This window comes from Escherichia sp. E10V5 (assembly GCF_004212315.1).
Lineage (GTDB): Bacteria > Pseudomonadota > Gammaproteobacteria > Enterobacterales > Enterobacteriaceae > Escherichia.
Window position 1 is genome coordinate 171,950 of sequence record NZ_RHJM01000009.1, and the last position, 57,671, is coordinate 229,620.

General features: G+C 50.7%; 58 protein-coding genes (2 of these 58 running past the window's edge). 16 read left to right on the plus strand and 42 right to left on the minus strand.

Annotated features, from left to right (window positions below; translation table 11 throughout):
• The 4 genes from pphA to yobA form a co-directional block, all read right to left on the minus strand.
• On the minus strand, nt 1–452 hold the 5' portion of the coding sequence (pphA, locus tag D9738_RS07775; RefSeq protein ID WP_130259902.1) for a protein-serine/threonine phosphatase. It extends 205 nt beyond the left edge of the window; only the first 452 of its 657 coding nucleotides appear in the window; the start codon lies at nt 450–452; its stop codon lies off the left edge, out of view.
• A 406-nt stretch (nt 453–858) separates the two neighbouring features.
• Nucleotides 859–1,200 (minus strand): YebY family protein, encoded by a 342-nt coding sequence (locus tag D9738_RS07780; protein ID WP_130208467.1) that lies wholly within the window; start codon nt 1,198–1,200, stop codon nt 859–861.
• Nucleotides 1,201–1,213: 13 nt separating this feature from the next.
• Nucleotides 1,214–2,086, minus strand: a complete 873-nt coding sequence (gene copD / locus D9738_RS07785; RefSeq protein ID WP_130259903.1) for a copper homeostasis membrane protein CopD — start codon at nt 2,084–2,086, stop codon at nt 1,214–1,216.
• 3 nt (nt 2,087–2,089) lie between these two features.
• Nucleotides 2,090–2,464 carry a CopC domain-containing protein YobA gene (yobA, locus tag D9738_RS07790; protein WP_130208471.1) on the minus strand — a complete coding sequence of 125 codons (375 nt, stop codon included), beginning with the start codon at nt 2,462–2,464 and terminating at the stop codon, nt 2,090–2,092.
• Nucleotides 2,465–2,602: 138 nt separating this feature from the next.
• Here yobA and holE point away from each other — a divergent pair, with 138 nt between their 5' ends.
• The 3 genes from holE (at nt 2,603) to exoX (ending at nt 4,277) form a co-directional block, all read left to right on the plus strand.
• Entirely contained in the window at nt 2,603–2,833 is a 231-nt protein-coding gene (gene holE, locus D9738_RS07795; protein ID WP_130259904.1) for a DNA polymerase III subunit theta, read from the plus strand.
• A 100-nt stretch (nt 2,834–2,933) separates the two neighbouring features.
• Nucleotides 2,934–3,590: a carbon-nitrogen hydrolase family protein YobB gene (gene yobB, locus D9738_RS07800; RefSeq protein ID WP_130223531.1), complete on the plus strand. Its 657-nt coding sequence runs from the start codon at nt 2,934–2,936 to the stop codon at nt 3,588–3,590.
• Nucleotides 3,591–3,614: 24 nt separating this feature from the next.
• Nucleotides 3,615–4,277 carry an exodeoxyribonuclease X gene (exoX, locus tag D9738_RS07805; protein ID WP_130259905.1) on the plus strand — a complete coding sequence of 221 codons (663 nt, stop codon included), beginning with the start codon at nt 3,615–3,617 and terminating at the stop codon, nt 4,275–4,277.
• Here exoX and ptrB read toward each other — a convergent pair.
• The 4 genes from ptrB to yebG all read right to left on the minus strand — a co-directional run bounded on the left by ptrB (nt 4,274) and on the right by yebG (nt 8,207).
• Nucleotides 4,274–6,334 (minus strand): oligopeptidase B, encoded by a 2,061-nt coding sequence (ptrB, locus tag D9738_RS07810; protein ID WP_130208477.1) that lies wholly within the window; start codon nt 6,332–6,334, stop codon nt 4,274–4,276. The genes exoX and ptrB overlap by 4 nt on opposite strands.
• Before the next feature lie 208 nt (nt 6,335–6,542).
• Nucleotides 6,543–7,199, minus strand: coding sequence for a tellurite resistance TerB family protein (locus D9738_RS07815; RefSeq protein WP_130208479.1), 657 nt, complete (start codon nt 7,197–7,199; stop codon nt 6,543–6,545).
• A 294-nt stretch (nt 7,200–7,493) separates the two neighbouring features.
• Complete coding sequence (yebF, locus tag D9738_RS07820; protein WP_130208481.1) at nt 7,494–7,850, minus strand: protein YebF; 357 nt, start codon at nt 7,848–7,850, stop codon at nt 7,494–7,496.
• A 66-nt stretch (nt 7,851–7,916) separates the two neighbouring features.
• Complete coding sequence (yebG, locus tag D9738_RS07825; RefSeq protein ID WP_130208483.1) at nt 7,917–8,207, minus strand: DNA damage-inducible protein YebG; 291 nt, start codon at nt 8,205–8,207, stop codon at nt 7,917–7,919.
• 141 nt (nt 8,208–8,348) lie between these two features.
• Between yebG and purT the strand changes: the two genes are divergently transcribed.
• Nucleotides 8,349–9,527 (plus strand): formate-dependent phosphoribosylglycinamide formyltransferase, encoded by a 1,179-nt coding sequence (gene purT, locus D9738_RS07830; protein WP_130208485.1) that lies wholly within the window; start codon nt 8,349–8,351, stop codon nt 9,525–9,527.
• A gap of 53 nt (nt 9,528–9,580) precedes the next feature.
• Here the strand turns inward: purT and kdgA are convergent, their stop codons facing one another.
• The 3 genes from kdgA to zwf form a co-directional block, all read right to left on the minus strand.
• Nucleotides 9,581–10,222 (minus strand): bifunctional 4-hydroxy-2-oxoglutarate aldolase/2-dehydro-3-deoxy-phosphogluconate aldolase, encoded by a 642-nt coding sequence (gene kdgA / locus D9738_RS07835; RefSeq protein WP_064529269.1) that lies wholly within the window; start codon nt 10,220–10,222, stop codon nt 9,581–9,583.
• A gap of 37 nt (nt 10,223–10,259) precedes the next feature.
• A complete protein-coding gene (gene edd / locus D9738_RS07840; RefSeq protein WP_130208487.1) occupies nt 10,260–12,071 on the minus strand; it encodes a phosphogluconate dehydratase in 1,812 nt (603 codons plus the stop codon).
• Nucleotides 12,072–12,305: 234 nt separating this feature from the next.
• On the minus strand, nt 12,306–13,781 hold the full coding sequence (gene zwf / locus D9738_RS07845) for a glucose-6-phosphate dehydrogenase (protein WP_130208489.1): 1,476 nt from the start codon (nt 13,779–13,781) through the stop codon (nt 12,306–12,308).
• A 336-nt stretch (nt 13,782–14,117) separates the two neighbouring features.
• Here zwf and hexR point away from each other — a divergent pair, with 336 nt between their 5' ends.
• Both hexR and pyk read left to right on the plus strand, forming a co-directional pair.
• On the plus strand, nt 14,118–14,987 hold the full coding sequence (gene hexR / locus D9738_RS07850; protein WP_130259906.1) for a DNA-binding transcriptional regulator HexR: 870 nt from the start codon (nt 14,118–14,120) through the stop codon (nt 14,985–14,987).
• Nucleotides 14,988–15,112: 125 nt separating this feature from the next.
• Nucleotides 15,113–16,555 (plus strand): pyruvate kinase, encoded by a 1,443-nt coding sequence (pyk, locus tag D9738_RS07855; protein WP_130208490.1) that lies wholly within the window; start codon nt 15,113–15,115, stop codon nt 16,553–16,555.
• A gap of 154 nt (nt 16,556–16,709) precedes the next feature.
• Here pyk and lpxM read toward each other — a convergent pair whose 3' ends face one another.
• The 3 genes from lpxM to znuA all read right to left on the minus strand — a co-directional run bounded on the left by lpxM (nt 16,710) and on the right by znuA (nt 20,070).
• Nucleotides 16,710–17,681, minus strand: coding sequence for a lauroyl-Kdo(2)-lipid IV(A) myristoyltransferase (lpxM, locus tag D9738_RS07860; protein ID WP_130208491.1), 972 nt, complete (start codon nt 17,679–17,681; stop codon nt 16,710–16,712).
• A gap of 118 nt (nt 17,682–17,799) precedes the next feature.
• Nucleotides 17,800–19,122 (minus strand): murein DD-endopeptidase MepM, encoded by a 1,323-nt coding sequence (gene mepM, locus D9738_RS07865; RefSeq protein WP_130208492.1) that lies wholly within the window; start codon nt 19,120–19,122, stop codon nt 17,800–17,802.
• A 15-nt stretch (nt 19,123–19,137) separates the two neighbouring features.
• The gene (znuA, locus tag D9738_RS07870) at nt 19,138–20,070 is read right to left on the minus strand and encodes a zinc ABC transporter substrate-binding protein ZnuA (RefSeq protein WP_074399578.1); all 933 of its coding nucleotides are present in this window, start codon (nt 20,068–20,070) and stop codon (nt 19,138–19,140) included.
• A gap of 78 nt (nt 20,071–20,148) precedes the next feature.
• Between znuA and znuC the strand changes: the two genes are divergently transcribed.
• Complete coding sequence (gene znuC, locus D9738_RS07875) at nt 20,149–20,904, plus strand: zinc ABC transporter ATP-binding protein ZnuC (protein ID WP_130259907.1); 756 nt, start codon at nt 20,149–20,151, stop codon at nt 20,902–20,904.
• The gene (gene znuB, locus D9738_RS07880; RefSeq protein WP_130208494.1) at nt 20,901–21,686 is read left to right on the plus strand and encodes a zinc ABC transporter permease subunit ZnuB; all 786 of its coding nucleotides are present in this window, start codon (nt 20,901–20,903) and stop codon (nt 21,684–21,686) included. Before znuC ends, znuB begins: the two co-directional genes overlap by 4 nt.
• A 243-nt stretch (nt 21,687–21,929) precedes the next feature.
• Here znuB and ruvB read toward each other — a convergent pair whose 3' ends face one another.
• Nucleotides 21,930–22,940 carry a Holliday junction branch migration DNA helicase RuvB gene (gene ruvB / locus D9738_RS07890; RefSeq protein WP_000568522.1) on the minus strand — a complete coding sequence of 337 codons (1,011 nt, stop codon included), beginning with the start codon at nt 22,938–22,940 and terminating at the stop codon, nt 21,930–21,932.
• A gap of 8 nt (nt 22,941–22,948) precedes the next feature.
• Complete coding sequence (ruvA, locus tag D9738_RS07895) at nt 22,949–23,560, minus strand: Holliday junction branch migration protein RuvA (RefSeq protein WP_000580323.1); 612 nt, start codon at nt 23,558–23,560, stop codon at nt 22,949–22,951.
• A gap of 273 nt (nt 23,561–23,833) precedes the next feature.
• On the opposite strand from ruvA, the gene D9738_RS07900 reads away from it, so the two are divergent.
• A complete protein-coding gene (locus D9738_RS07900; protein ID WP_130218702.1) occupies nt 23,834–24,433 on the plus strand; it encodes a YebB family permuted papain-like enzyme in 600 nt (199 codons plus the stop codon).
• A gap of 4 nt (nt 24,434–24,437) precedes the next feature.
• Here D9738_RS07900 and ruvC read toward each other — a convergent pair whose 3' ends face one another.
• The 4 genes from ruvC to aspS form a co-directional block, all read right to left on the minus strand.
• The gene (gene ruvC, locus D9738_RS07905; protein ID WP_010350951.1) at nt 24,438–24,959 is read right to left on the minus strand and encodes a crossover junction endodeoxyribonuclease RuvC; all 522 of its coding nucleotides are present in this window, start codon (nt 24,957–24,959) and stop codon (nt 24,438–24,440) included.
• 34 nt (nt 24,960–24,993) lie between these two features.
• Nucleotides 24,994–25,734 (minus strand): YebC/PmpR family DNA-binding transcriptional regulator, encoded by a 741-nt coding sequence (locus tag D9738_RS07910; protein ID WP_000907234.1) that lies wholly within the window; start codon nt 25,732–25,734, stop codon nt 24,994–24,996.
• Nucleotides 25,735–25,762: 28 nt separating this feature from the next.
• Nucleotides 25,763–26,215, minus strand: coding sequence for a dihydroneopterin triphosphate diphosphatase (gene nudB / locus D9738_RS07915; protein WP_001300367.1), 453 nt, complete (start codon nt 26,213–26,215; stop codon nt 25,763–25,765).
• Nucleotides 26,216–26,332: 117 nt separating this feature from the next.
• Nucleotides 26,333–28,105 (minus strand): aspartate--tRNA ligase, encoded by a 1,773-nt coding sequence (aspS, locus tag D9738_RS07920; RefSeq protein ID WP_130208496.1) that lies wholly within the window; start codon nt 28,103–28,105, stop codon nt 26,333–26,335.
• A 310-nt stretch (nt 28,106–28,415) separates the two neighbouring features.
• On the opposite strand from aspS, the gene D9738_RS07925 reads away from it, so the two are divergent.
• Genes D9738_RS07925 through cmoB form a run of 5 tightly spaced genes read left to right on the plus strand, consistent with a single transcriptional unit; the run spans nt 28,416 to nt 31,997 of the window.
• Nucleotides 28,416–28,982 (plus strand): hydrolase, encoded by a 567-nt coding sequence (locus D9738_RS07925; protein ID WP_130259909.1) that lies wholly within the window; start codon nt 28,416–28,418, stop codon nt 28,980–28,982.
• Nucleotides 28,979–29,797, plus strand: coding sequence for a DUF72 domain-containing protein (locus D9738_RS07930; RefSeq protein WP_130259910.1), 819 nt, complete (start codon nt 28,979–28,981; stop codon nt 29,795–29,797). Before D9738_RS07925 ends, D9738_RS07930 begins: the two co-directional genes overlap by 4 nt.
• A gap of 52 nt (nt 29,798–29,849) precedes the next feature.
• Nucleotides 29,850–30,245: an MAPEG family protein gene (locus tag D9738_RS07935; RefSeq protein WP_130208499.1), complete on the plus strand. Its 396-nt coding sequence runs from the start codon at nt 29,850–29,852 to the stop codon at nt 30,243–30,245.
• Nucleotides 30,246–30,285: 40 nt separating this feature from the next.
• A complete protein-coding gene (gene cmoA / locus D9738_RS07940) occupies nt 30,286–31,029 on the plus strand; it encodes a carboxy-S-adenosyl-L-methionine synthase CmoA (RefSeq protein WP_130208500.1) in 744 nt (247 codons plus the stop codon).
• On the plus strand, nt 31,026–31,997 hold the full coding sequence (gene cmoB, locus D9738_RS07945; protein WP_130259911.1) for a tRNA 5-methoxyuridine(34)/uridine 5-oxyacetic acid(34) synthase CmoB: 972 nt from the start codon (nt 31,026–31,028) through the stop codon (nt 31,995–31,997). The genes cmoA and cmoB overlap by 4 nt, the downstream gene beginning before the upstream one ends.
• A 164-nt stretch (nt 31,998–32,161) precedes the next feature.
• On the opposite strand, the gene torZ is transcribed toward cmoB, so the two are convergent.
• From torZ to D9738_RS07965, 4 genes are all read right to left on the minus strand, one after another.
• Entirely contained in the window at nt 32,162–34,591 is a 2,430-nt protein-coding gene (gene torZ / locus D9738_RS07950) for a trimethylamine N-oxide reductase TorZ (protein WP_130259912.1), read from the minus strand.
• 24 nt (nt 34,592–34,615) lie between these two features.
• Entirely contained in the window at nt 34,616–35,716 is a 1,101-nt protein-coding gene (locus tag D9738_RS07955) for a NapC/NirT family cytochrome c (protein WP_130208501.1), read from the minus strand.
• Between the two features lie 387 nt (nt 35,717–36,103).
• A complete protein-coding gene (cutC, locus tag D9738_RS07960; protein ID WP_130259913.1) occupies nt 36,104–36,850 on the minus strand; it encodes a copper homeostasis protein CutC in 747 nt (248 codons plus the stop codon).
• Between the two features lie 13 nt (nt 36,851–36,863).
• A complete protein-coding gene (locus tag D9738_RS07965) occupies nt 36,864–37,430 on the minus strand; it encodes a VOC family protein (protein ID WP_130208505.1) in 567 nt (188 codons plus the stop codon).
• Nucleotides 37,431–37,645: 215 nt separating this feature from the next.
• On the opposite strand from D9738_RS07965, the gene argS reads away from it, so the two are divergent.
• On the plus strand, nt 37,646–39,379 hold the full coding sequence (gene argS / locus D9738_RS07970; protein ID WP_130208507.1) for an arginine--tRNA ligase: 1,734 nt from the start codon (nt 37,646–37,648) through the stop codon (nt 39,377–39,379).
• Between the two features lie 52 nt (nt 39,380–39,431).
• Here the strand turns inward: argS and flhe are convergent, their stop codons facing one another.
• From flhe to flhD, 15 genes are all read right to left on the minus strand, one after another.
• Nucleotides 39,432–39,827: a flagellar protein FlhE gene (flhe, locus tag D9738_RS07975; RefSeq protein WP_165383327.1), complete on the minus strand. Its 396-nt coding sequence runs from the start codon at nt 39,825–39,827 to the stop codon at nt 39,432–39,434.
• Entirely contained in the window at nt 39,827–41,905 is a 2,079-nt protein-coding gene (gene flhA, locus D9738_RS07980) for a flagellar biosynthesis protein FlhA (RefSeq protein ID WP_130259915.1), read from the minus strand. Before flhA ends, flhe begins: the two co-directional genes overlap by 1 nt.
• Nucleotides 41,898–43,046 (minus strand): flagellar biosynthesis protein FlhB, encoded by a 1,149-nt coding sequence (gene flhB / locus D9738_RS07985; protein WP_130208511.1) that lies wholly within the window; start codon nt 43,044–43,046, stop codon nt 41,898–41,900. The genes flhA and flhB overlap by 8 nt, the downstream gene beginning before the upstream one ends.
• A 207-nt stretch (nt 43,047–43,253) precedes the next feature.
• On the minus strand, nt 43,254–43,898 hold the full coding sequence (gene cheZ / locus D9738_RS07990) for a protein phosphatase CheZ (RefSeq protein WP_130259916.1): 645 nt from the start codon (nt 43,896–43,898) through the stop codon (nt 43,254–43,256).
• A gap of 10 nt (nt 43,899–43,908) precedes the next feature.
• Nucleotides 43,909–44,298, minus strand: coding sequence for a chemotaxis response regulator CheY (gene cheY, locus D9738_RS07995; RefSeq protein WP_130259917.1), 390 nt, complete (start codon nt 44,296–44,298; stop codon nt 43,909–43,911).
• A 14-nt stretch (nt 44,299–44,312) separates the two neighbouring features.
• Complete coding sequence (gene cheB / locus D9738_RS08000) at nt 44,313–45,362, minus strand: protein-glutamate methylesterase/protein glutamine deamidase (RefSeq protein WP_130259918.1); 1,050 nt, start codon at nt 45,360–45,362, stop codon at nt 44,313–44,315.
• 2 nt (nt 45,363–45,364) lie between these two features.
• A complete protein-coding gene (gene cheR / locus D9738_RS08005; protein ID WP_130259919.1) occupies nt 45,365–46,225 on the minus strand; it encodes a protein-glutamate O-methyltransferase CheR in 861 nt (286 codons plus the stop codon).
• Entirely contained in the window at nt 46,222–46,359 is a 138-nt protein-coding gene (locus D9738_RS24720; RefSeq protein WP_165383289.1) for a hypothetical protein, read from the minus strand. Before D9738_RS24720 ends, cheR begins: the two co-directional genes overlap by 4 nt.
• A complete protein-coding gene (gene tar, locus D9738_RS08010; RefSeq protein ID WP_130259920.1) occupies nt 46,359–48,014 on the minus strand; it encodes a methyl-accepting chemotaxis protein II in 1,656 nt (551 codons plus the stop codon). Before tar ends, D9738_RS24720 begins: the two co-directional genes overlap by 1 nt.
• Nucleotides 48,015–48,159: 145 nt before the next feature.
• Complete coding sequence (gene cheW, locus D9738_RS08015; RefSeq protein ID WP_130218676.1) at nt 48,160–48,663, minus strand: chemotaxis protein CheW; 504 nt, start codon at nt 48,661–48,663, stop codon at nt 48,160–48,162.
• Between the two features lie 21 nt (nt 48,664–48,684).
• Nucleotides 48,685–50,649 carry a chemotaxis protein CheA gene (cheA, locus tag D9738_RS08020; RefSeq protein ID WP_130259921.1) on the minus strand — a complete coding sequence of 655 codons (1,965 nt, stop codon included), beginning with the start codon at nt 50,647–50,649 and terminating at the stop codon, nt 48,685–48,687.
• Between the two features lie 4 nt (nt 50,650–50,653).
• On the minus strand, nt 50,654–51,580 hold the full coding sequence (motB, locus tag D9738_RS08025) for a flagellar motor protein MotB (RefSeq protein ID WP_130259922.1): 927 nt from the start codon (nt 51,578–51,580) through the stop codon (nt 50,654–50,656).
• Nucleotides 51,577–52,464 (minus strand): flagellar motor stator protein MotA, encoded by an 888-nt coding sequence (gene motA, locus D9738_RS08030; RefSeq protein ID WP_130208527.1) that lies wholly within the window; start codon nt 52,462–52,464, stop codon nt 51,577–51,579. Before motA ends, motB begins: the two co-directional genes overlap by 4 nt.
• Before the next feature lie 125 nt (nt 52,465–52,589).
• Complete coding sequence (gene flhC, locus D9738_RS08035; protein WP_064529301.1) at nt 52,590–53,168, minus strand: flagellar transcriptional regulator FlhC; 579 nt, start codon at nt 53,166–53,168, stop codon at nt 52,590–52,592.
• Nucleotides 53,169–53,170: 2 nt separating this feature from the next.
• The gene (flhD, locus tag D9738_RS08040; protein WP_130208529.1) at nt 53,171–53,521 is read right to left on the minus strand and encodes a flagellar transcriptional regulator FlhD; all 351 of its coding nucleotides are present in this window, start codon (nt 53,519–53,521) and stop codon (nt 53,171–53,173) included.
• Between the two features lie 780 nt (nt 53,522–54,301).
• Here flhD and uspC point away from each other — a divergent pair.
• Complete coding sequence (gene uspC / locus D9738_RS08045) at nt 54,302–54,730, plus strand: universal stress protein UspC (RefSeq protein WP_130208531.1); 429 nt, start codon at nt 54,302–54,304, stop codon at nt 54,728–54,730.
• Nucleotides 54,731–54,736: 6 nt separating this feature from the next.
• On the opposite strand, the gene otsA is transcribed toward uspC, so the two are convergent.
• The 3 genes from otsA to araH all read right to left on the minus strand — a co-directional run.
• On the minus strand, nt 54,737–56,161 hold the full coding sequence (gene otsA / locus D9738_RS08050) for an alpha,alpha-trehalose-phosphate synthase (RefSeq protein WP_130208533.1): 1,425 nt from the start codon (nt 56,159–56,161) through the stop codon (nt 54,737–54,739).
• Nucleotides 56,136–56,939: a trehalose-phosphatase gene (gene otsB, locus D9738_RS08055; RefSeq protein WP_130218666.1), complete on the minus strand. Its 804-nt coding sequence runs from the start codon at nt 56,937–56,939 to the stop codon at nt 56,136–56,138. The genes otsA and otsB overlap by 26 nt, the downstream gene beginning before the upstream one ends.
• 162 nt (nt 56,940–57,101) lie before the next feature.
• On the minus strand, nt 57,102–57,671 hold the 3' portion of the coding sequence (gene araH, locus D9738_RS08060; protein ID WP_130208537.1) for an arabinose ABC transporter permease AraH. The gene runs 417 nt beyond the window's last position; the window shows 570 of its 987 coding nt (coding positions 418–987); its start codon lies off the right edge, out of view; its stop codon occupies nt 57,102–57,104.

Genomic DNA, 57,671 nt, shown 5'->3' on the forward strand with positions numbered 1-57,671 from the left:
TGATAAACGTCGTCAGGATAATCAGCATGGGCAATAACGTGTTTGTCAGTGCGACTGTTTAATTCAAGAATAAAAGGCAAATGCTGGCATTTGCTGAGCGCCCTTTCTGCTTGCTTCTGTTGCTTATCTGCCAGCGCAGCAAACCAGTCGCCACCGTTCATATACCATAAAGACATCTGCTGCGCGGCCAGCGCATCTATCGCCATCTGCTCATGATTACCTCTTACCGCTCTGACCCAGCGTTGCTCCAGTAGTTGAAGACAACGTAAACTCTCCGGACCACGATCAATAACATCTCCTACCGAGATCAATAAGTCTTGCCACGGGTCAAAACGGCAATGCCATAATTTGATACGCAGTAGCCCAAGGCAGCCATGAATATCCCCCACCAACCAGATATGTCGCCAATGGCTGCCATCAATTTTCTGATAGGTGCGGCCTGCCTCTTTCATCAATTTTTTACTCCCGCGCAGAAGGTCACATTATTTTAACATAAATGTTAAAAAAGGCTGGACTGAAGCAGTAGAGTGTGTGTTATGGTTGATTGTGAAGTCAGCACAGGGAAAACAGTGATGTATTCATCCGCTGGCTTAATAGATAAAAAGAGACCGAATACGATTCCTGTATTCGGTCCAGGGAAATGGCTCTTGGGAGAGAGCCGTGCGCTAAAAGTTGGCATTAATGCAGGCTTAGTTGCCTAGCCCTTTAAGAATAGATGACGACGCCAGGTTTTCCAGTCCACACGAAAAGTGGTCAGAAAAAAGCGTCTTAATCATCGTTTTAAAAGTAAAAAAAACGCCCGATCTGATAAAAGATCCTGGGCGTTTTTTTGGCAAATCAAAAGACTAATTCAGGTAATCAGCAAAGTTTTTCAGCTCGTTCTATAAATGGCATCAGGCTCATTTTTTCACCGGGTTTGTTGGGATCTTCAATCTGGATCACTGAAATAGGCTGGGCCTTAGTCTTCCCACTGGAAACCTCTTTTTGCGCAACATCGTTCAAAGGGTATTGCACCAGGGTGCTGGGATTAATGACATACAGCGCATTACCCGGTCGGCATGTTAACATCACTTCTTCGCGATTAAACGCCCATTTGTCTTTGCCAATTTCAAAACGGCTGACGGTAATCACCTGAGGAGCCGCCAGCGCCGCAGTGGAACTGGTGAGCAACAAAAACGCCAATATACTTTTTTTCATCATTTATCGTAATCCATCAAAACGGTTCCAGAGTCGCTAGCAGGCTGATAATCACCAGTACCACCGCGCCTATCGCCCATTCGAGTTGAGTCATCCATACAAACCAGGGAACAGCCCGGACTTCATCATGCCGCATTCTCGGGACCAGAACATAACGATTTGCCAGCGCGATAACCACCATAATCATTACCAGTATGACTTTGAGCAATAAGAGCTGGCCCCAGTAAGTGGCAAGCGTGGGGGGAAATCCCGTGATTAGTAATGCATTGAGCACACCACTTACTAGCACGCCAATGACAGCAAAATGTCCGCACCAGGAAAAACGCATCAGCGCATGAATGGCCGGACGTCTCCAGCGCCCTTTCACCAGCCGCATACACCAGACAACCGGCAGTAGCCCTCCAAACCATGCTGCAGCACAGATAAGATGTACGGCATGATTGGTCTGATGAATTTTTGCGGTTAATCCTTCATTTAATGTCGCGTGTCCCATACCCGCCATCAGGATAAATTGCGCGGTAGTCAGCATGAACAGTAACCGCAACATATTCCGTGGTTGCATCAGAACGACGGTCAACGTAACGAGAGCGAGAACGATTTGCCAGATCCAGACGCCTCCGAAGTGCGTTTGTAACACCGACTGCCAGATGCTCAGCGAAACGACATCTGGCCATCCCGCGCCCATCAACCCACCCTGAACGGCGAACATCGCTGCGGCACTGATCAAACTCCATGCGGCTGCGTGCTGTTGTAAACGCAAAAAACGCTTCGTCAATAATCGACGAATCGTCACTGGTGCCAACCATGCCCCGTACATCGCGAAGCCAAAAACCAGCATCAGAGAGATAAAATAGATAAATCGCAGTGTGACCCAGGTAAGCGCTAGCATGCTTTATTTCACTGTAAAGGTGTACTGCCCTTTGGTTTTATGTCCGTCCACCGAAACAACATGCCAGTCAACGGTATAACTTCCGGGATTCAGGGCGTCGGCAAGCGGAACGATCAATTGCTTTTTGTCTTGTTCATTACGTTTCGCGGGTAATGTTTTAACATTTTCATTCTTCGGGCCGATGATTTTGGCCCCACTGAATCCAGGTTCAATACCTTCAGAGAAATTTAAAGTAATGGCCTGTGGGGCAGCGGTGACCGCTGCATTCGCCGCAGGATACTGGTGAGTCAGGTGCGCATGAGCCCAGACGGAAGGGGCCGCCAGCGAACCGGCAATTATTGCCAGTGTATAACGAAGAGAACGCGCAGTTGAAACCATATTATCTATTCCTTTTTGTAATGAGTTTTTTACAGAGCATAACCTTGTCTAATGAGAGAGTCGAGGATCATCAATTCAGGCTTGCCATCCTGGCTGACTCTTAGTAACTTTTGCCCGCAATTAACGAGGAGACACCGTATGCTGAAGAATCTGGCCAAACTGGATCAAACTGAAATGGATAAAGTAAATGTCGATCTGGCCGCTGCCGGAGTGGCATTTAAAGAACGGTACAATATGCCGGTGATTGCTGAAGCGGTTGAACGTGAACAACCGGAGCACTTGCGTGGCTGGTTTCGTGAGCGCCTTATTGCCCACCGTCTCGTCTCTGTAAATCTGTCACGTTTACCTTACGAGCCCAAACTTAAATAAACCTTATATTAAGTTACACTTTCTTACATGGTGGCTGCTAAATTATAAGTATTTTCTCATACACGCCATTATTCGCAGACACTATGAAAAGGAAGTCATCATGTCGTACTGGAAAGTTGCAGCAGCACAATATGAGCCTCGTAATGCTTCACTCACTGAACAGGTAGCCCGTCATCTGGAGTTCGTGAGGGCTGCCGCCAAGCACCAGTGCGAACTGTTGGTTTTTCCCTCACTTTCTCTACTGGGATGCGATTACAAACGTCGTCCGCTTCCATCTCCGCCCGATCTCTCGCTTTTAGACCCGCTTTGTTATGCAGCAACAACCTCGCGAATGACCATTATTGCTGGCCTTCCCGTTGAATATAATGAGCGGTTTATTCGCGGTATTGCAGTATTCGCCCCCTGGATGAAAACGCCAGGAATTTATCATCAAAGTCATGGTGCATGCCTGGGTCAACGTTCCGAAACCATCACTGTAGTGGATGGCCAACCGGAAGGTATTGATATGGACCCGACTTGTTCACTTTTTACAACCGGGCAATGCATCGGTGAACCTGACCTATTGGCTTCGACCCGACGCTTAGAGTTTTTCTCACATCAATACTCCATCGCTGTGCTAATGGCGAACGCCCGTGGTAACAGCGCACTGTGGGATGAACATGGCCGCCTTATTGTTCGCGCCGATCGCGGTTCTCTTTTGTTGGTTGGTCAGCGCTCTTCGCAGGGTTGGCAAGGCGATATCATTCCATTACGCTAGGCGTTTTCTTCCTGGAGCATGACCATGTTGCGCATTATCGATACAGAAACCTGCGGTTTGCAGGGAGGGATCGTTGAAATTGCCTCTGTTGATGTTGTTAACGGGAAAATCGTCAACCCTATGAGCCACTTGGTGCGTCCCGACCGTCCCATCAGTCCACAAGCCATGGCGATTCACCGTATCACAGGGTCCATGGTTGCCGACAAACCGTGGATTGAAGAAGTTATCCCGCACTATTACGGTAGCGAATGGTATGTCGCCCACAATGCCAGCTTTGACCGCCGGGTGTTGCCAGAAATGCCCGGTGAGTGGATTTGCACCATGAAACTGGCTCGTCGTTTGTGGCCAGGAATCAAGTACAGCAATATGGCACTGTATAAATCGCGCAAGCTGAATGTCCAGACACCATCGGGTCTGCATCACCACCGCGCGCTGTATGATTGTTATATTACCGCGGCCCTGCTTATCGATATTATGAACACATCAGGCTGGACGGCGGAGCAGATGGCGGATATCACCGGGCGGCCGTCGTTGTTGACGACGTTCACGTTTGGCAAGTATCGCGGTAAAGCCGTATCAGACGTTGCAAAGCGCGATCCGGGCTATCTGCGCTGGTTGTTTAACAACCTTGACAGTATGAGCCCGGAGTTACGTTTAACCTTGAAGCATTATCTGGAGAGTGTTTAACCCGCTGATTGGCCTGGTAATGTCCCCTGCGCCAGGGCTATCAGAAAAGCATATTCCATCGCCACACCTTCGTAGGATTTAAAACGTCCGGATTTACCGCCATGCCCTGAATCCATGTCGGTACAAAGCAATAATAGATGGTTATCAGTTTTAAGCTCGCGCAGCTTAGCCACCCATTTTGCCGGTTCCCAGTATTGCACCTGTGAATCGTGTAATCCGGTCGTTACCAGCAGATGCGGATAAGCCTGAGCCGTGACATTGTCATACGGGCTGTAGCTTTTCATATACTCATAATATTGCGGATCCTGCGGATTTCCCCACTCTTCAAATTCGCCGGTAGTAAGAGGAATCGACTCATCAAGCATCGTTGTTACAACATCAACAAACGGTACCTGGGCAATCACGCCGTGGAATAACTCGGGGCGCTCATTAATTGCAACGCCCATCAACATACCGCCAGCACTGCCCCCCATCGCATAACAGAGTGAAGGTGAACCGTAGCCCAGTTTTAACAATGCGTCGCAGGCATCGAGATAGTCATTAAAGGTATTTTTCTTTTTCAGGAATTTACCGTCTTCGTACCATTGCTGCCCCAGCTCGCCGCCGCCACGAACATGGACAATGGCGTAGACAAAACCGCGATCCAACAAACTCAGGCGGCTAAAACTAAAATCGGCATCAATGCTTGCGCCGTAAGAGCCATATCCATATACCAGCAGCGGGTTGTGGCCTTTCTGGAAATGCTTGCGATGATAGACCAGCGAAACAGGCACTTCGACGCCATCACGGGCAGTGATCCACAAGTGTTCGCTGCGGTAATTCGCCGCATCGAAACCGGGGACTTCCGTTTGTTTTAATACCCGACGCTCTCCAGTATCCATATCCAGTTCAAACAATGTATCTGGCGTAGTCATGGAGGAATAGCCATAACGCAATCGTGAGGTTTCAGGTTCCGGGTTATAGGCAATCCAGGTAACGTAAGCCGGATCATCAAAGGCAATGCCGATAACCTCCCGCGTTTTGCGGTTGATTTGCCGCAGACTGGTTAACCCACGCTGACGCTCTTCAACCACCAACCAGTCAGTAAACAGCGTAAAGCCTTCGAGCATGATGTTATCGCGCGGTGGGATTAACTCTTCCCACTCTTGCTCATCACGCATACGGGTACGGTATAAGCCAAAATTTTTGCCGTTGCGGTTGGAGCGCAGATAAAACCGATGCTGGTAGTGATCAAGACTGTATTCGTGATCTTTGCGACGCGGTAAAAAGACAAACGGCTCGGCATCGGCCAGCTCTGCATCCAGCAGCCGAACTTCACTGGTAGTGGCGCTGGCAAGATGAATAACCACATAGTGTTTCGACGTCGTTTTATGTAGGCTGACGTAAAAGGTATCGTCTTTTTCTTCGTAAATCAGTTTGTCTTCAGATGCTGGAGTGCCAATGGCATGCCGCCAGACCTGATACGGCAACAACGTCACTGGATGCTTGCGAACATAATAAAATGTCCAGGAGTCATTCGCCCAGACAAAGCTGGGTTCCACGTTATCCAACAGTTCGGGATACCAGTTGCCCGTTTCCAGATTGCGAAAACGGATACCGTACTGGCGTCGGGAAAGAAAATCTTCTGCAAGTGCCATGATCGTGTTATCGGGCGTAATCGCCATTCCGCCCATTGAATAAAATTCACTGTGCGCCGCCCGTTTGTTCGCATCGAGCAGAGTCTCCCATTCGTCCCACTCTTCACTGAACGCCGACTGACGCTGGTAGATTGCATATTCACAACCAGGTTCATAAATTTGCCGGTAGCGATAGCCATTTTTGACGTAAGGTGCAGAGACTTCTCTTTGCGGTATGCGGTCAATGATTTCTTTTAATATCCGATCCTGCAAAGCTTGTTGCGACGCCATGACCTGATGACCGTAGCTATTTTCTTGTTGCAGGTAATCCAGCACTTCCGGCTGCGAGCGTGTGTCGTCCCGCAGCCAGTAGTAATTATCGATGCGCGTGTCGCCATGAAGCGTCATGGCATGGGGGATGCGGGCGGCTTTTGGTAGCATGTTATTGTTCTTTCTGGTTGAAACATCTTATAAGGGTGGCAAAACTCACCCGGGATGCAAGCGAAACAGGGCGGTCATTGTATAGATGATGACAGGTAATGGTGTGAAAATCGAAAGGATGTCGCCAGCGAAAATTAATTCGCTCAAATAGCTGTGCGGTTTTGTATAGCCCGATAAACAGGCATATCAGGCTATACGGAGTGAGATATTATTCAGACAAAGTGCGTTTTTGCTGTTCGAGATCGCGTTCAATTCCTTCACGGACTTCCTGGGGAATTTTCAGCGCATCCCCCAGTGCATTCAGGTAACTGCGCTCCATAAAATGGTCAATATCAATAGCCGCACAGCTCAGGAAATAGATCTCCAGTGCCTCTTCTTCGTTGCGAATCCCCTGGGCCAGGCGCTGCGGATCCAATGGTTGCTCGATTGCCTGTTCGATAAGTACACGCCCCTGCTCTTCAACACCAGCTTCACGCAATTGCTGGTCGATAGCCGCGCGTTCTTTACTATCGATATGACCATCGCTTTTGGCAGCAAAAACCAGGGCGAGGATTAAACGTTCTGTACGTTCATCCAGCGGCGTACTTTGGGTGCCGAATTGCGGTTCGTTCTGATGCGCCGCACGAATTTTATCTTTGTATTTGTTCCACAGTACGGTACCGGCGACCGCTCCGCCGCCAACCAGCAACGCGTTTGTGCCGTATTTCGTTAATAGTTTACGTGCTGATTTATTGGCAACCAGCAGTCCTGCCAACCCGCCTAATGCGCCGGGTACTAAAAGTTTGCCCAATCCCTGATCTGTAGACGAAGAGGAAGCGCTGCTTTGCCCAAGAAGGGATTGCAGTTGATTTAACCAGTTAGCCATATTTACTCCTCGATTCACTATTTTAATGGCAACAGCATAGCGAATGAGGATGTCAGAAAATGTATATAGAGACAAAAGATGCGCAAATAAGCAGAACCGAAGGCAGTCCTCACAAGAAATTCGCGTCATGTAAGGTGCCGGGTGATGTGATTAATTTGAAACTTGTAGATTTGATTGTAATTGCCTGATGTGAACCTGGCGCTTCTTATCAGGCTTGTGGGGGCTGGTACATTGTTGGGCGGATAAGGCGCTCGCGCCGCATCCGCCAACGGTCAGCCGAATTATCAGAAGCCATTAGCGCCGCTGATATTCCGCCATTCCCGCTTTACAATCCACATTAACCAGATAATGAATATCGGCACTTTTACCACGCACGGTCAGCGGTACCGACCATTTATCATCTTTCCCCTGAATGTCCTGCAAACTAACCCACGCCACCGGATCGGCCTGACCGACGATTTTTTGATCGTCTGCCCAGCGCGCCACGCGGTTTTGCTGATAATCACGTTTTACACTCGCAGCGATTCCGGCTGCATCTAAACCTTCACATTTGGGGAAAGTTACCGACTTGCTGGTTTCGTTATTGGCAGCGAAAACTGATGTACAGGCGGAAACCAACAACAGCCCCAACAACGCTCCTCTTTTTTTCATGTTTTTCTCCATAGCACAATGATTCAGGAGAAAGCATGGTACAAATTATCAGGAGCGCAAGTTGCTTCAGGCGGCGTGGGTTTCACCTTCCCCATCCGTGTCAGTATCGACCACCTGGGGAGAAGGTAATTTACCGGTTTTCAGAATGGTACTAAGCACATCTTTCTGTTCCGCCAACCACAAAGAAAGCGCCTCACGCTGCTCGTCTTCCATTGTCACCGGAGAATTCGCCAACCATGTGTCGAGTAGATCCGCTGTATCGAGCATTTTGTCATAAGCATCGGCTTCCTTTTTGCTGGTAAACGACATCTTCTCTTCGCCCTCACGAATGACTACGTATTTAATTTCAACCGCCATTTGCAGCCTCTCACCATAACTGTAATTTTATACAGTATATTGCTTTTCAGTCGAGAAATCAACGCAAGCAATCAAGCAATAAAGACATGCGCAAACGTTTTCGTTTATACTTCACGCGGAATTAATCAGGGGATATTCGTTATGACGTTATTAGGCACTGCGCTGCGTCCGGCAGCAACTCGCGTGATGTTATTGGGCTCCGGTGAACTGGGTAAAGAAGTGGCTATCGAATGCCAACGCCTCGGCGTAGAGGTGATTGCGGTCGATCGCTATGCCGACGCGCCCGCCATGCATGTCGCGCATCGCGCCCATGTCATTAATATGCTGGATGGCGACGCATTGCGCCGTGTTGTTGAACTGGAAAAACCACATTATATCGTGCCGGAGATCGAAGCTATTGCTACCGATATGCTGATCCAGCTTGAAGAGGAAGGGCTAAATGTTGTCCCCTGCGCGCGTGCAACACAATTGACGATGAACCGCGAAGGTATTCGTCGTCTGGCTGCGGAAGAGCTTCAGCTTCCCACTTCAACTTATCGTTTCGCTGATAGCGAAGACCTTTTCCGCGAGGCGGTCGCCGCCATTGGCTATCCTTGCATTGTTAAACCGGTGATGAGTTCTTCCGGCAAGGGACAGACGTTTATTCGCTCTGCCGAACAACTGGCTCAGGCATGGGAGTACGCCCAGCAAGGTGGTCGCGCCGGAGCGGGTCGCGTGATTGTTGAAGGCGTCGTTAAGTTTGATTTCGAAATTACCCTGCTGACCGTCAGCGCGGTGGATGGTGTTCATTTCTGTGCGCCTGTAGGTCATCGCCAGGAAGATGGTGACTATCGTGAATCCTGGCAACCGCAGCAAATGAGCCCACTGGCCCTCGAACGTGCGCAGGAGATTGCCCGCAAGGTGGTGCTTGCACTGGGTGGTTATGGGCTGTTTGGTGTCGAGTTGTTTGTCTGTGGGGATGAGGTGATTTTTAGTGAAGTCTCCCCTCGCCCGCATGACACCGGGATGGTGACGTTAATTTCTCAGGATCTTTCTGAGTTTGCCCTGCATGTGCGTGCTTTCCTGGGACTGCCGGTGGGCGGGATTCGCCAGTATGGTCCTGCCGCTTCAGCCGTTATCCTGCCGCAACTGACCAGCCAGAATGTCACGTTTGACAACGTGCAGGAGGCCGTTGGCGCAGGTTTGCAGATTCGTTTATTTGGTAAGCCGGAAATTGATGGTAGCCGTCGTCTGGGGGTTGCGCTGGCTACAGCAGAAAGTGTTGATGAAGCGATTGAACGCGCGAAGCACGCCGCCGCACAGGTAAAAGTACAAGGTTAAATCTGGCAAAAACGCGACAAAAATGCCCGATTCACGATCGGGCATTTTGACTGTTACAGCTTCGCGCCTTCTACTGCTTCACGCGCCAGCTTAGTAATGCGGTCGTAATCGCCCGCTTCCAGCGCATCTGCCGGAACCAGCCAGGAACCACCAATGCACAGTACGCTTTTCAGCGCCAGGTAATCACGGTAGTTAGCCGGAGAAATACCGCCAGTCGGGCAGAAACGAACCTGAGAGAACGGACCCGCAATCGCCTGCAGTGCTTTCACGCCGCCATTAGCTTCTGCCGGGAAGAATTTGAATTCTTTCAGGCCGTAGTCCATACCCAGCATCAGTTCAGAAACAGTACTGATACCTGGAATCAGAGGAATAGTCCCTTCTGTCGCCGCTTTCAGCAGTGGTTCAGTCAGACCTGGGCTGATTGCGAACTGTGCGCCCGCTTCAGTTACTTCTGCCAGTTGCTGCGGATTCAGAACCGTACCGGCACCCACAATCGCTTCCGGCACTTCTTTGGCGATAGCGCGGATAGCATCAACTGCACACGCCGTACGCAGAGTCACTTCCAGAACGCGCACCCCACCAGCAACCAACGCTTTTGCCATTGGCACCGCGTGTTCCAGTTTATTTACCACGATAACCGGTACAACCGGGCCGGTGGTCAGGATTGATTCTGCACTTGTTTTCCAGTTTTTCATCAGAGTTTTCTCTCGCCTGATTACAAATTTTGTCGTCTTAAAAAGTGATACAGGTTGCGCCCTGTTCGGCACCGGACAGTTTTTCGCGCAAGGCGCTGAATAATTCACGTCCTGTTCCCACGCGTGACGCGCTCAGGTCAGGAATGTGCGGTTCGCGAGCAGCCAGTTCAGCTTCGTCTACCAGCAGCGTCAGTTCGCCTGTCTGTCCATTCACACGAATGATGTCCCCATCGCGCACTTTTGCCAGCAGCCCACCATCGTAGGCTTCTGGTGTTACGTGGATAGCTGACGGCACTTTACCTGAAGCACCAGAGAGTCGTCCATCGGTAACTAACGCAATTTTGAAACGCCGGTCCAATAATACACCAAGTGGCGGCATGAGTTTATGTAATTCTGGCATTCCGTTCGCTTTTGGCCCCTGATGGCGGACAACAACCACACAATCACGGTCCAGCATACCCGCTTCAAAAGCAGGCATAACGTCATGCTGGCTCTCAAAAACAACAGCAGGCGCTTCAATCACCTGGTTTTCAACCGGCACTGCAGAGGTTTTCATGACGGCACGGCCCAGGTTGCCGCTTAACACTTTTGTCCCGCCATGATGCGAGAAAGGTTGTTCAAAGGAAGCAATCACATTGCTGTCGAGCGATTTGTCTGCACCTTCGCGCCAGTCCAGCTCACCGTTATTCAGCCATGGTTCGAGGGTATAGCGCGAAAGACCAAAGCCCGCCACCGTATTGACATCTTCATGCAACAGGCCAGCCTTGAGCAGCTCACGCACCAGAACCGGTACACCACCCGCCGCCTGGAAGTGGTTAATATCGGCCGGACCGTTTGGATACAAACGTGCCATCAGAGGTACGACATCAGAAAGATCAGAGAAGTCATCCCAGTTGATCTGAATACCCGCCGCTCGCGCCATCGCCACCAGGTGCATCGTGTGGTTAGTGGAGCCACCGGTCGCCAGCAGCGCAACAATACCGTTCACCACCACTTTCTCGTCGATCATCTTACCGATCGGCATCCATTCATTACCGTTGCCAGTCATGCGTGTAACCTGGCGCGCAGCGGCTGCAGTTAATGCATCACGTAACGGGGAGTCTGGATGAACAAAAGAAGAGCCCGGCAACTGCATCCCCATAAACTCCACCACCATCTGGTTGGTGTTGGCAGTACCGTAGAAAGTACATGTACCAGGGGCATGATAAGACGCAGCCTCTGACTCCAGCAGTGCCATTCGATCCACCTTCCCTTCGGCATAAAGCTGGCGAATGCGCACTTTTTCTTTATTTGGCAACCCGCTTGCCATCGGACCTGACGGCACAAATACCGCAGGCAGATGACCGAACGACAGCGCGGCCATCGTCAGCCCTGGGACAATCTTATCGCACACGCCGAGGAACAGCGCGCCATCAAACATGTTATGGGACAGCCCCACCGCCGCAGACATCGCAATGACTTCGCGGCTTAACAGCGACAGTTCCATACCATCCTGCCCCTGGGTAACACCATCGCACATCGCCGGAACACCACCCGCAACCTGGCCAACCGCATTAGCTTCATGCAGTGCTTTACGAATGATCTCTGGATAATGTTCATAAGGCTGGTGAGCGGAGAGCATGTCGTTGTAGGAGGTGATGATGGCGATATTGTTACGCAACATGCTTTTCAGGGAGGCTTTGTCTTCTGGCTGGCAAGCTGCGAAACCGTGAGCCAGGTTACCGCATGCCAACTGCGAACGATGAACGGTCGAAGTTTTCGCTTGTTCGATCCGGGCGAGGTAAGCAGAGCGAGTCTCGCGCGAACGTTCAATGATTCGATTTGTTACGCGTAACAATTGTGGATTCATAAAGGCTCCTGAAATTGAGTTGTCAGAGCAGGATGATTCACAACGCGTTTCATTCAGAGGATTTATGAGTGAAACGCCTGTAACCGGAGCTCATAGGGCAGAAACGTTTCAGTCAGTGTAATAAAAAAAGCCTCGCGGGTGAATCCACGCGAGGCCTGAAAGTGTAAAAATTGTTCTACAATCTGTGCAAGATCATGTTACCGGTAAAATAACCATAAAGGATGAGTGCAGATATTACTCAAACTCATTCCAGGAACGGCCATCACGGGTAATCATCGCCACCGAAGCAACCGGTCCCCAGGTTCCGGCCTGATACGGTTTCGGCGCATCGTTATCCATCGCCCATGCTTCGGTAATGGAGTCCACCCATTTCCACGCTTCTTCCACTTCATCACGACGTACAAACAGCGCCTGAATACCGCGCATGGTTTCCAGCAGCAGGCGTTCATAGGCATCTGCCAGATGCGTCTGATTAAAGGTTTCTGAATAGCTCAGATCCAGCTTGGTGATTTGCAGGTTATGTTTGTGATCAAGACCCGGGACCTTGTTCAACACTTGAATATCCACGCCTTCATCAGGTTGCAGACGGATAGTCAGTTTGTTCTGTGGCAGGTCCTGCCACGACTCTTTAAACAGATTGAGCTCTGGCGTTTTGAAATAGACCACCACTTCAGAGCATTTGGTCGGCAAACGTTTACCGGTACGCAGGTAGAACGGTACGCCAGCCCAGCGCCAGTTGTCGATATCGACACGGATAGCCACGAAGGTTTCCGTGTTACTGCTTTTGTTTGCGCCCTCTTCTTCCAGGTAGCCCGGAACTTTTTTGCCCTGGGCAAAGCCCGCAGTGTATTGCCCGCGTACGGTTTTTTCGCGTACGTTGGAGCGGTCAATGCGGCGCAGAGACTTCAGTACTTTCACTTTTTCATCGCGGATGCTGTCTGCGCTCAGATCAGACGGCGGAGACATCGCAATCATGCAGAGAATTTGTAACAGGTGATTCTGGATCATGTCGCGCATCTGACCGGCTTTATCAAAATAGCCCCAGCGCCCTTCGATCCCCACTTCTTCTGCCACGGTAATCTCAACATGATCAATAGTGCGGTTGTCCCAGTTGTTCACAAACAAGGAGTTAGCAAAACGCAGCGCCAACAGGTTCAGCACCGTTTCTTTACCAAGGTAATGGTCGATACGGTATACCTGGCACTCCTCGAAGTATTCGCCAACCTGATCGTTGATTTCCTGCGAGGTCGCCAGCGACGTACCCAGCGGTTTTTCCATCACCACGCGCGCCGGTTTGCCGTTCAGTTTCGCCTCACCAAGCCCTTTGCAGATTGCGCCAAAAGTGCCTGGCGGCATGGCAAAGTAGTTAATGGTGATACGATTTTTTTGATCCAGCATCGCACCAAGACGGCTGAATGCAGCGGTGTCATTGACATCGAGATTACAAAAATCCAGACGTGCACTCAGGGTGTCCCATAAACCTTCATCAATAGTTTCTTTCATGAAAGTTTCCAGCGCTTCGCGGACTACTTTGGTATATGCCGCTTTATCCCAGTCAGCACGCCCTACGCCGATAATACGGGTATCCGGGTTGAGCTGACCGGCTTTTTCCAGTTGATACAGGGAAGGCAGCAATTTACGACGCGCAAGGTCGCCTTTCGCGCCGAAAATGACCAGGTCACAAGCCTGGGCTGTTTGCGTTACCGCCATGTCATTCTCCTTAAGTTAACTAACCCGGTACTTAAGCCTGGGTATACTTGTAATTTTCTTACGGTGCACTGTACTGCTTTTACGAGCTTGCGAAAACTGTAAACGCTTATCCACCCGTGCGATTACGGCAAAAGCGCGCAAAGTGCGGCAAAACTGATAAAAAAATCATCGTTTTCCATTGGGTAAAAATCTGACACTGATCATGTTATGAAAAAAAATGACAACTTTTTTATCCGCTTTTGTCATTAATACGACACACAGGCGTAATATCAGACCAAACTGCATTTCGATTTCTTTCAGTGTGGAAATCGTCATTACCGTGAGTCTCTTTACATCATGAATATGCTGGAAAAAATCCAGTCTCAACTGGAACATTTGAGCAAATCAGAACGAAAAGTCGCCGAGGTCATTCTTGCTTCGCCTGACAACGCAATCCATTCGAGTATTGCTGCTCTGGCGCTTGAGGCCAATGTTAGCGAACCAACGGTGAATCGTTTCTGTCGCAGCATGGACACCCGCGGTTTTCCTGATTTTAAACTTCATCTGGCACAAAGCCTGGCAAATGGCACGCCCTATGTTAATCGCAACGTGAATGAAGATGACAGCGTTGAATCATACACGGGGAAAATATTTGAGTCGGCAATGGCCACGCTCGATCACGTCCGTCACTCGCTGGACAAATCTGCCGTCAACCGTGCCGTCGACCTCCTGACTCAGGCCAAAAAAATCGCCTTTTTCGGTCTGGGCTCTTCTGCCGCCGTCGCCCACGATGCGATGAATAAGTTTTTTCGCTTTAATGTTCCAGTGGTTTACTCCGACGATATCGTGTTGCAACGCATGAGTTGTATGAATTCTAGCGACGGAGACGTGGTTGTGCTGATTTCTCACACCGGAAGAACCAAAAATCTGGTTGAACTGGCGCAGTTAGCACGGGAAAACGACGCGATGGTAATTGCCCTCACCTCCGCCGGTACGCCACTCGCCCGGGAAGCAACGCTGGCAATTACCCTCGACGTACCTGAAGATACTGACATTTATATGCCCATGGTGTCTCGACTTGCGCAGTTGACCGTGATAGATGTGCTGGCAACAGGATTTACTTTGCGACGCGGCACAAAATTCAGAGATAACTTGAAGCGGGTCAAGGAAGCACTCAAGGAATCGCGCTTTGATAAGCAGTTACTTAAATTGAGTGACGATCGCTAAATCGATTATCACTGTTCTATCTTTATACGATATTCGCATGTGTTTAAATTACAACCATAATGGTTTTAGTTTATGCGAATTCATGTTCAAGCAACACCTGGTTGTTTCAGTCAACGGAGTATTACATGTCCAGAAGGCTTCGCAGAACCAAAATCGTTACCACGTTAGGCCCGGCTACCGATCGCGATAATAACCTTGAAAAGGTCATCGCAGCGGGTGCAAACGTCGTACGAATGAACTTTTCTCATGGCTCGCCTGAAGACCATAAAATGCGCGCGGATAAAGTTCGTGAAATTGCCGCAAAACTGGGTCGTCATGTGGCTATTCTCGGTGACCTTCAGGGGCCAAAGATTCGCGTATCTACCTTTAAAGAAGGTAAGGTTTTCCTCAATATTGGGGATAAATTCCTGCTGGATGCCAACCTGGGCAAAGGTGAAGGCGATAAAGAAAAAGTCGGTATCGACTATAAAGGTCTGCCTTCTGACGTCGTGCCTGGCGACATTCTGCTGCTGGACGACGGTCGCGTACAGTTAAAAGTGCTGGAAGTTCAGGGCATGAAAGTGTTCACCGAAGTGACCGTCGGCGGCCCTCTCTCCAACAATAAAGGGATCAACAAACTCGGCGGCGGTCTGTCGGCTGAAGCGCTGACAGAGAAAGACAAAGCAGACATTAAAACTGCGGCATTGATTGGCGTAGATTATTTGGCTGTCTCTTTCCCACGCTGCGGCGAAGATCTGAATTATGCTCGTCGCCTGGCGCGCGATGCAGGTTGTGATGCGAAAATTGTCGCCAAAGTTGAACGTGCGGAAGCCGTTTGCAGCCAGGATGCAATGGACGACATCATCCTCGCTTCTGACGTGGTGATGGTCGCACGTGGCGACCTCGGCGTAGAGATTGGCGATCCCGAACTGGTTGGGATTCAAAAAGCGCTGATTCGTCGCGCGCGTCAGCTGAACCGCGCAGTCATTACTGCTACCCAGATGATGGAATCGATGATTACCAATCCAATGCCGACGCGTGCAGAAGTCATGGACGTGGCGAACGCCGTTCTGGATGGTACTGACGCCGTAATGTTGTCTGCGGAAACCGCCGCTGGTCAATATCCATCTGAAACCGTTGCTGCAATGGCGCGTGTTTGCCTGGGTGCCGAAAAAATCCCGAGCATCAATGTGTCTAAACACCGCCTGGACGTTCAGTTCGACAATGTGGAAGAAGCTATCGCGATGTCCGCAATGTACGCAGCTAACCACCTGAAAGGCGTTACCGCGATCATCACCATGACCGAATCTGGTCGTACCGCGCTGATGACTTCTCGTATCAGCTCCGGTCTGCCGATTTTCGCCATGTCACGTCATGAACGCACGCTGAACCTGACTGCGCTTTATCGTGGTGTTACGCCGGTCTATTTTGACAGTACAAATGATGGCGTAGTTGCTGCCAGCGAAGCAGTAAATCTGCTGCGCGATAAAGGCTACCTGATGTCTGGTGATCTGGTGATTGTCACCCAGGGCGACGTGATGAGTACCGTGGGTTCGACGAATACCACGCGTATTTTAACGGTAGAGTAAGTTAGTTGCCGGATGCGGCATAAATGCCATATCCGGCCTACAGGACCGTGATAATTCAATAAATTACGATCAACCTGTAGGGCCGATAAGCATGCGCATAGAATAAATGCGCACTTAACATTAGACGAGAGCCTCTCCTCACGAGAGGCTTTTTTTATTTGATGGGATAAAGATCTTTACGCTTATACGGCTGGATTTCGCCCGGTTTGCGCGTTTTCAGCAATTTTAAAATCCAGGTGTACTGCTCTGGTCGCGGACCAACAAAAATCTCAACTTCTTCATTCATACGCCGCGCAATGGTAGCGTCATCCGCCTCTAACAGGTCATCCATCGGTGGACGAACCTGAATCGTCAGACGATGGGTTTTGCCATCATAGATTGGGAACAACGGAACGACACGCGCGCGACACACTTTCATCAGGCGACCAATTGCTGGCAGCGTCGCTTTATAGGTTGCGAAAAAATCAACAAATTCGCTGTGTTCAGGTCCATGATCCTGATCCGGTAAATAATAGCCCCAGTAGCCCTGACGAACCGACTGGATGAAAGGTTTAATACCATCATTTCTCGCGTGCAGACGACCGCCAAAACGACGACGCACCGTGTTCCAGACATAATCAAAAACCGGGTTGCCCTGATTATGGAACATCGCTGCCATTTTCTGCCCTTGTGAGGCCATCAGCATAGCGGGGATATCAACTGCCCAGCCGTGCGGTACCAGAAAGATCACTTTCTCGTTGTTACGCCGCATCTCTTCGATGATCTCCAGCCCCTGCCAGTCGACGCGAGGTTGGATTTTCTCCGGCCCACGTATCGCCAGTTCAGCCATCATTGCCATCGCTTGTGGCGCGGTGGCAAACATCTCATCAACAATCGCTTCGCGTTCGGCTTCGCTACGTTCTGGAAAGCAGAGAGACAGATTGATCAACGCCCGACGACGTGAGCTTTTACCCAGTCTTCCGGCAAAACGCCCCAACCGCGCAAGGATGGGATCACGGAATTTCGCGGGTGTTAAAGCAATACCGGCCATTGCCGCCACGCCCAACCAGGCTCCCCAGTAACGAGGGTGACGAAAGGATTTATCAAACTCAGGAATATATTCGCTATTATTTTTTTTCGTTTCCATGCTTTTCCAGTTTTGGATAAGGCGATAATCAATCTGGTGGTAGTGTAACGGCGCAACTTGCCCCGCACCAAATAAAAAAGCCGGCACTGACTGCGTACCGGCTGCCAATGGGTATTAATTAATCAAACTGTAGCTGCGGTACAATCTCCTTGGCCTTCGCCAGGAAATCGGTACGATCTGAACCGGTCAGCCCTTCAGTACGCGGCAGTTTCGCTGTCAACGGGTTCACAGCCTGTTGGTTAATCCATACTTCATAGTGCAGATGTGGCCCAGTTGAACGTCCGGTGTTACCGGAAAGCGCGATACGATCGCCACGCTTCACCTTCTGCCCCGGTTTAACCAGAATCTTACGCAGATGCATATAACGCGTGGTGTAGCTGCGACCATGACGAATCGCGACATAATAACCAGCGGCGCCACTGCGTTTAGCAACGACCACTTCACCGTCCCCCACCGAAAGCACCGGCGTACCCTGTGGCATCGCAAAATCAACGCCTCTGTGCGGCGCAATGCGAGCGGTTACCGGGTTCAGACGACGCGGGTTAAAGTTAGACGAAATGCGGAACTGTTTTGCCGTCGGGAATCGTAAGAATCCCTTCGCCAGGCCCGTACCGTTGCGGTCGTAGAATTTGCCATCTTCAGCGCGAATAGCATAGTAATCTTTGCCTTCTGAACGCAAACGCACGCCCAACAGTTGGCTTTGTTCACGTTTGCCATCAAGCATTTCACGTGACATTAATACCGCAAATTCGTCACCTTTTTTCACTTTGCGGAAGTCCATCTGCCACTGCATTGCTTTAATCACCGCGCTCACTTCAGCGCTGGTTAAACCTGCACTTTGGGCGCTGGCAACAAAACTTGTCCCAACGGTTCCTTTCAACAGACTATTAACCCACTCCCCTTGCTGCATTTCGCTGGTCATTTTAAAACCATTAGCAGCGGTGCGGTCATAGGTACGAGTTTCGCGGCGAGACACTTCCCAGGTCAGACGCTGTAACTCGCCATCAGCTGTTAATGTCCAGGAGAGTTGTTGACCAATTTTCAGGTTACGCAGATCTTTATCAGCAGCAGCAAGTTGGGTGATATCACCCATCTCAATACCATATTGATTAAGGATGCTACTTAACGTGTCGCCCGTAGAAACGACATATTCATGAACGCCGGCTTCACCAGCGATTTTGTCGTCCAGTTCGTCCTGTGGAATGGCTTCATCTTCTTGCGCAGCTTGATCAATCGGCTCACTGGCCTCAGGTAAGAGAGAACGAATTTCGTTCTGTTCAAGCTCAATGGTTTTGACAATAGGCGAGGCGTCTCGGTGGTAAACATAAGGCCGCCAGACAGCGACGGCCAGTGTAAGAACGGTGAGCGACCCCAACATAACGCGGTGTGGTCGCGGTAAATTATTAAACGCCAGGGCGACAGAGCGGGCTATCTGTTGCACGTAATCACTTCCTCATTAATCTCCTTTCAGGCAGCTCGCGTACTGGTTAGCTAATTGATTCAGGAATTCTGAATAGCTTGTTTTGCCCAGTTTGATATTCGTCCCAAGGGGATCCAACGTTCCCATACGAACGGATGTCCCTCGTGCGACGCTTTCAACGACCGCAGGCCTGAACTGTGGCTCAGCAAAAACGCAAGTTGCTTTTTGCTCAACCAACTGTGTTCTTATTTGATGTAAACGCTGCGCGCCAGGTTGAATCTCTGGGTTTACGGTAAAGTGACCAAGCGGTGTCAGTCCGAATTGTTTTTCGAAGTAGCCGTAAGCATCATGAAAAACGAAATAACCTTTTCCCTTGAGCGGCGCGAGCTCGTTACCAACCTGTTTCCTACTTGAAGCTAATTGCGCCTCAAATTCCATCAGGTTGGCGTCAAGTTTGGCTCGACTTTGCGGCATAAGTTCCACTAATTTTCCATGGATTGCAACCGCTGTAGCCCGCGCTATCTCTGGGGAAAGCCAAACGTGCATGTTGAAATCGCCGTGATGGTGATCTTCGTCACTTTTTTCCGCGTGGTCATGATCATCATCAGCGTCGTGAATGCTTTTCATCAGCAGCGGTTTTACACTCTCAAGCTGCGCAATGGTTACCTGCTTCGCTTCGGGTAATTTACTCACGGGCTTTTGCATAAACGCTTCCATTTCCGGTCCAACCCAGACAACTAAGTCCGCGTTCTGTAAGCGTTTTACATCAGATGGACGCAGTGAATAATCATGTTCAGAGGCCCCATCAGGAAGTAACACCTCCGTCTCTGTTACTCCATCAGCAATAGCGGAAGCGATGAATCCAACAGGTTTAAGCGAAGCGACAACGGCAGCTTCTGCTACCTGAGTTGCACTGCCCCAGAGAGCAGCAGATAATGCTGCGAAAAGAAGCGTTTTTTTATGTAACATAATGCGACCAATCATCGTAATGAATATAAGAAGTGTGATATTATAACATTTCATGACTACTGCAAGACTAAAATTAACATGACAAGTCTGGTTTCCCTGGAAAATGTCTCGGTTTCATTTGGCCAACGCCGCGTCCTCTCTGATGTGTCGCTGGAACTCAAGCCTGGTAGAATTTTGACCTTACTTGGGCCGAACGGCGCAGGTAAGTCGACACTGGTTCGGGTTGTTCTCGGGCTGGTAACACCAGATGAAGGTGTTATCAAGCGCCACGGAAAACTGCGCATTGGTTATGTGCCGCAGAAGCTGTATCTCGACACCACGTTGCCACTGACCGTAAACCGTTTTTTACGCTTACGCCCCAGAACACATAAGGAAGATATTCTGCCTGCACTAAAACGCGTTCAGGCTGGGCATCTTATTGACGCGCCAATGCAAAAGCTCTCTGGCGGTGAAACGCAGCGTGTACTACTCGCGCGCGCATTGTTAAATCAGCCCCAGTTATTAGTTCTGGACGAACCCACCCAGGGCGTGGATGTGAATGGTCAGGTGGCGTTATATGACCTTATTGACCAGTTACGTCGCGAACTGGATTGTGGCGTTTTAATGGTGTCTCACGATCTGCATCTGGTAATGGCAAAAACCGATGAAGTACTTTGCCTTAACCATCACATCTGTTGTTCTGGCACACCAGAAGTCGTTTCCCTGCATCCGGAATTTATTTCGATGTTCGGGCCTCGTGGAGCTGAACAGCTGGGTATTTATCGCCATCATCATAATCACCGCCACGATTTACAGGGGCGAATTGTTCTGCGTCGGGGAAGTGATCGCTCATGATTGAATTATTATTTCCCGGTTGGTTAGCCGGGATTATGCTGGCCTGTGCCGCAGGTCCTTTGGGTTCTTTTGTTGTCTGGCGTCGTATGTCTTATTTCGGCGATACGCTGGCCCATGCGTCTTTACTTGGAGTGGCCTTTGGTCTGTTGCTGGACGTGAATCCCTTCTATGCAGTGATTGCCGTTACGCTGCTGCTGGCGGGCGGTCTGGTATGGCTGGAGAAGCGTCCACAGCTGGCGATCGACACGTTATTGGGAATTATGGCGCACAGTGCCTTGTCGCTGGGCCTGGTCGTTGTCAGTCTGATGTCTAACATTCGCGTTGACTTGATGGCATACCTGTTCGGTGATTTGCTGGCAGTGACGCCGGAAGATCTCATCTCCATCGCCATTGGCGTGGTCATTGTGGTGGCAATTCTGTTCTGGCAATGGCGTAATTTACTGTCGATGACCATTAGCCCGGATCTGGCATTTGTCGATGGTGTGAAATTACAGCGCGTGAAATTGCTGTTGATGCTGGTAACAGCATTGACGATTGGTGTGGCAATGAAATTTGTCGGAGCGTTGATTATTACCTCGCTGCTGATCATTCCGGCGGCTACCGCACGTCGTTTTGCCCGTACGCCGGAACAGATGGCAGGTGTCGCAGTTTTGGTGGGGATGATTGCTGTAACCGGGGGTTTAACTTTTTCAGCGTTTTACGATACGCCTGCGGGTCCGTCAGTGGTGCTGTGCGCTGCGCTGTTGTTTATTTTGAGTATGATGAAAAAACAGGCCAGCTAATCTATCGCTGAACACATTTGTCGGATGCGGCGCGAGCGCCTTATCCGACCTACGGTTCGCTATATCAGGTAGGCCTGATAAAACGCGAACAGCGTCGCATCAGGCATATTGCCAGTGTCGGATGTGGCGCAAACGCCTTATCTGATCTACGGTTCGCTATACCAGGTAGACCTGATAAAACGCGAACAGCGTCGCATCAGGCACATTGCCAGTGTCGGATGCGGCGCGAGCGCCTTATTTGAACTACGGCATTTCTGGCGGCGTGATGCCGAAGTGGTTCCACGCCCGCACTGTCGCCATACGCCCGCGTGGTGTACGCTGCAAAAAGCCTTGCTGAATCAGATAAGGCTCCAGCACATCCTCAATGGTTTCACGTTCTTCGCCAATAGCCGCCGCCAGGTTATCCAGACCTACAGGCCCACCAAAGAATTTATCGATTACCGCCAGCAACAATTTGCGGTCCATATAATCGAAACCTTCAGCATCGACATTCAGCATATCCAGCGCCTGGGCGGCGATATCTGCCGAGATGGTACCATCATGCTTCACTTCGGCGAAATCACGCACTCGACGCAGCAGGCGGTTGGCAATACGTGGCGTACCACGCGCCCGACGCGCCACTTCCAGCGCGCCATCGTCACTCATCTCGAGCCCCATAAAGCGCGCGCTGCGACTGACGATATATTGCAGATCTGGCACCTGATAAAACTCCAGACGTTGCACAATACCAAAACGGTCGCGCAACGGTGATGTCAGCGAACCTGCGCGCGTGGTTGCACCAATCAGGGTAAACGGGGGCAAATCAATTTTAATGGAGCGTGCCGCCGGACCTTCACCAATCATGATATCCAGTTGGTAGTCTTCCATTGCCGGATACAACACCTCTTCCACCACTGGTGAAAGACGGTGGATCTCATCAATAAACAGCACGTCATGCGGTTCAAGGTTAGTGAGCATTGCTGCCAGATCGCCGGCCTTTTCCAGCACCGGACCGGAAGTCGTGCGTAAATTAACGCCCATTTCATTGGCGACAATGTTAGCAAGCGTGGTTTTACCTAAACCCGGAGGGCCAAAAATCAACAGATGATCGAGGGCATCGCCGCGCAGTTTCGCTGCTTTGATGAAAATCTCCATCTGTGAACGAACCTGCGGCTGACCAACATACTCTTCCAGTAATTTGGGGCGAATGGCGCGATCTGCCACATCTTCCGGCAAAGTCGTACCGGCAGAAATCAGACGGTCTGCTTCAATCATCCTTTACCTCATAACGCGGCGCGCAGAGCTTCGCGAATTAATGTTTCACTGCTGGCGTCAGGGCGAGCAATTTTGCTCACCATCCGGCTGGCTTCTTGTGGTTTATAGCCCAGTGCCACCAGCGCAGCAACCGCTTCCTGTTCAGCATCATCGGTTGCCGGGCTGGCAGGCGACGTGAGCACCAGATCGGCGGCCGGGGTAAACAGATCGCCATGCAAACCTTTAAATCGGTCTTTCATTTCGACAATTAAACGCTCGGCGGTTTTTTTGCCAATACCCGGCAGTTTCACCAGTGCCCCCACTTCTTCACGCTCAACGGCATTAACGAACTGCTGCGCTGACATTCCGGAGAGGATCGCCAGTGCCAACTTGGGGCCGACGCCGTTGGTTTTGATCAACTCTTTGAACAACGTGCGCTCTTGTTTATTGTTAAAACCGTACAGTAGTTGCGCGTCTTCACGCACCACAAAGTGGGTGAAAACGATCGCTTCCTGACCCGCTTCAGGGAGCTCATAAAAACAGGTCATCGGCATATGCACTTCATAGCCTACGCCGCCCACTTCAATTAACACCAGCGGGGGTTGTTTTTCAATGATGATGCCTCTGAGTCTGCCTATCACATGACGCTCCTGCGTAATGAATCAAAGATAATGCTGTATGATAAAAAAATGCTGGATAGATATCCAGCGAAGGATGAAGAAAACTTGCGAGGCGTCCCGATGATCTGAAAAATGGCGCAGTATAATTTATTCTACAGGTTATATTGGAAGCAAATATTTGAATATTACATATTCAGTGAGTTAATGCGTAAAAAAATATACATTTCGACTCCTGAAAAATAAACTTTTTTATGTTATTACGTGTATTCATATTTATTTCAATGGAATGACAACGTGAATATTAATTACCCTGCTGAATATGAAATTGGTGATATCGTCTTTACATGTATAGGTGCTGCCTTATTTGGTCAAATATCAGCAGCATCAAATTGCTGGAGTAATCACGTCGGGATCATTATCGGTCATAACGGTGAAGACTTCCTGGTTGCAGAAAGCCGGGTTCCCCTTTCAACCATCACCACGCTATCCCGTTTTATTAAACGTTCTTCTAATCAACGCTATGCTATAAAGCGATTAGACGCAGGGCTAACAGAACAACAAAAACAACGAATTGTTGAACAGGTTCCCTCCCGGCTACGCAAACTCTACCACACCGGTTTTAAATACGAATCTTCACGCCAGTTCTGTTCAAAATTTGTCTTTGATATTTATAAAGAGGCGCTATGTATTCCGGTGGGTGAAATAGAGACATTTGGAGAACTGTTAAATAGCAATCCGAATGCAAAACTCACTTTCTGGAAATTCTGGTTCTTAGGTTCTATTCCGTGGGATCGTAAAACGGTTACGCCAGCGAGTTTGTGGCATCATCCGAGTCTAATGTTGATTCATGCGGAGGGAGTAGAAACGCCTCAGCCTGAACTGACTGAAGCGTGATAATTTAGCGCAGTCGCCCTCTCGCCAGGTTCAGCCGCGATTCGCTCATCTGCATCGCATTCTGGCTGACATGGCAGTGGGTGATGGCAATCGCCAGCGCATCGGCGGCATCCGCCTGTGGATTAGCAGGTAATTTCAGCAAGGTACGCACCATATGCTGCACCTGGCTTTTTTCGGCGCTACCAATGCCCACCACTGTTTGCTTCACCTGACGCGCAGCATATTCAAACACCGGCAATTCCTGATTCACCGCTGCCACAATCGCCACGCCTCGTGCCTGCCCCAGTTTCAGGGCAGAGTCAGCGTTCTTCGCCATAAAGACTTGTTCGATTGCGAAATAATCGGGCTGGAACTGGGTGATGATTTCCGTCACGCCCGCATAGATCAGTTTCAGACGAGACGGTAAATCATCCACTTTGGTGCGTATGCATCCGCTACCCAGGTAGGACAGTTGCCTGCCCACCTGACGGATAACACCGTAGCCGGTAACGCGCGAACCCGGGTCAATACCGAGAATAATAGACATCACGCGTCTCCGTTTTGTTGTTTAGCCGGCCTCATCAGAGGGTCGCTGCAACCTCATCAGAGATCTCACCGTTATGGTAAACTTCCTGCACGTCGTCACAGTCTTCCAGCATATCGATCAGACGCATCAGTTTCGGTGCCGTTTCTGCATCCATATCGGCTTTGGTTGACGGGATCATAGAAACTTCTGCGCTGTCTGCTTTCAGACCTGCCGCTTCCAGAGCGTCGCGTACTTTACCCATCTCTTCCCATGCAGTGTAGACGTCAATCGCGCCGTCATCATAGGTCACAACGTCTTCAGCACCTGCTTCCAGTGCTGCTTCCATGATCGTGTCTTCGTCGCCTTTCTCGAAGGAGATCACGCCTTTTTTGCTGAACAGATAGGCTACGGAACCGTCAGTACCGAGGTTACCGCCACATTTGCTGAATGCGTGACGCACTTCAGCAACGGTACGGTTGCGGTTGTCAGACAGACATTCAATCATGATTGCCGTGCCGCCAGGGCCGTAACCTTCGTAGATGATGGTTTCCATGTTTGCATCATCATCACCGCCCACACCACGTGCAATTGCGCGGTTCAGGGTGTCACGGGTCATGTTGTTAGACAGTGCTTTATCAATTGCTGCACGCAGACGCGGGTTAGCGTCCGGATCGCCACCGCCCAGCTTAGCCGCGGTTACCAGCTCACGAATGATTTTAGTGAAGATTTTACCGCGCTTAGCATCCTGCGCAGCTTTACGATGTCTGGTGTTGGCCCATTTACTATGACCTGCCATAAAAATATCTCCAGATAGCCCTGCCTGTTCAGGCAGCGTTAATAACAAACTGTTCAATCGCCTGCCGGTTGCTCCATGACTTAGTGAGCGCCGCCGCAGCAGGCGCATCAAGCCACTTGTAAGCCAGATGTTCAGTGAAAACAATCTGGCGCTCGTGCGGGAGCGCAAGACAGAACCATGATTCCGTATTGCGCGTCACGCCCGGCGCATAGCGATGACGTAAATGTGAAAAAATTTCAAACTCTACCGTGCGCTGACAGTCAATTAAGGTCAGTTGTTCAGCGACAACATCAATGGTGACCTCTTCCTTTACTTCGCGCATGGCAGCTTGCGGCGCGGTTTCCCCCTCTTCCACGCTGCCAGTTACCGACTGCCAGAAATCGGGATCGTCACGCCGCTGCAACATCAGCACCCGTTTCGTATCTTGTGCATAGATGACCACTAAGATCGAAACGGGGCGCTTATACACTTTATCCTTCACGCTGCCTCTTCGTTGACTGCCTTCGCTCATCCCATTCACATAGTTATCTATGCTCATGGGAGTTCACTCAGTTGCCGCCTCGATGCAACGCGAATGATTTCGTGTATTTGAGTCATATCAGTTATTCTCTGCCTTCTTCACAACCTGAATGCTCAGCTCAGCCAGTGCAGTCGGGTTAGCAAAGCTCGGTGCTTCAGTCATCAGACACGCTGCCGCCGTGGTTTTCGGGAAGGCGATAACGTCACGGATGTTGTCGGTGCCAGTCAGCAGCATGGTCAGACGGTCAAGACCAAATGCCAGACCTGCGTGCGGCGGAGTACCGTATTTCAGGGCGTCGAGCAGGAAGCCGAATTTCTCGCGCTGTTCCTCTTCGGTGATCCCCAGAATGCCAAACACCGTCTGCTGCATATCACCATTATGGATACGCACTGAACCACCGCCCACTTCGTAACCATTGATGACCATATCGTAAGCATTCGCCACCGCATTTTCCGGTGCAGCTTTCAGTTCTGCCGCCGTCATGTCTTTCGGCGCGGTGAACGGATGGTGCATTGCCGTCAGGCCGCCTTCACCGTCGTCTTCAAACATCGGGAAGTCGATAACCCACAGCGGTGCCCATTTGCTTTCGTCGGTCAGGCCAAGGTCTTTACCCACTTTCAGACGTAGTGCGCCCATCGCGTCGGCAACAATTTTCTTGTTGTCGGCACCGAAGAAAATCATATCGCCATCTTGCGCGGCAGTACGATCCAGGATGGCTTCGATGATTTCCGCATTAAGGAACTTCGCTACCGGGCTGTTGATACCTTCCAGACCTTTCGCGCGTTCGTTAACTTTGATGTAAGCCAGACCTTTCGCGCCGTAGATTTTAACGAAGTTACCGTATTCGTCGATCTGCTTACGGGTCAGCGATGCGCCACCCGGAACACGCAGAGCGGCAACACGGCCTTTCGGATCGTTCGCTGGACCTGCAAATACTGCAAACTCAACGGATTTCAGCAGATCGGCAACGTCGGTCAGTTCCATCGGGTTGCGCAGATCCGGTTTATCAGAACCGTAACGGCGTTCAGCTTCCGCAAAGGTCATTACCGGGAAATCGCCCAGGTCAATGCCCTTCACTTCCAGCCACAAATGACGCACCAGCGCTTCCATCACTTCACGCACTTGCGGCGCGGTCATGAAAGAAGTTTCCACATCGATCTGAGTAAATTCAGGCTGACGATCAGCGCGCAGGTCTTCGTCACGGAAGCATTTAACGATCTGATAGTAGCGGTCAAAACCGGACATCATCAGCAGCTGTTTGAACAACTGCGGGGATTGCGGCAGCGCGTAGAATTTACCTTTGTGCACACGAGAAGGCACCAGGTAGTCACGCGCGCCTTCCGGCGTGGCTTTAGTCAGCATCGGAGTTTCGATGTCGAGGAAACCGTGGTCGTCCATAAAACGACGCACCAGACTGGTGATTTTCGCACGGGTTTTCAGGCGCTGAGCCATTTCCGGGCGACGCAGGTCAAGATAGCGGTACTTCAGACGCGCTTCTTCGGTGTTGACGTGGTTGGAGTCAAGCGGCAGAACGTCTGCGCGGTTGATGATGGTCAGCGAGGAAGCCAGCACTTCGATTTCGCCAGTCGCCATATCGCGGTTGATATTTTTTTCGTCACGCGCACGTACGGTGCCCGTGACCTGAATGCAGAACTCATTACGCAGTTCAGAGGCCAGCTTTAACGCGTCCGCACGATCCGGATCGAAAAATACCTGCACGATACCTTCGCGGTCGCGCATATCGATAAAGATCAAGCTACCAAGATCACGACGACGGTTGACCCAACCACACAGAGTCACCTGCTGCCCCACGTGGGACAAACGGAGCTGTCCACAATATTCTGTACGCATGAGATATCCCTTAACTTAGCTGCTGGCGGATGTCCCCTGCTGTGCAGGTGACCTGAGTCGCAGCGTTAGCTGTATGTCACAACTGAATGAAAAAAGGCGGCTATTATACTGGAAATTCTGCCGCACCGTAAGAGCCTGGCCCGCGCTGGAACGCCTCGTTACCACTTTATGTCGGGCCTGAAATCAGACTCTACGCCAGTTTGCTATAAAGGTGTTGCCCGAACTCATAAAAATTAACAAAATTTGTCGTTCCGCCATCGGCTAATCGCATTAAGGTGAGAGGCACGATTTTGTTTTATCTGGAGTGATCATGCTTGAACTTAATGCCAAAACCACAGCGCTAGTGGTGATTGATTTACAGGAAGGCATCTTGCCTTTTGCCGGTGGTCCGCATACTGCCGAAGACGTGGTGAATCGCGCAGGAAAACTGGCGGCGAAATTTCGCGCGAGCGGTCAGCCCGTGTTTCTGGTGCGTGTTGGCTGGTCTGCCGATTATGCTGAAGCATTAAAACAGCCGGTCGATGCGCCCTCACCGGCCAAAGTGTTGCCCGAAAATTGGTGGCAACATCCTGCTGCATTAGGTGCAACCGACAGCGATATCGAAATCATCAAACGTCAATGGGGTGCGTTTTACGGTACGGATCTGGAGTTGCAATTACGCCGCCGAGGTATCGATACAATAGTGTTATGTGGGATCTCGACCAATATCGGCGTTGAGTCCACCGCCCGCAATGCCTGGGAACTCGGTTTTAATCTGGTGATTGCCGAAGATGCCTGTAGCGCCGCCAGTGCCGAGCAGCACCATAACAGCATCAACCATATCTATCCACGCATCGCCCGTGTGCGCAGCGTGGAAGAGATCCTCAACGCGTTATGATTTATATCGGTCTGCCGCAATGGTCGCATCCTAAATGGGTGCGTCTGGGGATAACCAGCCTGGAAGAGTATGCCCGCTACTTTAATTGCGTGGAGGGCAACACCACGCTATACGCCCTGCCGAAACCCGAGGTTGTCCTGCGCTGGCGGGAGCAGACCACAGATGACTTCCGCTTCTGTTTTAAGTTTCCGGCGACCATTTCGCATCAGGCAGCGTTGCGTCATTGCGATGATTTAACCAGTGAATTTTTGACCCGTATGTCACCGCTGGCTCCGCGCATTGGGCAATACTGGCTGCAACTGCCTGCCACCTTCGGCCCACAGGATTTGCCTGCGCTTTGGCATTTTCTCGGTACTCTTCCCGACGAGTTTCCCTATGGCGTGGAAGTGCGTCATCCGTTGTTTTTCGCCAAAGGGGAAGCGGAACAAGCCCTTAATCGCGGTTTGCATCAGCGCGCCGTTAATCGGGTGATTTTAGATAGCCGTCCAGTTCATGCTGCACGTCCGCATAATGAAGCCATACGCGACGCTCAACGGAAGAAACCGAAGGTTCCGGTACATGCCGTACTAACGGCGACAAATCCGCTGATCCGTTTTATCGGCAGCGATGATATGGCGCAAAACAGGGAATTATTTCAGGTCTGGTTACAGAAATTAGCGCAGTGGCAGCAGAGCACCACGCCTTATCTTTTTCTGCACACGCCAGATATTGCCCAGGCACCGGAGCTGGTACATACACTGTGGGAAGACTTACGTAAAATGCTTCCAGAGATCGGAGCAGTCCCGGCTATTCCACAGCAATCTTCTCTTTTCTGAATTTGCCACCTATCATAGACAAGTGCCATCGGCCATTTTAAAGGGAGTTTGTATGGTAAGCGCGCTGTATGCCGTTTTAGGTGCGTTGTTATTAATGAAGTTCTCTTTTGATGTTGTTCGCCTGCGAATGCAGTATCGCGTTGCCTATGGCGACGGCGGTTTTAGCGAACTACAAAGCGCTATTCGTATTCATGGCAATGCGGTGGAATATATTCCCATCGCGATTGTATTGATGCTATTTATGGAAATGAATGGTGCTGAAACCTGGATGGTGCATATTTGCGGCCTCGTTTTGCTCGCTGGTCGTCTGATGCATTATTACGGTTTCCATCACCGTCTGTTTCGCTGGCGACGTTCTGGTATGAGCGCCACCTGGTGTGCGCTATTGCTGATGGTGCTGGCGAATCTTTGGTATATGCCCTGGGAGTTGGTTTTCTCCCTACGTTAGCGCACAATACGCCACTTTCTTTTTCCCGGATTTTTACGTTATGTCTCACCGCGACACGCTATTTTCTGCCCCTATCGCCAGACTGGGCGACTGGACCTTTGATGAACGGGTAGCTGAAGTCTTCCCGGATATGATCCAACGTTCCGTTCCCGGCTACTCCAATATTATTTCAATGATTGGTATGTTAGCTGAACGCTTCGTTCAACCGGGTACGCAGATTTACGATCTGGGCTGTTCTTTGGGCGCGGCGACGCTCTCAGTGCGTCGCAACATTCATCATGATAATTGTAAAATTATCGCCATCGACAATTCCCCGGCAATGATTGAACGCTGCCGCCGTCATATCGACGCCTATAAAGCGCCTACGCCTGTTGATGTTATTGAAGGTGATATTCGTGATATTGCCATTGAAAACGCGTCGATGGTGGTACTGAATTTTACCCTGCAATTCCTGGAACCTTCCGAGCGCCAGGCGTTACTGGATAAAATTTATCAAGGGCTAAACCCGGGCGGCGCGCTGGTGCTTTCGGAAAAATTTAGTTTCGAAGATGCCAAAGTTGGTGAACTGCTGTTCAACATGCACCACGATTTTAAACGTGCCAACGGCTACAGCGAGCTGGAAATCAGCCAGAAGCGCAGCATGTTAGAAAACGTCATGCTGACCGATTCCGTGGAAACCCACAAGGCACGCCTGCATAAAGCCGGTTTTGAGCATAGCGAGCTGTGGTTCCAGTGCTTTAATTTTGGTTCACTGGTGGCATTAAAAGCAGAGGACGCTGCATGATCGACTTTGGTAACTTTTATTCTCTGATTGCCAAAAATCATCTTTCACACTGGCTCGAAACGCTGCCCGCGCAGATTGCTAACTGGCAGCGCGAGCAGCAGCACGGTCTGTTTAAACAGTGGTCCAACGCGGTGGAATTTCTGCCTAAAATTAAACCGTATCGTCTTGATTTACTGCATAGCGTGACAGCGGAAAGCGAAGAGCCACTCAGCGCCGGGCAGATTAAGCGCATTGAGACTCTGATGCGCAACCTGATGCCGTGGCGCAAAGGGCCGTTCTCACTGTATGGCGTCAACATCGATACCGAGTGGCGTTCCGACTGGAAATGGGATCGTGTTCTGCCCCATCTTTCTGATTTAACCGGGCGCACCATTCTTGATGTCGGCTGCGGCAGCGGCTATCACATGTGGCGCATGATTGGCGCAGGCGCACACCTTGCGGTGGGTATCGACCCTACGCAACTATTCCTCTGCCAGTTTGAAGCAGTGCGTAAACTGTTGGGTAACGACCAACGGGCGCATCTGCTGCCGTTAGGGATTGAACAACTTCCGGCACTGAAAGCCTTTGATACCGTCTTTTCGATGGGCGTGCTTTATCATCGTCGTTCACCGCTGGAACATCTGTGGCAGTTGAAAGATCAACTGGTGAATGAGGGTGAACTGGTGCTTGAAACGCTGGTTATTGATGGCGACGAAAACACGGTGCTGGTACCAGGCGATCGTTACGCGCAAATGCGTAATGTCTATTTCATCCCTTCCGCGCTGGCGCTGAAAAACTGGCTGAAGAAGTGTGGTTTTGTTGATATTCGCATTGCGGATGTGAGCGTCACCACTACAGAAGAGCAGCGTCGTACCGAGTGGATGGTCACCGAATCGCTGGCAGATTTTCTTGATTCACATGATCCGGGTAAAACGGTGGAAGGTTATCCTGCGCCTAAACGCGCGGTACTGATTGCGCGCAAGCCGTAAAGGTCTGGTATTACTGCCGGATGCGGCGTGAATGCCTTATCCGGCCTACAAAACCTTGCTAATTCAATATATTGCAGGGACTATGTAGGCCTGATAAGCATAGCGCATCAGGCAGTTTTGCGTTTGCATAACCTCAGCACCCATTTCCGGGCGCTTTTCACGTCTTATGCCTGAATAGCTGGCTGATCAAACGCCGTTAACTTCGGCGCATTGCCCGTATATTTTTCGATATACACCAGCGCAGAGTTACCGGCACAGGCATTCGCCAGCTGCGAGCTGGGGATATCCGCCGTTAACACGTTCGCACTGCCGTTTTTACACAAGCCATTTTCCAGATCCGGCCATGCACCTTCATGCACGCATACAACGCCTTTTTTGATCCCGTCAGTCACCACAGCGCCTGTCAGGATCTGACCACGTTTATTCCAGACACGGACCAGATCGCCATTTGCAATACCAAACCGAGCTGCATCTTCGGTGTGAATTGTGATCGGCTCACGATCGGCAACCGCATATTTTTTACGCAGCTCCGCATAGTTAAGCTGACTGTGTAGACGATGTGCCGGATGCGCGGTCAGAAGCTGCAACTGCTTCTCGTCGGCGGTACCTTTCCATTCATCAGGAGCCAGCCAGGTCGGGTGTGCCGGGCAATCCTTATAGCCAAATTTTTCCAGTGTTTTTGAGTAGATTTCAATTTTGCCACTTGGTGTACCCAGCGCGTTTTTCACCGGATCGGCGCGGAAATCGCCATAGCGAACATATTGCTCGTTCTTCTCGCTGCGGCGCATTTCAAGCAGTTTATTTTGCTGCCAGAAGGCATTAAACATTGGCATAGTCACGCGTTGCGCACGCGCACCTTTCTGAGCGGCATCATAGAAAAATTTTAGCCACGCCATTTCATCTTTACCTTCGGTATAGATCTCTTTTCCTCCAGGTTTCAGTAATTCCGCAAGATCGGCAAACACGTCAAAATCGTTACGCGCTTCAAATTGCGGAGCGACAGCTTGCTTCATCGGCACAATATGCTGGTTGCTGTAATCACCGGTCATCGTCAGGTCATTGCGCTCAAACGATGTGGTGATCGGTAATACGATATCTGCGTGTTTGGCTGCTGCGGTCCAGTAGCATTCAGAAACGACGATCATCTCCGGTTTCTGCCATGCTTTGATCAGACGATTAGTATCCTGGTGATGGGTAAAGTTACCGCCACCCGCCCACCAGATCATTTTGATATTTGGGTACGTTTGCTCTTTACCGTTGTGCTGATATTTCCCGCCAGGATTTTCCAGCGCATCGACAATACGGGCGACCGGAATCGCGGTCATTCCGCCATCATCAGCTTCCTCACTTGCCTGTCCGGCAATCGCCGCAGACATTTCTGGCAGTACGCCGCCAACTCGCGTCGGGTTGCCACCGTTGGAGTAATGATAAGAGAATCCAAAACCGCCGCCCGGTGTACCAATTTGCCCTAACATCGCCGCCAGCGTCACCAGCATCCAGTGTTTCTGTTCACCGTATTGCTGGCGTTGGATCCCCCAACCAGCCATCAGCATCGTGCGATTCGCCGCCATCAGTTCTGCAAGTTTGACAATCTGCGCTTCCGGTACACCAGTAATTTCTGCCGCCCAGGCCGCGCTCTTCGGCGTATTATCATTCTTGCCGATCAGATACTCTTCAAACTGCGGATACCCGGTAGTGTATTTCTCAAGGAAGGCTTTATCGTGCTTACCTTGTGTCATCAGGGTATGCGCGATGCCTAACATCAGCGCCACGTCGGTCCCCATATTCGGCGCAATCCAGGTCGCGTTATCGCCAAAGAACTCGATTGTTTCGGAACGGATAGGGTCGATGGCAATCACTGGTTTGCCCGATTTTTTCAGCTGATGGAAGTATTCCAGCCCTTGCTCATCGGTACTGCTCCAGGCAATTTTTAAGGTATTCAGCGGGTTCATGCCCCACAACACCACCACCTGACTGTTTTCCAGAATCAGCGGCCAGGAAGTCTGCTGTTCATAGACCTCCACAGAACCGACAACGTGCGGCATGATCACCTGCGCAGCCCCGGTAGAGTAATCGCCACTATGCCCGGAATATCCCCCCGCCAGATTCATATAACGTTGCATCAGCGTTTGCGCTTTATGCAGCACCCCTGATGAACGCCAGCCGTAAGCCCCTGCAAAAATGGCCGAAGGACCGTTGGCCTTGCGGATGCGATCGTGTTGCTCATGAATCAGTTTTAATGCCTGTTCCCAGCTCACCTGAACGTAACTGTCTTCGCCACGACCTTTTGCCGGTTGCAGTGGATTGTCGAGATAACTTTTTCTCACCATCGGATGCTGAATACGCGCCGTAGTGTGTACCTGATCCGCCGCCGTAGACTGTAACGAGTTCGGGATAGTCTTCGCCAGCGCGCCTGTCGAAGAAACAATCTTACCGTCCTTCACTTCTACGTTCATCGCTCCCCAACGACCCGCGGTGAGGATTTTTCCGCCCTTCTCTTCTGCCCATGCGGGTAACGGCGTAGCCGATGTCACCACCAGCGCCCCGGCAGCAATACCGCTATGTTTAATAAACTCACGTCTTGTTAATGTCATAACTTCCTCCCTGATCTACGAGGATCACTGTTTTTCGGTAATATCTTTGGCGTTGTACTGGAAGTACCGCGTCAAAATGTCCAGTTCGTTTTCGCTCATGCTGGTTCGCGCCCCCATTCCTTTGGCGATAGAGGGCCAGGCATTGACGGTGTAATGGTCAGCGGCAATAGGCGCATGGCAGCCAGCACAATAGGTGTCATCGAGTTTTTCAGCGTATTGCCATAACGGTTTACGATCCGCTAATACGGGATCGATTAGCGCCCCTTGTAATGACGCCTGACGCCATTGATTACCGTATTCGTCAGCCTGCCATTCCCCGTTTACCGTTAGCGCCTTGATACCTTCATCACTTAATGTGGCTAGCGCCAGACGTTGACCTGCCGCCAGGTAGAGCGTGTTTTCACTGCCCTGCATTTGATAACCCTGCAACAGAACGATCGGCTGTTTGCCACTGGCATCAACGACGGTGAGATCGGTACCAGGATTCACAGTGGCTAGTTCGCCTATGTGGGAAGGTTTGAAAGGATAAATATGTGCGCCATTGGTCACAGAAGTGGCAGCCTGACTTTCCAGTTCATGCGCCGCGTTGTCATCCATTTTTATTTCTGGCGGGAAATGGGCAATTCCTTTATGACAATCAATACACGTTTCACCCTCCTTTTGCGCTTTGGTATGCATTTTCTGCGCAGATTCACTTTGCGAGGCAATATCCATCGCATCAAAAGAATGGCAACTACGGCACGTTGCAGAATCCGATGCTTTTAATTCTTTCCATACTGTTTCGGCCATTTCCTGACGATGCGCTTCGAACTTATCGTCACTGTCTATTTTGCCGCTAACAAATTCATGATAAATATCTTTAGATGCTTTTAATTTGGCAAATAAATAATCCATCCCTGACTTTGGAATATGGCAATCGGCACATTCCGCACGTATACCTTTCTGGTTCGCAAAGTGGACAGTTCCCTGATATTCCTCAAAAGGTTTACTCATCGAGTGGCAGGAAAGACAAAATGCTGTATCCGACGTTTTATGTAAGGCTTTTTGCGCAAGCAATAACCCGCCGCCACCAACCACAACCGCTATCAGCAGAAAAAATAACCCAATGCGTTTTTTCCCTCGCATAGATTCCTCTAATTAAATTCCAGGACACCGAAATCATTGTATAAATAAATACACAACGAATTGACTACTTGCTTAATTCGGCACAACACTGCCTGAAATAATCGATAAAGAATATGATTTATTACAATGTAATCATTAATTGCGAAAGAATAACCCAGCCGTTATTTATAATATATATTTGTCAGTTTTAGTAATTTAAATAACATAATTAATGTGAATATATAAAACATTTTAAGCACAACGCTATGCGCACTGTCACCCGTTCTACATATCACAGCAATCGTTCGTTTTTTATACTGCCAGGGAATAAAAAAAGGCCCCTGTTGAAATTGCAGGGGCCTGGTACGAGCAAGCATCATATTGGGCGACATGATGCAACGGTAAAAATCATTTGGCCTGATGGCGTTCAATGATTCCTTTCATTTCAGCAACCGCCGCCCCGTCTACGACATAACGCGAATACTCGTCCGCGTGTGCATCTGATGACATGGACAATCCTTGATTACGATAACGCATCGGTGAGGCTTGCCACGCTCCCGCGGAGCTATGGACTTCCAGCACTCCGGCATCGAGGAAGTGGTGCAGGTTTTCTGCGCGAACTCCTGCTCCGGCCATGATGATTGGAGTATCACCATAGGCAATAAGTTCCATAATTTTTGATAAACCTTGCAGAGCGTCTGATTTTTGCCCGGAAGTCAGTACCCGGGCAATGCCCAATTGCGCAAGATTATTCATTGTATTTAATGGGTTAGCACACATATCGAAGGCACGATGAAAAGTAACGGCCAACGGACCGGCAGCAGACATTATTTTTTCCATTCGTAGCATATCGACATTACCGTCAACATCGAGAACGCCCGTCACCAGTCCCGGAAAGCCTAATTCGCGGACAGTACGAACATCCTCAAGAATGGCGGCAAACTCGCCGTCGCTGTAGCAAAAATCACCACCGCGCGGGCGGATGATCGGATGTACGGGAATCGTTATCTGCTGGCGCACGGATTTAAGCACGCCCAGCGACGGCGTTAAGCCCCCTTCTTTCGGTGCCGCACACAATTCAATTCTGTCAGCGCCATTTTGCTGCGCCGTTAGTGCGCACTCCATGCTGTAACAGCAAATTTCCAGTAATGCCATTTTTGCTCCTTAATTACGCCGACTGCTCGCTGGCGACGATCTCTTCAATGGACCACGGATGAAACTTAATGGTTGTTCTGCCATCGGTGACCGCCAGCGTCGGATTCGGTAATCGCTCATGCTCACCTTTTGGCGAACTGGTTTTAACTGAGATCCCCGGCAGGCTGAGTCCTTCATCAGAAAGCAACGCCAGCGCACGGGCATTCAGCGTTTCTGGCTCGCCCGGCAGAACGATTTCAATATGTTCCCAACCTTCGTGCGGGTAACGTTTTTCCCCAGGCCACGGTAGCTCAACAATGGAAAACTGCCAGTGAGCAACCTGTACCGGCTCATGCAATTTAAACAGACAAATCGGCCTGCCATTGATCATATTTTCTGACAGGAGTTCACCGCACTGTTCAAACCCGCGACGCCAGCGTTCAGCGGTGGCGTTTTGATGGCAACGCAAAGAAATGTGATCGGCAGTCAGCGGAGTGATATCCAGCCCCAGACGGCGGGAAAGTTCATCTAATGCGTGGGTAAATCGCGGTAAATCCGATGCAATATCCTGCAGCTCGTCGATAGATTGCCAGTTCGCCATAATCACTCTTCGTCTTTCAGTAAAAGCGCTAATTTACCCTGTTGCCCTGCGCCAACCAACCGCTGATTTCGTGCAGTACCCGATGCAATAGTAAAAACGGCAATGCGCCGCGCGCACGTTGCTGACGAAAACAGCCATTTGCAGTATACTCCCGCCCTAATTTCTTTAACTGGTGCGGGCAATTTTTGCTCGCTTCATCAATGTAAGGTATTCCGGTGAATATTCAGGCTCTTCTCTCAGAAAAAGTCCGTCAGGCCATGATTGCGGCAGGCGCGCCTGCGGATTGCGAACCGCAGGTTCGTCAGTCAGCAAAAGTTCAGTTCGGCGACTATCAGGCTAACGGCATGATGGCAGTTGCTAAAAAACTGGGTATGGCACCGCGACAATTAGCAGAGCAGGTGCTGACTCATCTGGATCTTAACGGTATCGCCAGCAAAGTTGAGATCGCCGGTCCAGGCTTTATCAACATTTTCCTTGATCCGGCATTCCTGGCTGAACATGTTCAGCAGGCGCTGGCGTCAGATCGTCTCGGTGTTGCTACGCCAGAAAAACAGACCATTGTGGTTGACTACTCCGCACCGAACGTGGCGAAAGAGATGCACGTAGGTCACCTGCGCTCTACCATTATTGGTGACGCGGCAGTGCGTACTCTGGAGTTCCTCGGTCACAAAGTGATTCGCGCAAACCACGTCGGCGACTGGGGTACTCAGTTCGGTATGCTGATTGCGTGGCTGGAAAAACAGCAACAAGAAAACGCCGGTGAAATGGAACTGGCTGACCTTGAAGGTTTCTACCGCGATGCGAAAAAGCATTACGATGAAGATGAAGAGTTCGCCGAGCGCGCACGTAACTACGTGGTAAAACTGCAAAGCGGTGACGAATACTTCCGCGAGATGTGGCGCAAACTGGTCGACATCACCATGACGCAGAACCAGATCACCTACGATCGTCTGAACGTGACGCTGACCCGCGATGACGTGATGGGCGAAAGCCTCTACAACCCGATGCTGCCGGGTATCGTAGCGGACCTGAAAGCCAAAGGTCTGGCAGTAGAAAGCGAAGGCGCAACCGTCGTATTCCTTGATGAGTTCAAAAACAAGGAAGGCGAACCGATGGGCGTAATCATTCAGAAGAAAGATGGCGGCTATCTATACACCACTACTGATATCGCCTGTGCGAAATATCGTTATGAAACACTGCATGCCGATCGCGTGCTGTATTACATCGACTCCCGTCAGCATCAACACCTGATGCAGGCATGGGCGATCGTCCGCAAAGCAGGCTATGTGCCGGAATCCGTACCGCTGGAACACCACATGTTCGGCATGATGCTGGGCAAAGACGGCAAACCGTTCAAAACCCGCGCGGGCGGTACGGTGAAACTGGCCGATCTGCTGGATGAAGCCCTGGAGCGCGCACGTCGTCTGGTGGCAGAAAAGAACCCGGATATGCCAGCTGACGAGCTGGAAAAACTGGCCAATGCGGTGGGTATCGGCGCGGTGAAATACGCGGATCTCTCCAAAAACCGCACTACCGACTACATCTTCGACTGGGACAACATGCTGGCGTTTGAGGGTAATACCGCGCCATACATGCAGTATGCTTACACGCGTGTTTTGTCTGTGTTCCGTAAAGCAGAAATTAACGAAGAGCAACTGGCTTCAGCTCCGGTAATCATCCGTGAAGATCGTGAAGCGCAACTGGCTGCTCGTCTGCTGCAGTTTGAAGAAACCCTCACCGTGGTTGCCCGTGAAGGCACGCCGCACGTGATGTGTGCTTACCTGTACGATCTGGCTGGTCTGTTCTCTGGCTTCTACGAGCACTGCCCGATCCTCAGCGCAGAAAACGAAGAAGTGCGTAACAGCCGTCTGAAACTGGCACAACTGACGGCGAAGACGCTGAAGCTGGGTCTGGATACGCTGGGTATTGAGACTGTAGAGCGTATGTAATCGCGTTATGTGTCAAAGGCCGATGTCGCAGTTACGGACATCGGCTTTTTTATCACCGCCGATAATTCACAATCACTTCATTACGTTGTACTTTCAGCGGCGGAATTAACCGCCCACCGCCAGGCACTTCCCAGATAAAGCGCAATGGTTCTGCTGCCGCTATACCGGAAAAGGCCACGGTGGTTCCGCTCTGCCCCTCTAATTCGACACAACGAGATTGTGAGCATAAACGTACCCGCAGTCCCGCGGGGGTCGAACCGATAAGCTGATAACGCCACGCCACCAGCGTCACCAATCCTGAAACAGGTTGTCGCGAAGAAAGAGGCGCAGAAGACATCGACTCACCGCGATGATTGAGCGTAATTCCGACACTACTTGCCTGCCACATCCCCTCCCCGGCGGCTTGCGCAATCACCGGAAACAACAGCATAGCCAATAAAGTTCTCATCATTTACCGCCAATTGTCGCCGTCATGCGGATATGTCGGTTATCAGATAGTTCCAGATTCGACAGCACCACTAACTGCGGCAAGCTGCGGCGCAGGAAGCGAGACAATAGTGGTCGCAGCGCGTGGTTCACCAACAATACAGGCGGCGCACCCAACATCTCCTGACGGGATAGCGCTTCCTGGGTTTGCACCAGTAGACGATCCGCCAGCCCTGGTTCCAGTCCGCCCCCGCCCTGCAACGCCTGTAGTAACAAACGTTCCAGCGGCGTGTCGAGGCCAATAACATGGACTTCATCTTTGCCGGGAAACCACTGCTGGGTAATCGCCCGTCCCAACGCCACGCGCACGACGGCGGTTAATTCATGCGGATCGCTCTGAATGGGCGCATGCTCCGCCAGCGCTTCAAGAATGGTACGCATATCGCGAATCGGCACTTTTTCATCGAGCAGATTTTGCAGCACTTTATGTAGCGTGGTGAGCGTGACGACGCCAGGAACGAGATCTTCCGTCAGCTTTGGCATCTCCTGGGCGACGCGATCCAGCAATTGTTGCGCCTCCTGGCGACCAAACAACTCTGCGGCGTGCTGGCTAATGAGATGGTTAAGATGCGTTGCCACCACTGTGCTGGCCTCAACCACTGTGTACCCCTGAATCTGCGCCTGTTCTTTTAGCGCACTTTCGATCCAGATAGCGTTCAGACCAAAAGCCGGATCGACGGTCGCTTCACCAGGTAACGTCCCGGCAGCGGTCCCAGGGTTAATTGCCAGCCAGCGCCCCGGATAAGCATCGCCACTGCCAATCTCTACGCCTTTCATCAAAATGCGATAACGGGCCGGTTGCAGATCCATATTGTCGCGAATGTGCACCACCGGCGGCAGGAAGCCCATTTCCTGAGCAAATTTTTTACGAATACTACGAATACGGCCCAGCAACTCGCCATCTTGTTGGAAATCAACCATCGGGATCAGTCGATAGCCCACTTCCATTCCCAGAGAATCTTCCAGTTGCACATCATTCCACGTTGCTTCGACTACAGCATTATTCTCTGCCATTTTTACCGGTTTTGGTTCGGCAGGCGCTTTTTGATCGCGTCCGCGGATCCACCAGGCCAGCCCGAGCAATCCCGCCGTGAACAGCAAAAATACCAGGTTCGGCATTCCTGGCACCAGCCCGAGTAAGCCGAGCACGGCGGCGCTTAACAACATAACGCTTGGGTTACTGAAAAGCTGATTCACCATCTGCTCGCCAACATCCTGATCGGTGCTGACACGCGTAACGATGACCCCGGCAGCGGTAGAAATCACCAGTGCCGGGATTTGTGCCACCAGACCGTCGCCAATGGTCAATAGCGTATAACTTTCCGCCGCGTGTCCCATGCTCATGCCATGTTGCAGCACACCGACCAGCAATCCGCCGACAACGTTAATGACCATGATGAGGATCCCGGCAATGGCATCGCCGCGAACAAACTTACTTGCCCCGTCCATTGAGCCGTAAAAATCGGCTTCCTGAGTCACTTCGGAGCGGCGTTTTTTCGCTTCATCTTCACCAATCAATCCGGCGTTAAGGTCGGCGTCAATCGCCATCTGCTTACCCGGCATACCATCGAGAACAAAGCGCGCGCCCACTTCCGCAATACGCCCGGCACCTTTGGTGATAACCATAAAGTTGATGATCACGAGAATGACGAACACCACGATACCGATAGCGAAATTGCCACCAACGAGGAAGTGACCGAACGCTTCGACCACCTTTCCAGCCGCCGCCGCGCCGGTATGCCCTTCCATCAAAATGATACGGGTTGAAGCCACGTTAAGTGCCAGACGCAACAGCGTGGTAAACAACAGGATGGTCGGAAACGCAGCAAACTCAAGCGTGCGCTGGGTAAACATCGCCACCAGCAACACCATAATCGACAACGCGATATTAAAGGTAAACAGCAGGTCGAGAATGAATGCAGGCAATGGCAGCACCATCATCGACAAAATCAGCAAGATCAAAATCGGTCCGGCAAGGATCTGCCATTGTGTCGATTTCAGATTTGCAGGCAGGCGCAGCATCGCGGCCAGATTACTCATGGGTCGGTTTCTCGTTAATAAAATCCAGGGCTTCCGGCACCGGAAGATGAGTTGGTTGTACAGGGCGCTGTCCACCAGCCAGACGCCAACGTTTCAGTTGCCAGACCCAGGCCAGCACTTCCGCCACGGCGGCATAGAGTTGACCAGGTATTTGTTGACCGATTTCAGCATGTCGATACAGCGCACGCGCCAGCGGAGGCGCTTCGAGGGTCGGGACGTTATTTTCAGCGGCTATTTCACGAATGCGTAATGCCACCAGCCCCGCGCCCTTGGCAACGACTTTTGGCGCACTCATTTTGTTTTCGTCGTACTGCAAAGCCACTGAGTAGTGAGTTGGGTTATTGACGATAACGTCCGCTTTCGGCACATCGGCCATCATCCGCCGCCGCGCCGCAGCTCGCTGCATCTGACGGATTCGCCCTTTGACATGAGGGTCGCCTTCACTTTGTTTGAACTCATCACGAATATCCTGCCGTGACATACGCAGCTTTTTCAGGTGGCTGAAGATTTGGAAAAAGACGTCAAATCCCACCATCGGAATAACGCCAAGCACCACCAACAACGCGCATAGCCCAACCAGATCCATGGCGTTTCCCATGGCGGTAATCGGAGACTCGGCCATTAAGCGCATCATCTGCGGCCAGTGGTGCCAGAGATAAAACCCCGTCACACTGCCGACCAGGATGGATTTCAGTATCGCTTTCAGCAACTCCGCGCCAGTCTGTGCCGAGAACATCCGTTTAATGCCCGGTAGCGGGTTGAGTTTGGAAAACTTCGGCTGCAAGGATTTGCCGCTAAATACCAGCCCACCCAGCATCACCGGAGAAATGAGCGCCACCAGCACCACGCCGCTAATCAGCGGCAGCAGCGCCAGCATGGCTTCTCTGATCAGCAAAATAATCTGCCCGAGGATCAGGTTCGGGTCATTGATAATACTGTGATCAAAATGCAATCCCGCGGAGAGCATGCCCGACAATCGACGAGCCAGCGACACACCGCCAAACCAGATAACACACACGCCCACTAACAAAATCAGCAGCGACGTTAATTCACGGGAACGCGGGATTTGCCCCTCTTCCCGCGCTTTTTCAAGTCGGTGAGGTGTGGGGGCTTCTGTTTTGTCGTCGCTCTCGTCAGACACGTCGCCAATCCTGGAAAGAGTAATAAGCGTGAATGATGCCAGAGCGCAAAGCGTTCAATGGTTTGAGTAAGGGGTAAAAAAGGCGGGATTTAGGGCTTTTGCCACAGCACATCAGGCATGGTGACATGTTTGTCGGGTACGGCGTAAACGCCTTATCCAACCTTGAAGATCGATGTGACGCGGCCGCGTCACATCAGGCAATACAAATCAAAATCCAAGGCTATCCAACAAATCGTCGACCTGGTCCTGACTGGCTACCACACCGGCTTTGCTGGTATCTACCTGTGGTCCATTCAGCAAACTCTGGCTTTCACGTTTCGGACGTGCATCCTGTTCTGGGATATTTTCCAGCAGCACCATTAGCAACTGGCGTTCAATCTCCTGAATGACATCCATCATTCGTTTAATGACCTGCCCGGTGAGGTCCTGAAAATCCTGCGCCATCATGATTTCCAGCAACTGCGCATTGGTAAAACGGGTATGCGTCGGCACATCCGCCAGAAATTGCCGTGTATCGGTCACCAGTTCGCGAGCGTCGGCAAGGTCAATGGGATCGGCAAACCAGTCATCCCAGCGTTGGGTTAACGCTTTTGCTAATTTCTCCATGTGATCCTGATGCGGTTGTGAAGCTTCAACACTGTTGAGCGCCCTTTCCGCAGCCTGGGCAGTCATCTGCACAACGTAGTACAAACGATCGCGGGCATCGGGGATGGCTTCCGCCGCTTCTGCAATGGCCTGGTCCAGCCCCAGCTCCCGCAGACTATCGCGCAGCATACGCGTCAGGCTGCCGATGCGCGCAATGATATCGCCAGCAGAATTTTCATCAGCAGGTTTAATTGATGGTTGCATCATAGTCGCATCCTCACATGCCCAGTTTCTCAAAGATTTTGTTGAGTTTTTCCTCCAGCGTCGCGGCGGTAAATGGCTTAACCACGTAGCCACTGGCCCCCGCTTGTGCTGCGGCAATAATGTTTTCTTTCTTCGCTTCTGCAGTCACCATTAACACCGGCAATGCTGACATCGCGCCATCAGCACGAATCGTTTTCAGCAACTCCAGGCCATCCATGTTGGGCATATTCCAGTCGGAGATAACAAAACCATATCCTCCCGCCTGCAACTTATTGAGAGCATCGGTGCCATCCTCCGCTTCCTCAACATTATTAAATCCAAGCTCTTTCAGCAGGTTACGCACGATGCGTCGCATGGTGGAAAAGTCATCCACAACCAAAAATTTAAGCTCTTTATCCGCCATCTCACACTCCTGATTTAAATACGTATCGCCTGTCCGGCACTGATTTTTGCCAGCATTTGCTGGCTTACCTGGCTAAGATCGACCACTTCGCAGACGCCACCCATATTGATGGCCTCGCGCGGCATGCCGAACACCACGCTGCTTGCTTCATTTTGCGCAAGAGTCCATGCCCCCGCCTGACGCATTGCTAACATTCCCGTCGCGCCGTCGTTGCCCATGCCCGTCAGAATCACCCCAACCGCATTACGCCCCGCCTGTTTGGCCACAGAATGAAACAACACATCTACCGATGGCCGATGGCGATTAACCGCCGGGCCATCGTGAATTTTGATTTGATAATTCGCGCCGCTACGCGCCAGTTCCATATGCCGATCGCCCGGGGCGATATAGGCATGCCCCGGCAAGACGCGTTCTCCGTCCTCGGCTTCTTTCACGCCGATTTGGCACTGCTTATTAAGTCTGTCGGCAAAAGAGCGGGTAAAACCGGGCGGCATATGCTGGGTAATTAACAGTGCCGGGCTGGAAAGCGGCAACGGTTGCAATACGTGACGAATCGCCTCAGTTCCCCCCGTTGAGGCGCCAATCGCAATCAGCTTTTCTGAACTCAAGAGCGGTCCGGTCTTCAGCGTTGTCGGTGCCGATAACGGTTTATGCGCAGTAAGGCTTGCCCTTGCTGCCGTACGCACCTTTTCGGCAATCATTTCGCTATACGCCAGCATTCCTTCGCGGATCCCCAGTTGCGGTTTGGTGATAAAATCTATCGCCCCCAACTCCAGAGCACGCAGCGTGACTTCGGAACCTTTGCCAGTCAGAGAAGAAACCATCACTACTGGCATCGGTCGCAAACGCATTAATTTTTCGAGGAAATCCAGTCCGTCCATACGCGGCATTTCGACGTCCAGCGTCAGCACATCAGGATTGAATTTCTTAATCAAATCACGCGCGACCAGCGGATCGGGAGCCGTCGCTACCATTTCCATGTCACTATGAATATTGATGATTTCTGTCATTATCTGGCGCATCAGTGCCGAGTCATCGACCGACAACACCCTGATTTTGCTCATCGTTAATCCTTACTTAGCGCATACACCGTCTGTCCACGCAATGTGAAGCTGCGCTCAAGGTGGCTAAAGTTTTCAGAGTGACCCGCAAACAATAATCCGTCGGGTTTAAGCAGCGGTACAAAGCGGCGCAAAATCTCCTGCTGGGTCGCTTGATCGAAGTAGATCATGACGTTACGACAGAAGATCGCATCGAACGGCCCCGGCGCAGCGTACTGTTTCGCCAGCAAATTCAGCGGGGAAAAATCGATAGAGTTCGCCAGTGCCTGACGCACACGCACCAGCCCTTGGTGTGGCCCCGTACCGCGCATGAAGTAGCGCTGGAGTTGTTGCGGCGTCAGGTTTTTCAGCTCTTCATGGCGATAAATGCCGCTTCTGGCTTTCTCCAGCACTTCGGTGTCGATATCGCTGGCGAATACTTTCCAGCGTCCGGGCGCGGTGCCCAGCGTATCCGCCAGCGTCATCGCAATGCTGTAGGGTTCTTCACCTGTCGATGCCGCCGCACTCCATACGCGATACTCGCCAGAGCTGTGGCGGGCGTGCTCCGCGAGCAATGGGAAATGATGCCCCTCGCGGAAAAATGCCGTCAGGTTTGTGGTCAGCGAATTAATAAACGCCTGCCACTCGCCGCTGTGCTGATTAGATTCCAGTAAATTCAGATAATGGCCGAAGTCTGCAAGCCCCAGCGAGCGCAAACGGCGCACCAGGCGGTTGTAAACCATGTCGCGTTTGTGGTCCGCCAGGACTATCCCCGCACGTTGATAGATCAATTGACTTATCCGCCGAAAATGCGCGTCGGAAAGCGCCAGGCGCTCGGTCATCTGTAACAATAAAGACGTTTGCCCGCAGGGCAGAGATGATGTCATAGCGCCTTCTCAGTCACTTCAGGAAACCACTGATTCACCCGTTGTGCCGTTGCCGCCGCTTCTTCTGCCAGTGCGACGTTTTGTTGCATCACCTGATCCATTTGGCTGAAATGACCGAGTGAGTAAATACTCATCAAAATGTTTCCCAGTTTGGATCTTGTTCAGTAATACGCAGTCGCGGCTGTGCGGGTGGTTGTTCAGTGGTTGGACGGGATTGTGGTTTAATCGTTTGCGAGCTTGCAGCCAGACGGAATGTGGAAACTGCTTGCGTTAAACGGCTGGCCTGCTCTTCAAGGGCCGCCGCCGCCGCGGCAGACTCCTGCACCAGCGATGCGTTTTGTTGGGTGACGCGATCCATTTCCGACACTGCCAACGCCACTTGATCGATACCGCGACTCTGTTCATCCGATGCAGAGGCAATCTCGCCCATAATGTCGGTAACACGGGTGACGGCATTGACAATATTCGTCATGGTTTCCCCGGCACTTTCTACCAGCACCGAACCGGTATCAACGCGGGAGGCGGAATCTTCAATCAGCGCTTTGATCTCTTTTGCCGCCTGGGCGCTGCGACTGGCGAGATTACGCACTTCGCCCGCCACCACGGCAAAACCACGCCCCTGTTCCCCTGCTCGGGCGGCTTCAACAGCCGCGTTCAGTGCCAGGATATTGGTCTGGAAAGCAATGCCATCAATAACGCTAATAATGTCAGCAATTTTCTGCGAACTGTCGGCAATTTCGTGCATGGTTTTCACCACACCGTCCACGACTTTGCCACCATGCTGAGCAGTATCGGAGGCACTTTGCGCCAGTTGCGAGGCTTGACGGGCGTTATCGGCGTTCTGTTTCACTGTTGCTGTGAGCTGTTCCATGCTGGCGGCCGTTTCTTCCAGCGCCGATGCCTGCTGTTCAGTACGGGAGGAAAGATCGGTATTCCCCGCAGCAATCTCACGAGTACCAGCATAGATAGCGTCTGAACCTTCTCGCACATGGTTGACCGTGTCAGTCAGAGAGCGTTGCATATGTGAAACGCTCTGTGCCAGGTCGCCCATTTCGCTGCGTCCAGCAATGCTGAGGGTATGCGCCAGATTGCCACCAGCAATTTCCCGGATGTGAGAAATGATCTTCGCTAACGGGTTAAGTAGCATGCGGCGGATGCCGTACCACGCCACCAGCAGAATCAATACCACCACCAGCGCGATAACCGCCAGTTGCCACTGGGCAAATCGGTAATCATCCGCGTTGTCAGTGACGATATCTTGATACCGTTTTTCACTACTGAGGGCGTACTGGGCAAAGGCTTCGCCCATCGCATTTTGCATTCCCTGGGTTGGCTGAGCGAAATAGGCTCCGGTATTGCCATAATCAAGATAATCAATCAGTTCTGTTAATGCTGTGTGATAGTTTTTATATTTTTCGTCGATATTACGACTGGTAGCGACCATTTCAGGTAACGGTGCCATGATTTTGAATTTTTTATAATGGATTGCAGCCTGGGCCAATGTTTTCCTGGCGCTATCAAGCAATTCAACTTTAGCGTTACTTTGTTGATTGGATGAATCCATCATCATCCGCACCGCTGAACGACTCAGGTTAATGCGCGTTTGCAGCATTAAATCCCAGGTTGAGGTCAGCTCGCTTTGCTGCTCCCGTAATTGATTGGAAACCACAAAACTTTTCTGGCTATGGTGAAGAGAAGAAAAAAACAGACTTCCGGAAATAAGCTGTAACAGTGCGAATACCCCCAGCACCATTACCAACAGCGTGACTACGCGGATACGGTTAATCATAAGGCACCTTCCTGAAAACAAGTTGGTTTCGTTATCGGCAGGAAGGAGGGAAACTTTATTTCTGATGCCAGTCATGGCGATATTAAAATGAAAAACCCAATGCGCAGGGCATCGGGCTCATTTCATTTGAGTACGGCGGGATAAATTATGCGACTTCTGATGCCGTGCTATCCAACAGCGCCATCTCTTCGCTATTCAGCAGTTTTTCGATATTAACCAGAATTAGCATGCGATCGCCCAGCGCACCCAGGCCGGTGAGGTATTCTGTGGAAAGCGTCACAGCAAATTCCGGTGCCGGGCGAATTTGTTCCGTCGTCAACGAAAGAACATCTGAAACGCCATCTACCACAATGCCGACCACCCGCTGCCCAAGATTCAGAACGATAACCACCGTGTTATCGTTGTACTCCACATCCACCTGGCTGAACTTAATACGCAAATCAATAATTGGCACAATCACGCCGCGCAGATTAGTGACGCCTTTGATAAACGCGGGTGTATTGGCAATCCGCGTAACCTGATCGTAGCCACGGATCTCCTGCACTTTCAGAATATCGATGCCGTACTCTTCGTCACCGAGGGTAAATACCAGAAACTCCTGGCCTGACGGTTCGCTGGCCAGCTTTGTTACATTTGTCATACCGGTCATATTTATTCCCTTTTTACTCAATCAGGCGGCGGTATTCGCCATACGTTGTTCGCGGTTTATCGCCTGCAAGGCGGAGACATCAACAATCAGTGCCACGCTGCCGTCGCCAAGAATGGTTGCAGCAGAAATGCCAGGGACTTTGCGATAGTTACTTTCAAGGTTTTTAACCACCACCTGATGTTGACCAATTAACTGATCCACCAGCAAGGCGTAGCGGCGACCGCCACTTTGCAGAATGACAACAATCCCCTGTGTAGCTTCGGTTTTCGCGCCTGCGACGTTGAACACTTTCCACAGTTCGACGATGGGCAGATATTCACCACGCACTTCCAGTACTCGCTCGCCGCCTGCCAGTGGATGGAGATCGGCTTCGCGAGGTTGTAGTGATTCCATGACGGCGTTAAGCGGCAGAATGAAAACTTCGTCAGCAACGCGTACGGACATGCCATCGAGGATCGCCAGCGTTAGCGGCAGTAAAATGCGGATTGTGGTGCCAACGCCCTGCTTCGACTGGATTTCAACGTGGCCCCCCATCTCCTGGATATTACGTTTGACGACATCCATGCCGACGCCGCGCCCGGAGACATCGGTGACCTGCTCCGCCGTGGAAAAACCAGGGGCGAATATCAACATCGCCACTTCGTCGTCAGTCATGTTGTCGCTAACGCTCAGACCTTGCGAGGCGGCTTTTGCCAGAATCCGCTCTCGATTAAGCCCCGCGCCATCGTCGGTCACTTCGATGCAGATGTTGCCACCCTGGTGTTCAGCAGACAGGATTAAATTTCCAACGCTATCTTTGCCCGTAGCAAGTCGTTTTTCTGGCAGTTCAATACCGTGGTCGAGGCTATTGCGTACCAGGTGGGTCAGAGGATCGATAATGCGTTCTATCAGACTCTTGTCGAGTTCGGTGGAACTGCCCACCAGCGTCAGTTCCACCTGTTTGCCAAGTTTACCCGCCAGGTCGCGCACCAGCCGGGGATAGCGGCTAAAGACATATTCCATTGGCATCATGCGAATCGACATCACTGATTCCTGCAAATCGCGGGCGTTACGTTGTAACTGCCCCATGCTGGTAATCAAATCCCCATGATTCACCGGGTCCAGTTCACTGGAGCGCTGGGCCAGCATCGACTGAGTAATCACCAGTTCGCCAACGAGGTTAATCAGCTGATCAACCTTTTCAACCGCCACGCGGATGCTGCTAGATTCGCTGCCGCGCGACGTTTTTTCCCGTTCCACTCGCCCTGCTGGTGCTTGTTCGGCTGCCAGTTTAAGTACCGGTGGCGGGGATATTTTGGGCGCGGACTCTACTTTTTCGAAGGTAATCTGATCGGCCTCAATCACAAAACAGAGCACCGCTTTGATGTCATCTTCGGCGATGTCGCCCGGTAATATTGCCGAAAGAGAATCCGCCCCCTTCACCACATCAGTTAACGTTGTCAGATGCCCCAGCTCTTCTTCCAGTAGATCGACTTCTCCCGCCTTCAGACGCGAAAGTAGAATTCGTCGCGGCGACTCACTGTTACCCTGTTCATCTTGCGGTTCACTTTTGGCAACCACACTTAACCGGGCCATGGCGGGTGTCGATTCGCCTTTCGCTTCTATTGCCAGTTGACGTAAGGCCTGGCAGATATAGTCAAAGCTGGCGGCATCCGGCTCTTGCGACTGTTTATAAGCGTCGAGCTGTTCCTGCATGATGTCCTTCGTTTCCAAAAACAGATTGATAATGTCGGTGTTAAGCAGCATTTCACCGCGTCTGGCTTCGTCGAGCAGGTTTTCCATCAGATGCGTGGTTTCCTGCAATACGCTAAAGCCAAAGGTTCCCGCCCCTCCTTTGATGGAGTGGGCCGCACGAAAGATGGCATTCAATTGTTCGGCATCTGGCGCTTCTGGCTGTAAATTCAGCAGATGCTGCTCCATATCGGCCAACAGTTCGTCCGCTTCATCAAAAAATGTCTGGTAAAAATCGCTTATATCCATGCTCACGCTGTCACCTCGATTCGGCTGATGGCATTGTGGAAACACTGACCTGCGGTGTTACCCCAGGTTTTTCCAGGACGCTTACCGGCTCATTCTGGCTTTCGGCGTTTTCATGCAAAATGGCCTGTTCGGCTTGTTTATTCAGTACCAACAGACTGATTCGACGATTAACGGCATCATCCGGGCCGCGATCGCTTAAGCGCATGGTCGCCGCCATGCCGACAACGCGTAAAATTTTGCCATCAGCCAGACTTCCCACCATTAGCTCACGGCGCGACGCATTGGCGCGTTCAGTGGAAAGCTCCCAGTTGCTGTAACCTTTCTCACCATTGGCGTAAGGGAAATCATCGGTATGACCGGAAAGGCTGATACGGTTAGGAATACCGTTCAGCACCGGCGCAATGGCGCGCAGAATGTCGCGCATATAGGGCTCGACATCAGCACTACCGGTTTTAAACATCGGGCGATTCTGGCTATCAATTATCTGGATACGTAAACCTTCCTGTACCAGATCGATTTTGAGATGTGGACGCATCGCCCGTAGTTTCGGGTCTGATTCAATAAGCTGGTCGAGATCGCCACGCAATTTCCGCAGCCGACTTTGCTCCATGCGTTTTTTAAGTTCTTCAATGTTCGGCTGCTTATTCACTTCCCCCTGGCTTTGGGTGAAATCATCACCGCCGCCGGGAATTGGGCTTTCGCTATTAGAAATTCGATCGCCGCCCGTTACCGCTGTCGCCAGCGGCGTACGGAAGTATTCCGCAATCTGAATCAGCTCTTTTGGGCTGGAGATGGAGATAAGCCACATCACCAGAAAAAAAGCCATCATCGCGGTCATAAAGTCAGCATAAGCAATCTTCCACGAACCATGTGCTGCGCCGTGGTATTTCGCTTTGCGTCGTTTGACGACAATAATCGGATGCGCTTGATTCTTCATGCTTCCTCGGTTGTCGTCTGTTGTTGCGGATTTTTCACCGCGCGCACATGCTCTTCCAGTTCAACAAACGACGGACGTTCACTGGAATAGAGCGTTTTGCGACCAAATTCAACGGCGATAGGCGGTGCGTAACCGTTCAGATTAGAAAGCAGTGTAACTTTGACGCACTGCATCATTTTGCTGGTTTCGGCGCTTTTCTGGCGCAAAACACTCGCTAACGGGGAAATAAATCCGTAAGCCAATAAGATACCGAGGAAAGTCCCCACCATCGCATGTGCGATGAGCGCCCCCAATTCGGCAGCAGGACGATCGGCTGATCCTAATGCGTGCACCACTCCCATTACGGCCGCAACAATCCCAAACGCAGGAAGAGAGTCTCCGACCAACGCCAGGCTGTTCGCCGGGACTTCCGCCTCGTTTTCGTGCGTTTCTATCTCTTCGTCCATCAGGGCTTCAATTTCGAAGGTATTCATGTGGCCGCTGATAATCAGGCGCAGATAATCGACGATAAAATCCAGCATAACGGCATCCGCGAGGATGCGCGGATAACTGGCGAAGATCTCGCTCTCTCGTGGATTTTCAATATCGCGTTCCAGTGAGAACATGCCCATTTGCCGCGATTTCGCCATCAGACGGTAAAGCAACGCCAGCAAATCCATATACATTGCTTTGGTATATTTAGAGCGACGAAACAACAATGGCAGCGCCTTAAGCGTACCTTTGATTGCTTTGCCATTATTGCCGACGATAAACGACCCAATGCCTGCACCGGCAATAATCACCAGTTCAGCGGGTTGATAGAGTGCTCCAAGGCTTCCACCGGTCATCAAATAACCGCCGAAAACTGTACCGAGAACAACCAGGTAACCTAATAAGATAAGCACGACATCATCCTTTCACTGTTGACCATGACAGGATGTTCAGTCGGCAGACGTTACCTTACGGCTGGAGAAAAATAAGCAGCGGTAATTAATTACCGCTGCTGGAGTGTTTCGCCACACCGTATGGGTTAAACAGCCTGTATTCTCTGTTCATCCAGCAGTTGAGGGATAATATCGGCAGGGTTCTGAGAAAGTTTACGTCTTTTTACGGCGCGCGATGGCGGTTGACATAAGCTGCAGGCAAAACTGCCGACAGGTTGATGAGCATGAGTGATAAAATTACCGCCGCAGCAGTTGCAGCTGGAAAGTTGCAGTAAATCGCTTTCGACAAATCGCACCAGAGTCCAGGCGCGGGTTAGAGCCAGCAGTGGTCCGTTTTCGGCTTGTGGGCACTGTTCAAGGTATAAACGATAGGCTTTGATTACCGCATCGACGCCATTACATAACCCGGTTTTCAGTAAAAACTGCCATGCATTACAGAACATCGACGCATGGACATTTTGTTCCCAGGTCATAAACCAGTCGGTAGAGAACGGCAACATCCCTTTCGGCGGCGGGCTTCCGCGCAGCTCTTTATAGAGCTTGATCAGGCGTCCGCGACTTAATTGTGTTTCACTTTCCAGCATCTGCAAACGAGCGCCCAGGGTTATCAACTCCATGGCGAGTTGAATATCACGGGCTTCCTGAACAATGCTTTTTTCACTCATGATCAGGCCCTTTTCTTACGTTGTGCTTCTTCGGGCTGATTAACATCATTCAATAAACGCGTGGAGAGCATAATGCCGGTATGAATTTGCTGGAGATCGTCAACACGGGAATCCTGCGTCAGTTGGTTAATAGTCTGGTGGCTGTCAAAGCGGAATTGACAAATCAGTTGATTGGTTTCGGCCAGTTTAACCATTTGCGGAAGAGTCAGCGTCGCCAGCGTTGTAGCCATTTCTTCATTAATACCGAGACGAAACATGGCGGACGCTTTGTCCTGAACGATCAGACGCTGTGCAAGAAGTAAATATGACAAGTTAATGTCATAAATATGTTTCAGCAACTCGGAGGTATGCATTATTCCCACCCAGAATAACTAACTTTATTTTTTATGCGGTATCACCGCATCCCGTGATGTCGCCGGGAAATCCCGGTAAAAAGTAAATAAAAATGGAATAGTAGCGATCAACGAAAAAACACACAGACATCATAAGAGGTGAAACACGTCTTACACAGAGTGATGCTTTTTACACTTATCTAAGATTTTTCCTAATTCGACGCAACTGTACTCGTCACCACTCATACATACAACGGAGCGGAGCTGCGATTTTCGACAATGTGTGACACGGATCACACAAAACACTCAATTACTTAACATTGATGTATAAGTCATACTTTTGTTTTGCGTATATTTCATTCTGTTAAAAAGTTTTTCAGCTTATCTGTGAGCAAAAATGATGTGGCGGGATAAAATTGAGATGTTGCGCACTGTTAATATAAATCACCGTGAATAACCATATCCCGGATATGGGATAAATATCTATGATCTCTGTAAATCATTAAAAAAACAGCCAATTAAATAATAATATGCCATTTAAAAAAAATTAAGGCTGCCAACAATATCAATGTTAACAAGATGTTTTATTAATATTAACCATTTGTTTAGTGAGAGAAATCAATTTCTCCACTTCCTCATCATCACCCGCATGACTACATAGTAACACTACGATATTGATTAATTATCTTTATTAATGATCATGCTAATATTTGCGTTTTTGACCAAGTTGTTATTGCATCTATAGCTCATTCAGGGTAAAGCTGTGATCTCACCTGAAGTTCATAGAATAAGGAGCAGGTTATGAGTTACGCCAATATTCTTGTTGCCGTTGCTGTCTCACCGGAAAGCCAGCAACTGTTAGCAAAAGCGGTATCTATCGCCCGTCCCGTTAATGGGCGTATCAGTTTAATCACCCTCGCTTCCGATCCAGAAATGTACAATCAATTAGCCGCGCCGATGCTTGAGGATTTACGCAGTGTGATGCATGAAGAAACACAAAACTTTCTGGACAAATTAATTCAGGATGCTGGATATCCCGTTGAAGAAAAGTTTATAGCTTACGGAGAGTTGAGCGAACATATTCTGGCGGTATGCCGTAAACATAAATTCGATTTGGTGATTTGCGGTAATCATAATCACAGTTTCTTTTCGCGAGCATCCTGCTCTGCGAAAAGTGTGATTGCCTCAAGTGAGGTTGATGTGCTGTTGGTTCCGCTTAAGGGAGATTAAGCGCAATTACGCCAGCTTTGGAAAGGTCGCAACTTTATCGCGCTGCTGGCTTTCCGCGCTGCGCGGAACTATCAGCTTTAGGTCGCTAATAAAGCACTCCTGCCAGTGGTTAATATCGTTTTTCACGATAATTTCCAACATTTCTGCATGACGGGAAATACGTTCTGCCAGCGACATAGTCAATGCCCGATTCAACGCCGCCGCGACTTCATCACGATCGTATGGGTTAACGATTAACGCTGACGTCAGTTCATTCGCCGCCCCCGCAAATTGTGAAAGTACCAGTACACCGGGATTGGCAGGATCCTGGGCGGCGACATATTCTTTCGCCACCAGATTCATCCCGTCACGCAGCGGCGTCACTAATCCGACATCGGAATAGCGGAAGATTTTCATCAGTAATTTACGGTCGAAATGCTGGTTCAGATAATAAAGCGGTGTCCAGCCTAATTGCCCATATTTTCCGTTAATTCTCCCGGCTTCATTTTCCAGCTGATGACGAATATCCTGATACGCCTGCACATCACCACGCGAGGTTGGCGCTATCTGGGTATAACGTATTTTGCCATGATGTTGCGGATATTTTTCCAGCAAGGCTTCATAGGCGAGAAAACGCTCAGGCAGACCTTTGGAATAATCCAGTCGTTCGACAGAAAAGATATTTTGTACGCTTTTCAGCTCCGCTTTTAATTGCGCCAGTTTGGGCGGCAGCGGTCCGGCAGCCTGTTTGGCTATTTCATCCGGTTCAATACCAATAGGGTAAACTTCGGTGCGAAATGCCTTGCCCCAGGCCGTATGATTGCGCGAACTACGCGTCGTGACGCGCGTCAGGTTGGAAAGGCAATCCAGAAACGCCAGGCGATCGTTTTCTGTCTGAAACCCCAGCAAATCATAATCACAAAGCTGTTCAAGCAACGTGTTATAAGTCGGCAGCGCGTTGAAAATTTCCGGCGTCGGGAAAGGAATATGCAGGAAGAAACCAATACGATTATTCACGCCACGTTTGCGGAGTTCATGCGCAAATGGCAACAGGTGATAATCGTGGATCCAAATAATGTCATCGTCTTCCAGCAACGGCAGTAATTTATCTGCCAGCAATGCATTCACGCGTAAATAGCCTTCCCAGGCGGAACGCTGAAATTGCACCAGATCGAGTCGATAATGAAATGCGGGCCAGAGAACAGCATTGGAGAATTGGTTGTAGTATTCGTCGAGATCCTTTTCACTGAGGTTAAAAGAGGCCCAGGTGATATTTCCTTTTTTCACCTTTTTTAGCGGCTGATCCTCATTCCCTGTTTCGCCACTCCAGCCAAACCACAGTCCACCTGCGGCTTTCAGCGCCCCCAGTATACCGACAGCAAGGCCACCGGCACTGGCGGCGTGCTCGTCTGGTGGTGCAATCCGGTTAGATACTACGACTAAACGGCTCATAGTCATCACTCCTGTTATTGTCTCTTTTTAGTTGTTGTAATGCGTTGGTTATCATTTCAAGCCAGCGCCAGACATCCGGCACGCCCGCCAGCCGCCATGATGCCTGAGTTGCGCCTGTGCCAATTTTCACTGACATTCCGCCCAGCCTGTTAACGACCGAGAAGCCAGATTCATCGGTTAAGTCATCGCCTAAAAAAATAGGCTTGCGGCCAATAAAGGGAACTTCCTGCATAAATGCGGCAATCGCGTCCCCTTTGCTGGTACCTCTCGGTTTTATCTCAACGACACACTTTCCCTGTTGTAACGCCATTTGCGGCCAAATCTGGGTAATGCGCTGCGCTAATGTCAATAAGGCGTCCTCATGCTGCGGTGCCTGACGATAATGCAGCGCAAACGCCATCCCTTTAGCCTCAATCTCCACACCGGGAAGCCTGGCGATAGCCGTATGCAGTTGAACGCTAATATCCCGGGCAATCGCTTCCGGCAAATGAACAATATGCGTTTTACCATTGATGTCACGGCGCTCCGCCCCATGCACACCCGCTAACGGGAAGCGATAAGGTTTCGCCAGTGCGTCAAGCTCTACCATTGAGCGCCCTGATATCAATGCCAATGCACCATCACTTGCGGTTGCCAGCAGCTGGAGTCCTTGCAGAATATTTTCAGGTACGACGACCTGATCGGGATGCGGTTTGATTTCCGCCAGCGTTCCATCGAGATCAAAAAACCAGGCATAATTCGCGGATAGTTCAGGGGGTTCGGTTAACGGTTCTGTCACCCGGTACTCCTCCTTATCTTTTTATTGTTCGCGCAGAACGCGCTTTACAGACATGTAAGTATAGACAGTGTGACGAGGCTCGCCATTGGCAAAAAGAACAGCCAACCGTTGTGGCGGTTGGCTGTGGAGGATTTTGGAACTAAATAATTATCGTATAAAGCATCAAACAGTGCGTTTCGCTTTTTGCTTATAACGGTCGAAGATCACCGCAGCCAGCAGGATTAAGCCACGAACAACATACTGTGCAAACGGAGAAATATTAAGCAGGTTCATGGCGTTTTCCACGGTGCCTAAAATTAAGATACCCGCCACTACATATGAGATTTTTCCGATGCCGCCTTTCAGAGAAACGCCACCTAAAACGCAGGCAGAGATAACAATCAACTCATAACCAATAGACGTCATTGGCTGGCCGCTGGTCATACGAGAAGCCAGAATGATCCCGGCAATCGCCGATACGAGACCAGAGAGAACGAAAATAATAATTTTAGTACGTACTACCGGTACACCCGCGAGGCGTGCCGCCTCTTCGTTACCGCCAATTGCCAATGTATTACGACCAAACGTGGTTTTGTTCAGCAGCAAACCAAAGACGACCAGGCAAGCCACAGTGAGCCAGATTGGCGCAGGCAGGCCGAACCAGTTGGCATAACCGAGTGCAAAGAAGCTTTCATCTTCGATGCCCACCGCTTTACCGTCAGAGATAATATACGCCAGACCACGGACAATCTG

Coding starts and splice junctions, on each gene's coding strand:
- D9738_RS07815 (WP_130208479.1), bottom strand. CDS start 7,199: ATGGCTAACTGGTTAAATCAACTGCAATCCCTTCTTGGGCAAAGCAGC.
- znuC (WP_130259907.1), top strand. CDS start 20,149: ATGACAAGTCTGGTTTCCCTGGAAAATGTCTCGGTTTCATTTGGCCAA.
- cheZ (WP_130259916.1), bottom strand. CDS start 43,898: ATGATGCAACCATCAATTAAACCTGCTGATGAAAATTCTGCTGGCGAT.
- cmoA (WP_130208500.1), top strand. CDS start 30,286: ATGTCTCACCGCGACACGCTATTTTCTGCCCCTATCGCCAGACTGGGC.
- torZ (WP_130259912.1), bottom strand. CDS start 34,591: ATGACATTAACAAGACGTGAGTTTATTAAACATAGCGGTATTGCTGCC.
- zwf (WP_130208489.1), bottom strand. CDS start 13,781: ATGGCGGTAACGCAAACAGCCCAGGCTTGTGACCTGGTCATTTTCGGC.
- edd (WP_130208487.1), bottom strand. CDS start 12,071: ATGAATCCACAATTGTTACGCGTAACAAATCGAATCATTGAACGTTCG.
- ptrB (WP_130208477.1), bottom strand. CDS start 6,334: ATGCTACCAAAAGCCGCCCGCATCCCCCATGCCATGACGCTTCATGGC.
- exoX (WP_130259905.1), top strand. CDS start 3,615: ATGTTGCGCATTATCGATACAGAAACCTGCGGTTTGCAGGGAGGGATC.
- D9738_RS07925 (WP_130259909.1), top strand. CDS start 28,416: ATGCTTGAACTTAATGCCAAAACCACAGCGCTAGTGGTGATTGATTTA.
- ruvB (WP_000568522.1), bottom strand. CDS start 22,940: ATGATTGAAGCAGACCGTCTGATTTCTGCCGGTACGACTTTGCCGGAA.
- otsA (WP_130208533.1), bottom strand. CDS start 56,161: ATGAGCCGTTTAGTCGTAGTATCTAACCGGATTGCACCACCAGACGAG.
- D9738_RS07780 (WP_130208467.1), bottom strand. CDS start 1,200: ATGATGAAAAAAAGTATATTGGCGTTTTTGTTGCTCACCAGTTCCACT.
- cheY (WP_130259917.1), bottom strand. CDS start 44,298: ATGGCGGATAAAGAGCTTAAATTTTTGGTTGTGGATGACTTTTCCACC.
- znuA (WP_074399578.1), bottom strand. CDS start 20,070: ATGTTACATAAAAAAACGCTTCTTTTCGCAGCATTATCTGCTGCTCTC.
- cheR (WP_130259919.1), bottom strand. CDS start 46,225: ATGACATCATCTCTGCCCTGCGGGCAAACGTCTTTATTGTTACAGATG.
- copD (WP_130259903.1), bottom strand. CDS start 2,086: ATGCTAGCGCTTACCTGGGTCACACTGCGATTTATCTATTTTATCTCT.
- D9738_RS07910 (WP_000907234.1), bottom strand. CDS start 25,734: ATGGCAGGTCATAGTAAATGGGCCAACACCAGACATCGTAAAGCTGCG.
- lpxM (WP_130208491.1), bottom strand. CDS start 17,681: ATGGAAACGAAAAAAAATAATAGCGAATATATTCCTGAGTTTGATAAA.
- purT (WP_130208485.1), top strand. CDS start 8,349: ATGACGTTATTAGGCACTGCGCTGCGTCCGGCAGCAACTCGCGTGATG.
- uspC (WP_130208531.1), top strand. CDS start 54,302: ATGAGTTACGCCAATATTCTTGTTGCCGTTGCTGTCTCACCGGAAAGC.
- hexR (WP_130259906.1), top strand. CDS start 14,118: ATGAATATGCTGGAAAAAATCCAGTCTCAACTGGAACATTTGAGCAAA.
- tar (WP_130259920.1), bottom strand. CDS start 48,014: ATGATTAACCGTATCCGCGTAGTCACGCTGTTGGTAATGGTGCTGGGG.
- cmoB (WP_130259911.1), top strand. CDS start 31,026: ATGATCGACTTTGGTAACTTTTATTCTCTGATTGCCAAAAATCATCTT.
- yobA (WP_130208471.1), bottom strand. CDS start 2,464: ATGGTTTCAACTGCGCGTTCTCTTCGTTATACACTGGCAATAATTGCC.
- yebG (WP_130208483.1), bottom strand. CDS start 8,207: ATGGCGGTTGAAATTAAATACGTAGTCATTCGTGAGGGCGAAGAGAAG.
- znuB (WP_130208494.1), top strand. CDS start 20,901: ATGATTGAATTATTATTTCCCGGTTGGTTAGCCGGGATTATGCTGGCC.
- motB (WP_130259922.1), bottom strand. CDS start 51,580: ATGAAGAATCAAGCGCATCCGATTATTGTCGTCAAACGACGCAAAGCG.
- flhA (WP_130259915.1), bottom strand. CDS start 41,905: ATGAGTAATCTGGCCGCGATGCTGCGCCTGCCTGCAAATCTGAAATCG.
- D9738_RS07935 (WP_130208499.1), top strand. CDS start 29,850: ATGGTAAGCGCGCTGTATGCCGTTTTAGGTGCGTTGTTATTAATGAAG.
- D9738_RS07955 (WP_130208501.1), bottom strand. CDS start 35,716: ATGCGAGGGAAAAAACGCATTGGGTTATTTTTTCTGCTGATAGCGGTT.
- aspS (WP_130208496.1), bottom strand. CDS start 28,105: ATGCGTACAGAATATTGTGGACAGCTCCGTTTGTCCCACGTGGGGCAG.
- flhC (WP_064529301.1), bottom strand. CDS start 53,168: ATGAGTGAAAAAAGCATTGTTCAGGAAGCCCGTGATATTCAACTCGCC.
- flhe (WP_165383327.1), bottom strand. CDS start 39,827: ATGAGAACTTTATTGGCTATGCTGTTGTTTCCGGTGATTGCGCAAGCC.
- kdgA (WP_064529269.1), bottom strand. CDS start 10,222: ATGAAAAACTGGAAAACAAGTGCAGAATCAATCCTGACCACCGGCCCG.
- cheW (WP_130218676.1), bottom strand. CDS start 48,663: ATGACCGGTATGACAAATGTAACAAAGCTGGCCAGCGAACCGTCAGGC.
- cutC (WP_130259913.1), bottom strand. CDS start 36,850: ATGGCATTACTGGAAATTTGCTGTTACAGCATGGAGTGCGCACTAACG.
- flhD (WP_130208529.1), bottom strand. CDS start 53,521: ATGCATACCTCCGAGTTGCTGAAACATATTTATGACATTAACTTGTCA.
- cheB (WP_130259918.1), bottom strand. CDS start 45,362: ATGAGCAAAATCAGGGTGTTGTCGGTCGATGACTCGGCACTGATGCGC.
- holE (WP_130259904.1), top strand. CDS start 2,603: ATGCTGAAGAATCTGGCCAAACTGGATCAAACTGAAATGGATAAAGTA.
- D9738_RS24720 (WP_165383289.1), bottom strand. CDS start 46,359: ATGAGTATTTACTCACTCGGTCATTTCAGCCAAATGGATCAGGTGATG.
- D9738_RS07930 (WP_130259910.1), top strand. CDS start 28,979: ATGATTTATATCGGTCTGCCGCAATGGTCGCATCCTAAATGGGTGCGT.
- yobB (WP_130223531.1), top strand. CDS start 2,934: ATGTCGTACTGGAAAGTTGCAGCAGCACAATATGAGCCTCGTAATGCT.
- yebF (WP_130208481.1), bottom strand. CDS start 7,850: ATGAAAAAAAGAGGAGCGTTGTTGGGGCTGTTGTTGGTTTCCGCCTGT.
- ruvC (WP_010350951.1), bottom strand. CDS start 24,959: ATGTCTATTATTCTCGGTATTGACCCGGGTTCGCGCGTTACCGGCTAC.
- pyk (WP_130208490.1), top strand. CDS start 15,113: ATGTCCAGAAGGCTTCGCAGAACCAAAATCGTTACCACGTTAGGCCCG.
- D9738_RS07965 (WP_130208505.1), bottom strand. CDS start 37,430: ATGGCGAACTGGCAATCTATCGACGAGCTGCAGGATATTGCATCGGAT.